Annotated in this window: 38 protein-coding genes, 2 pseudogenes and 1 riboswitch; of the genes and pseudogenes, 8 read left to right on the plus strand and 32 right to left on the minus strand. The window is 53.9% G+C overall.

The window, feature by feature from the left end; all coding sequences use genetic code 11:
- Positions 1-260: 260 nt before the first annotated feature.
- The 6 genes from AC3WJN_RS19830 to AC3WJN_RS19855 all read right to left on the minus strand — a co-directional run bounded on the left by AC3WJN_RS19830 (position 261) and on the right by AC3WJN_RS19855 (position 7,164).
- Positions 261-1,208: a metal ABC transporter substrate-binding protein gene (locus AC3WJN_RS19830; RefSeq protein WP_005829608.1), complete on the minus strand. Its 948-nt coding sequence runs from the start codon at positions 1,206-1,208 to the stop codon at positions 261-263.
- A gap of 12 nt (positions 1,209-1,220) precedes the next feature.
- On the minus strand, positions 1,221-2,081 hold the full coding sequence (locus AC3WJN_RS19835) for a metal ABC transporter permease (protein ID WP_005829610.1): 861 nt from the start codon (positions 2,079-2,081) through the stop codon (positions 1,221-1,223).
- Complete coding sequence (locus AC3WJN_RS19840; protein ID WP_005829612.1) at positions 2,081-2,824, minus strand: metal ABC transporter ATP-binding protein; 744 nt, start codon at positions 2,822-2,824, stop codon at positions 2,081-2,083. Before AC3WJN_RS19840 ends, AC3WJN_RS19835 begins: the two co-directional genes overlap by 1 nt.
- Positions 2,825-3,185: 361 nt before the next feature.
- Positions 3,186-4,625, minus strand: coding sequence for an NAD-dependent succinate-semialdehyde dehydrogenase (locus AC3WJN_RS19845; protein ID WP_005829614.1), 1,440 nt, complete (start codon positions 4,623-4,625; stop codon positions 3,186-3,188).
- A complete protein-coding gene (locus AC3WJN_RS19850; RefSeq protein ID WP_007778771.1) occupies positions 4,622-6,004 on the minus strand; it encodes a hypothetical protein in 1,383 nt (460 codons plus the stop codon). The genes AC3WJN_RS19845 and AC3WJN_RS19850 overlap by 4 nt, the downstream gene beginning before the upstream one ends.
- Before the next feature lie 14 nt (positions 6,005-6,018).
- Positions 6,019-7,164 (minus strand): iron-containing alcohol dehydrogenase, encoded by a 1,146-nt coding sequence (locus tag AC3WJN_RS19855; protein WP_005829618.1) that lies wholly within the window; start codon positions 7,162-7,164, stop codon positions 6,019-6,021.
- A 458-nt stretch (positions 7,165-7,622) separates the two neighbouring features.
- A riboswitch (glycine riboswitch) is annotated at positions 7,623-7,723 on the plus strand.
- A gap of 307 nt (positions 7,724-8,030) precedes the next feature.
- Between AC3WJN_RS19855 and AC3WJN_RS19860 the strand changes: the two genes are divergently transcribed.
- Positions 8,031-9,401, plus strand: a complete 1,371-nt coding sequence (locus tag AC3WJN_RS19860; protein ID WP_005829620.1) for an amino acid permease — start codon at positions 8,031-8,033, stop codon at positions 9,399-9,401.
- A gap of 95 nt (positions 9,402-9,496) precedes the next feature.
- On the opposite strand, the gene AC3WJN_RS19865 is transcribed toward AC3WJN_RS19860, so the two are convergent.
- Together AC3WJN_RS19865 and AC3WJN_RS19870 are read right to left on the minus strand one after the other, a co-directional pair.
- Positions 9,497-11,098 (minus strand): sigma-54 interaction domain-containing protein, encoded by a 1,602-nt coding sequence (locus AC3WJN_RS19865; RefSeq protein ID WP_005829622.1) that lies wholly within the window; start codon positions 11,096-11,098, stop codon positions 9,497-9,499.
- 55 nt (positions 11,099-11,153) lie between these two features.
- Positions 11,154-11,480 carry a hypothetical protein gene (locus tag AC3WJN_RS19870; RefSeq protein WP_005829624.1) on the minus strand — a complete coding sequence of 109 codons (327 nt, stop codon included), beginning with the start codon at positions 11,478-11,480 and terminating at the stop codon, positions 11,154-11,156.
- A gap of 105 nt (positions 11,481-11,585) precedes the next feature.
- Between AC3WJN_RS19870 and AC3WJN_RS19875 the strand changes: the two genes are divergently transcribed.
- From AC3WJN_RS19875 to AC3WJN_RS19885, 3 genes are all read left to right on the plus strand, one after another.
- On the plus strand, positions 11,586-14,528 hold the full coding sequence (locus tag AC3WJN_RS19875) for a response regulator (protein WP_007778760.1): 2,943 nt from the start codon (positions 11,586-11,588) through the stop codon (positions 14,526-14,528).
- A gap of 146 nt (positions 14,529-14,674) precedes the next feature.
- Positions 14,675-15,394, plus strand: coding sequence for a response regulator transcription factor (locus AC3WJN_RS19880; protein WP_005829628.1), 720 nt, complete (start codon positions 14,675-14,677; stop codon positions 15,392-15,394).
- Positions 15,395-15,528: 134 nt separating this feature from the next.
- Positions 15,529-16,359, plus strand: a complete 831-nt coding sequence (locus AC3WJN_RS19885) for a putative bifunctional diguanylate cyclase/phosphodiesterase (RefSeq protein ID WP_007778755.1) — start codon at positions 15,529-15,531, stop codon at positions 16,357-16,359.
- 18 nt (positions 16,360-16,377) lie between these two features.
- Here AC3WJN_RS19885 and AC3WJN_RS19890 read toward each other — a convergent pair whose 3' ends face one another.
- The 10 genes and pseudogenes from AC3WJN_RS19890 to AC3WJN_RS19935 all read right to left on the minus strand — a co-directional run bounded on the left by AC3WJN_RS19890 (position 16,378) and on the right by AC3WJN_RS19935 (position 25,606).
- A complete protein-coding gene (locus AC3WJN_RS19890; RefSeq protein ID WP_007778752.1) occupies positions 16,378-16,746 on the minus strand; it encodes a MerR family transcriptional regulator in 369 nt (122 codons plus the stop codon).
- Between the two features lie 55 nt (positions 16,747-16,801).
- Positions 16,802-18,001: a WG repeat-containing protein gene (locus AC3WJN_RS19895; RefSeq protein WP_005829634.1), complete on the minus strand. Its 1,200-nt coding sequence runs from the start codon at positions 17,999-18,001 to the stop codon at positions 16,802-16,804.
- Positions 18,002-18,506: 505 nt separating this feature from the next.
- On the minus strand, positions 18,507-19,109 hold the full coding sequence (locus AC3WJN_RS19900; protein WP_005829636.1) for an MSMEG_1061 family FMN-dependent PPOX-type flavoprotein: 603 nt from the start codon (positions 19,107-19,109) through the stop codon (positions 18,507-18,509).
- 282 nt (positions 19,110-19,391) lie between these two features.
- Entirely contained in the window at positions 19,392-21,272 is a 1,881-nt protein-coding gene (gene htpG, locus AC3WJN_RS19905) for a molecular chaperone HtpG (RefSeq protein ID WP_005829638.1), read from the minus strand.
- Between the two features lie 243 nt (positions 21,273-21,515).
- Positions 21,516-21,815: pseudogene (locus AC3WJN_RS19910) on the minus strand (MerR family transcriptional regulator); the annotation flags it as partial.
- A 254-nt stretch (positions 21,816-22,069) separates the two neighbouring features.
- Positions 22,070-22,231, minus strand: a pseudogene (locus AC3WJN_RS19915) (alpha-isopropylmalate synthase regulatory domain-containing protein); the annotation flags it as partial.
- Positions 22,232-22,241: 10 nt separating this feature from the next.
- The gene (locus tag AC3WJN_RS19920) at positions 22,242-23,012 is read right to left on the minus strand and encodes an alpha/beta hydrolase (protein WP_007778740.1); all 771 of its coding nucleotides are present in this window, start codon (positions 23,010-23,012) and stop codon (positions 22,242-22,244) included.
- Between the two features lie 165 nt (positions 23,013-23,177).
- Positions 23,178-23,597, minus strand: a complete 420-nt coding sequence (locus AC3WJN_RS19925) for a VOC family protein (protein WP_007778737.1) — start codon at positions 23,595-23,597, stop codon at positions 23,178-23,180.
- Positions 23,598-23,792: 195 nt separating this feature from the next.
- Entirely contained in the window at positions 23,793-24,896 is a 1,104-nt protein-coding gene (locus AC3WJN_RS19930) for an MFS transporter (protein ID WP_007778735.1), read from the minus strand.
- 155 nt (positions 24,897-25,051) lie between these two features.
- Positions 25,052-25,606 (minus strand): MarR family winged helix-turn-helix transcriptional regulator, encoded by a 555-nt coding sequence (locus tag AC3WJN_RS19935; protein ID WP_005829646.1) that lies wholly within the window; start codon positions 25,604-25,606, stop codon positions 25,052-25,054.
- A gap of 324 nt (positions 25,607-25,930) precedes the next feature.
- Between AC3WJN_RS19935 and AC3WJN_RS19940 the strand changes: the two genes are divergently transcribed.
- Complete coding sequence (locus tag AC3WJN_RS19940; protein ID WP_007778731.1) at positions 25,931-26,668, plus strand: cyclase family protein; 738 nt, start codon at positions 25,931-25,933, stop codon at positions 26,666-26,668.
- A gap of 72 nt (positions 26,669-26,740) precedes the next feature.
- Here the strand turns inward: AC3WJN_RS19940 and AC3WJN_RS19945 are convergent, their stop codons facing one another.
- Positions 26,741-27,685, minus strand: coding sequence for a hypothetical protein (locus AC3WJN_RS19945; protein WP_005829650.1), 945 nt, complete (start codon positions 27,683-27,685; stop codon positions 26,741-26,743).
- Positions 27,686-27,900: 215 nt separating this feature from the next.
- Positions 27,901-28,779 carry an alpha/beta fold macrolide esterase gene (mle, locus tag AC3WJN_RS19950; RefSeq protein ID WP_007778728.1) on the minus strand — a complete coding sequence of 293 codons (879 nt, stop codon included), beginning with the start codon at positions 28,777-28,779 and terminating at the stop codon, positions 27,901-27,903.
- A 97-nt stretch (positions 28,780-28,876) separates the two neighbouring features.
- Here mle and AC3WJN_RS19955 point away from each other — a divergent pair, with 97 nt between their 5' ends.
- Positions 28,877-29,236 carry a hypothetical protein gene (locus AC3WJN_RS19955; RefSeq protein WP_157179498.1) on the plus strand — a complete coding sequence of 120 codons (360 nt, stop codon included), beginning with the start codon at positions 28,877-28,879 and terminating at the stop codon, positions 29,234-29,236.
- A gap of 180 nt (positions 29,237-29,416) precedes the next feature.
- Here the strand turns inward: AC3WJN_RS19955 and AC3WJN_RS19960 are convergent, their stop codons facing one another.
- The 5 genes from AC3WJN_RS19960 to AC3WJN_RS19980 are packed head-to-tail and all read right to left on the minus strand — an operon-like array spanning position 29,417 to position 35,708.
- On the minus strand, positions 29,417-31,159 hold the full coding sequence (locus AC3WJN_RS19960) for an ABC transporter ATP-binding protein (protein WP_007778726.1): 1,743 nt from the start codon (positions 31,157-31,159) through the stop codon (positions 29,417-29,419).
- The gene (locus AC3WJN_RS19965) at positions 31,159-32,970 is read right to left on the minus strand and encodes an ABC transporter ATP-binding protein (protein ID WP_007778722.1); all 1,812 of its coding nucleotides are present in this window, start codon (positions 32,968-32,970) and stop codon (positions 31,159-31,161) included. Before AC3WJN_RS19965 ends, AC3WJN_RS19960 begins: the two co-directional genes overlap by 1 nt.
- Positions 32,960-34,432, minus strand: a complete 1,473-nt coding sequence (locus tag AC3WJN_RS19970) for an ABC transporter ATP-binding protein (protein ID WP_007778719.1) — start codon at positions 34,430-34,432, stop codon at positions 32,960-32,962. Before AC3WJN_RS19970 ends, AC3WJN_RS19965 begins: the two co-directional genes overlap by 11 nt.
- The gene (locus tag AC3WJN_RS19975) at positions 34,429-35,109 is read right to left on the minus strand and encodes an energy-coupling factor transporter transmembrane component T (protein WP_007778715.1); all 681 of its coding nucleotides are present in this window, start codon (positions 35,107-35,109) and stop codon (positions 34,429-34,431) included. The genes AC3WJN_RS19970 and AC3WJN_RS19975 overlap by 4 nt, the downstream gene beginning before the upstream one ends.
- On the minus strand, positions 35,106-35,708 hold the full coding sequence (locus tag AC3WJN_RS19980) for an MptD family putative ECF transporter S component (protein WP_007778710.1): 603 nt from the start codon (positions 35,706-35,708) through the stop codon (positions 35,106-35,108). Before AC3WJN_RS19980 ends, AC3WJN_RS19975 begins: the two co-directional genes overlap by 4 nt.
- A 181-nt stretch (positions 35,709-35,889) precedes the next feature.
- Between AC3WJN_RS19980 and AC3WJN_RS19985 the strand changes: the two genes are divergently transcribed.
- Entirely contained in the window at positions 35,890-36,864 is a 975-nt protein-coding gene (locus AC3WJN_RS19985; protein ID WP_005829666.1) for a helix-turn-helix domain-containing protein, read from the plus strand.
- A 40-nt stretch (positions 36,865-36,904) separates the two neighbouring features.
- Positions 36,905-37,099 (plus strand): hypothetical protein, encoded by a 195-nt coding sequence (locus tag AC3WJN_RS19990; RefSeq protein ID WP_005829668.1) that lies wholly within the window; start codon positions 36,905-36,907, stop codon positions 37,097-37,099.
- Here AC3WJN_RS19990 and AC3WJN_RS19995 read toward each other — a convergent pair.
- From AC3WJN_RS19995 to AC3WJN_RS20025, 7 genes are all read right to left on the minus strand, one after another.
- On the minus strand, positions 37,096-37,233 hold the full coding sequence (locus AC3WJN_RS19995) for a VOC family protein (protein ID WP_007778708.1): 138 nt from the start codon (positions 37,231-37,233) through the stop codon (positions 37,096-37,098). The two genes, AC3WJN_RS19990 and AC3WJN_RS19995, sit on opposite strands and share 4 nt — an antisense overlap.
- Positions 37,234-37,271: 38 nt before the next feature.
- Entirely contained in the window at positions 37,272-37,424 is a 153-nt protein-coding gene (locus AC3WJN_RS20000; protein ID WP_007778705.1) for a hypothetical protein, read from the minus strand.
- Positions 37,425-37,471: 47 nt separating this feature from the next.
- On the minus strand, positions 37,472-37,942 hold the full coding sequence (locus AC3WJN_RS20005) for an SRPBCC family protein (protein ID WP_005829672.1): 471 nt from the start codon (positions 37,940-37,942) through the stop codon (positions 37,472-37,474).
- A gap of 62 nt (positions 37,943-38,004) precedes the next feature.
- Positions 38,005-38,592 (minus strand): TetR/AcrR family transcriptional regulator, encoded by a 588-nt coding sequence (locus AC3WJN_RS20010; protein WP_005829673.1) that lies wholly within the window; start codon positions 38,590-38,592, stop codon positions 38,005-38,007.
- A 172-nt stretch (positions 38,593-38,764) separates the two neighbouring features.
- Positions 38,765-38,923: a hypothetical protein gene (locus tag AC3WJN_RS20015; RefSeq protein ID WP_005829675.1), complete on the minus strand. Its 159-nt coding sequence runs from the start codon at positions 38,921-38,923 to the stop codon at positions 38,765-38,767.
- Between the two features lie 12 nt (positions 38,924-38,935).
- Entirely contained in the window at positions 38,936-39,160 is a 225-nt protein-coding gene (locus AC3WJN_RS20020; RefSeq protein ID WP_005829677.1) for a DoxX family protein, read from the minus strand.
- A 239-nt stretch (positions 39,161-39,399) separates the two neighbouring features.
- Entirely contained in the window at positions 39,400-40,788 is a 1,389-nt protein-coding gene (locus AC3WJN_RS20025; RefSeq protein ID WP_005829679.1) for a TraB/GumN family protein, read from the minus strand.
- Between the last annotated feature and the right edge of the window lie 280 nt (positions 40,789-41,068).

Consider the following 41,068-nt stretch of genomic DNA (forward strand, 5'->3'; position numbering starts at 1 on the left):
AAAAAAGCATCGTAGGTGGTCAACTCGAAGATGAGCGTTTGCTCCAAAAATGGTCAACTTTTTGATTAGCATTCACACACATAGGAATCTTATCAGTAAAGAGAGCATTTAGACCAAACCAATTCACTATTCCACAAAGGTATTGCGTGAACAAATACATGTACCGGTAAAGGATAGCCTCCATTAGCATAGGGAAATCAGTTTTTTTCCTCCAACAAAAACACAGTTCCCCACCAGGAGAACTGTGCATGCTTTGCTGTCTATTTTTTTGTCAACCCTTCGTAAATCGTCTTGATGTTCCACTCCATCATCTTGATGTACGTATCGCCGTCCTCGCCTGGCTTGCCGAGCGAGTCGGTGAACACTTTGCCGACGATTGGCACGCCGGTTTCGCGCGAGACCATTTCCATGCTGCGCGGGTCGATGCTCGTTTCGACGAACAGCGCCGGGATTTTTTTCTCGCGGATCAGGTCGACTACCTGGCTGACCTGCTCAGGCGTTCCCTGGTTTTCCGAGTTGATTTCCCAAATGTAGGCGGCGTCGAAATCGTACGCCTCGCAGAAATATTTAAACGCTCCTTCGCTCGTGACGAGGACGCGCTGCTCGCGCGGGATTTGGCCGTATTGCTTGACGGCTTCGTCATGCAGGGCGCGCAGCTTCTCGATGTACGCCGTTGCGTTTTTCTCGTACGTTTCCTTGTGCGCCGGGTCGATTTTGATGAGGGCGTCGCGTGCGTTTTCCGCGTACTTGATGCCGTTGCGAACGTCCAGCCATGCGTGCGGGTCTTCTTCGCTTTCTTTGCCTTTGGTGGTCAAATGCTTGGCGGCTACCCCTTCGCTCAGGCGGAACACGGGTGCATCCGGGCCGGACTTGCCTGCCGTTTGCATCAGCTTTTCAAACCACGAGTTTCCTGCTTCCAGGTTCAGGCCGTTGTAGAACACGGCATCGGCATCCGTTGTTTTTTGCACGTCTGCTGGCAGCGGATCGTATTCGTGCGGGTTGGAGCCGACGGGAGCCAGGCTGTGGATCTCGACGCGATCTCCCCCTACGTTTTTCACGATGTCGTACAAAATCGAGTACGTCGTCACGACTTGCAGTTTGTCGTCGCCGGATTTTCCGGGCTCGGCCGAGTTGTTTTGCGGAGCGCCGCACGCAGCGAGCAGGACGGTTGAGATGAGAAAGACGAGAAACAGGTTCCATTTTTTCATGCGAATTCTCCTTTACTTTGAAAGCTCGACTCTTTTTTGCCGGGCTCGAATTGATTTCCAGACAACCCCGTGCTTGCGGGAGAACAGAAAGGCTAGCAGGAACAGCGCGGTTGCCACCATCACAATCGTCGCGCCCGAAGCCAGATTGTAGGTAAAGCTGAAGTACAAACCGACGATGGCGGAGATGACACCGAAGCCGGCAGCCAGGAAAATCATCACCGACAGGCGATCCGTCAACAAGTACGCGGTAGCGGCCGGAGTAATCAGCATGGCGACTACGAGCACGATGCCCACCGTTTGCAGAGACGCTACCGTCACCATCGTCAGCAAGGTCATCAGCAAGTAGTGGATGAGATTGTTGCGCAGACCGTAGGCGGCCGCAATCGTCGGGTCAAACGACGTCAGCAGCAGCTCCTTGAAGAACGCGTAGACGGTCACGATGACGATCAGACCGATGCCGACGGTCACCCACATGTCGGACGGCCGGACGGCGAGCACGTTCCCGAACAGGATGTGGTACAGGTCCGTACTGCTTTTCAGCATCGTAATCATGATGATCCCCAGGGCAAAAGCCGAGGTGAACAAAATGCCGATGGCCGTGTCGTTCTTGATCCGGCTGTTCTGGCTGACGTAGCCGATTCCGACCGCCGTCAGGACGCCAGTGGCGACTGCTCCCAGGAAAAAATTGATCCCGAAAGCATAAGAGAGAGCAACCCCCGGTAAAACCGCGTGGGAGATCGCGTCCCCCATCAGCGACATGCCGCGCAAAATAATGAAGCTGCCGATGACGCCGCAGATGATGCCCACTACTACAGAAGTAAACAAAGCTTTTTGCAAAAATTCATACTGTCCAATTGCTTGTAAAAAATCCATCACGCCGTTACCTCTACCTTCTCGAGAAATTGAAGTTGATGCGCGTATGCTTTCGCCATGACCTCTCGATTCAGGACTTCATCGACTGTTCCGAACTTGATAAGCTCTTTGTTCAAAAGCAGCAGTTGATCGAAGTAAGCATTCGCCTTGCTCAAGTCGTGGTGGACGACCACGATTGTTTTGTCTTGAAGCTGCAACTCCTTCAAAATCCGGATGATCGTCTCCTCGCTGGCGACGTCGATCCCGACAAACGGCTCGTCCAGAAGGAGCAACTCCGGCTTTTGCGCCAGTGCCCGAGCCAAAAAAACGCGCTGCTGCTGCCCGCCGGACAACTCGCCAATCTGCCGCTTCGCGAAGTCCTCCAGGCCGACTTTTCGCAGGCATTCCATCGCCCACGCCTTTTCCTTCTTCTTCGGAAATTTGAACAAGCCGACGCTCGGGTACGTTCCGATGAGGACGGTATCCATCACCGTGATCGGAAACGTCCAGTCGATCTGGCTCCGCTGCGGGACGTAGGCGACCTGCTTCCGGACCTCATTCACTTCCTTGCCGTAAAACCGGACGTCTCCCTTGTCTTTGCCGATCAACCCGAGCATGGCCTTAATCATGGTCGATTTCCCCGCGCCATTCGGCCCGATAATGCCCACCATGCTTCCTTGCTCGACAGCAAAGGTTACGTCCCGCACCACCTCGACTCCAAAGTAAGAGACGTGAAGCTCTCTGACTGACACCGCACTATTCATGAGATTCCCTCCAATTAACCAATCGTTGGTGTACGTTCTCGGTTGTTGTTGACCGTTGCTTCCGCTGGACAATTCTTTATGACTGGCTCATATATGCTTATACACAAAATTGTGGTTGTTAACCAATAATATTCACCCTAGCAAAATAATATGCTTGTGTATAAAAATGTTTCCCTAATGCAAAATTTAAAGGATATTTATCCTGCTGTCAATCCTCATTTTCATTTTCCGCCCAGGAAAACGGGTTTCGCGCCGCCGTTTTCCTGCCCAGAGCCGCCACAGAACCGCGCCAGAATATAGAAAAAGCACAGCCCGCATCTATCGAGCTGTGCTTCTTTTTATTCACTTCGTTCCGCTTTTGTTACACCAGTTGCAGCGAAATATACTTCACTTCCAAATACTCCTCGATGCCGTGGTGGCTGCCTTCGCGGCCAAGCCCGCTTTCCTTCATGCCGCCAAACGGCGCTTGCGCGACAGATGGCGCCCCATCGTTCACCCCGACAATACCGTATTCCAGGCTTTCCGAAAACGTGAACGCCCGCGCCAGCGACTGCGTGAAGACGTATGCCGCCAACCCGTACGGCGTCGCATTCGCCCGCCGGATGACTTCCTCATCGTCGGAAAACGTGCTGACAGGCGCGATCGGCCCGAACGTTTCCTCCTGCATGCACACCATCTCATCGGTTACATCCGAGAGCACGACCGGCTTCATGAAGTAGCCAGTGGCTCCCGCGAGAACCGGGCTGCCGTGGAGCGTCGCCCCTTTGCCCACGGCGTCGTCAATTTGCTGCTGGACTTTTTGTACGGCTCGCTCGTCAATCAACGGCCCGATCTCGACGTCGTCTTCTGTTCCCTGGCCTACGCGCAGCGCGGACACCGCCTCTGTCAGCTTTTGCAGGAACGGCTCTTTCACAGCTTCATGCACATAGATGCGGTTTGCGCAAATGCACGTTTGCCCGGCGTTGCGGAATTTGGACTGGACCAGCCCTTTGACCGCCGCGTCGAGATTCGCGTCCTCTGCCACGATAAACGGCGCCAGGCCGCCAAGCTCCAGGGAAATCTTTTTCACGGTATCGGCCGCTTTGCGCATCAGCAGCTTGCCCACCGGAGTCGACCCGGTGAACGTCAGTTTTTTCACGCGCGCATCGTCCATCCAGACATCGACGACTTCCGCTGCCTGCGAAGTCGTCACGATGTTGATGACGCCTGGCGGAATCCCCGCCTCGTGGGCGCACTCCGCCAAAAGCAGCGCGGTCAACGGCGTCTGTTCGGCTGGCTTCGTCACCGTCGTGCAGCCTGCCGCGAGCGCTGGCGCGATTTTTCGCGCAATCATCGCCGCAGGGAAATTCCACGGCGTGACGGCCGCCACGACACCGACTGGCTGCTTCTGCACGAGAATCCGCTTGGAGGCGGCGGAGGCAGGAATCGTCTCGCCGTAAATCCGCTTTGCTTCCTCGGCGTACCATTTGATGTAGCTGTTCGCGTACTGCACCTCGCCTCGTGCTTCTGCGAGCGGCTTGCCCTGTTCCAGCGTCATGACGTACGCGATCTCGTCCAGGCGGGCTGCGATCGTCTGGTGCCAGCGCTCCAGCAACGCCGCGCGCTCATAGGCGGTCGTTTTCGACCAACTGGGAAAAGCGGCTTGCGCAGCGTCGACCGCCTGCCGCGCTTCTTTCGCGGAAGCGTCCGGCACGCTGCCGATGATTTCCAATGTCGCGGGATTTTGCACCGCGACGCGTGCCGCAAGCGTCACCCACTCTCCGTTCACGTACATGCCTTTGTTCCATTCTTGTTGTCTCACGCTGCCTTTTCCTCCTTTTCATTTGCCGTGAACAATTTCTCTTTTTCACCGCGCAACCAATCTTTTCCATATAATAAGACGCACAGCAAAATTCCAGCGCCAAAAGCCATCGCCGCTCCTTTGATGACGAGAATCGCCCCTACGACACCCGCGATGCCCAGGTCGCGCTGGCTGCGCGCCTGCATCACGCCAATCCGCACGCTGACGTAGCCTTGGACGAGCAGCGTCAGGGCGACGGCGACGCCGAGAATCGGCTGGACCAGACTGACGATCGGCAAAAGCAATAAACCTGTATTCGTACCCCAGCGAAACGATCCCGCACCGCCGAAAAACGAGTCCATCGCTTTTTTGCCTTTTTTGAACCGCTCCACCACCACAACCTGCATCGCGGCCCACATCGGCCCGCACATCGTAATGTCCGGCCCGATCAGGCTCATCAACATGTTGCGTCCGCCAAAAATCATGTGCGCCCGGTCCGGGTTGTAGTCGACTTTTTCATCGAGCCGCACTTGGTCGGACTCGGACAAAAGCGCTTTCGTCTTCAACACGTCGCCAAAGACGACGAGATACGTTGCGAACACAGCCGGAATCGCTGTAATGAAAAAGGAGAGCGACGGCAAGCCCAGCCCGAAGACGGTGTACTGCGACCAGAGCGTGGCGAAGTCCGGCTGGCTGAAGCCCCATTGAATGTCCGGCCACTTCGCTTCCCCGAACAACGGGGCGACGAACACCGCGAGCAAGATCGCAGGCAAAATCCCGAGGTTGCCGAGCAATGCCCACCCTTTCCCTTTTTGTTTCAACCCTTCAAAATGTTTGGAAAAAACGAGATAAAAGCAAAAGCCGATACAAATGGCAATCGTGTACGGGAACAGGTCGAACTTCCCGCCCTTTTCAAAAATCGAGGTAATCGCGCCAATCCCCGCGCCGAGAATAATCCCCGACTTGATCGCATTCGGCACGAAGTTGACTACCCGCTTCGCTAGTCCGGTGACCCCGAGCAAAATGGATAACAGCCCAAGCGTCAACTGAAAGGCGATCAGCGCGTACACCCGCTCCTGCCCTTCCGGAAACTGCTCGACAAACAGCACAATCAGCGGAATCGCCGGCGTAATCCAGCCGGGAATGACCGGATCGCCCAAGAGGTGGTGCAGCAAATACAAAAAGCCATTCAAAATGACAACGGCCAGTCCTACCTCAAACGGCATGCCCAGATGGTCGGCGAGCAGCGTGATCGCGCCGAGGTCGACGGCGCACATCAACAGTCCTTGCAAATAATCGGGCCATTCAAAGCGATAGTGTACAAACGGCAGCCGGATCTTGAACGGTCCGGCCGGAATGTACGGGGTTTCTTCACCCGCTCTGCGTTGTTTCCACTTCATACGATGTCCCCCTTTTAGTAAGCTGCTCGATAGATGTCTTCGATATCTTTTTTCCGCAAAGCGCGGGGATTGTTTTTCAAAAGGCGGGTTTGCTTCATCGCCTCTTCGGCCATCTCGGCGATCGCGGATTCCGGAATGTTGAACTCGCGCAGCGACTGCGGAATTTCCACGTAACGGCACAGGCGCGTCATCGCTTCAATCGCTTTTTCCGCCGCTTCGTCCAGGTTCAGTCCGGCGACGTTTTCCCCGAGCGCCTGCGCGATCTCCCCGAGCTTTTCCAGGCAGGCGATCTTGTTCGCCCGCATGACGTAAGGCAGCAAGAGCGAATTGCTCACGCCGTGCGCCATGTGGAATCGTCCGCCGAGCGGGTAGGCCAGCGCATGGACAGCGCCTACGCCCGCGTTGCCGAAAGCAAGTCCGGCCATCAGCGACGCGGTAATCATCGCTTCGCGCGACTCGATGTTATCCGGGCACGCGTACGCTTTCGGCAAGTGAACGGCAATCAGTTTCATCGCGCCAATCGCCAGCGCGTCCGTCACCGGGGAGGCGAACTTGGAAATGTAGGCTTCCACCGCATGCACCAACGCGTCCACGCCGCTCGCAGCGGTCACGCTCGGCGGGCACGTAAGCGTCATCACCGGCGAGACGATGGCGACGTCCGGCAGCAGGTAAGGGCTTACAATTCCTTTTTTCACTTGCTCTTTCGTATCCGACAAAATCGAGATGTTCGTCACCTCTGAGCCTGTCCCCGCCGTAGTCGGAATCGCGATCAGCGGCAAGCCCGGCTTTTTCACCAGATTCGTGCCAAAATATTGCTCGATGCTGCCCTCGTTCGTCGCCATGACGGAAGCTGCCTTGGCGATGTCGATTGCGCTGCCGCCGCCGACTGCGATCAGGCCGTCGTAGCCCCCTTCGCGGATCATCTGCACACACAAGTCGACGATCTCGATTTCCGGCTCGGGGTTCACGTCCGAGAAGACGCCCGCCTCCATCGGCAAAAGCGCTTCCACCTGCGCGACTACCCCGGCCTGAATGAGAATTTTGTCCGTCACAATCATTGGACGCGCCACTTTCAGACGGGCAACCTCCTCGGGCAGCAGCGCCAGCGAATCCCGCCCTGTGACCAGTTTGTTTGCAGCGGCAAAAGTAGAAATGTTCATGATGTCACTCTCTCCTTTCTGTATGCCGCTACGTGAAAAGCAACTCCCGTGCCAAGCGGAAAAAAGCGGGTGCCAATTTCGCTCCGCCACCTGCGGGAAAAACGACCTTCCCCCCAACAGCGGCAAGCCTTTTCTCACTTTTTTGTCACATTTTCCGCAGCACAGTTTGTTTCGGCCAAAAGCAACCGTTTACATTCGCTGTTTGATTATAATTCAAATCAAACTTGCGCATTTGATTCATTATCAAATCAAAATCCATACCCTTCCCCTTTCGACACATCCGCTCACCTGGCTAGCGGAAAAAACGACGAATGATTGTCGTTTCCTGCTTGTCATCTGGCCTTCCGTCAATCAAAAATGTTTTATGTTTAAAATAATCTGTTAATTAGGAATTTTCATTTGACAACCTTTTTGGAATATTTTACTATCATAAGAACGCACGCGAATATCTGACGCGGATGAATATTGCGGGAGAGACTAAACTCGCCGTTTAGCACCGAAGGAGCAAATCCTGACCGCTCAGGACAAATCTCTCAGGTAAAAGGACAGAGAAAAGTAGGAACCGGTCTATTTTTCCCGTTCCTTTTTTTGTTGCAGAAAATAGGAGTGTTGTGCGTTCACCATGAAACAGCCGTTCCATTTGCCTCGAAAAAGGAGGGAAAACTGCCGACAAAACCGCAAATTTTCTGCCTCGCTCAAAAATGTAAGCGTTTTTTTCGATGGAAGTAACTTAATGATGTATTTATGCTGGGTCGCTATGTTAAGATATGAATTATAAAGTTTCATAAACTTTTTGAAAGGTCGGCGGTTGGTTTTTTACCAACAGCCGCAAACGAATCAAACGCATGAGAAATGAGGGGGATCACATGCAACAGCAAAATTTGGCGAGGGGCCTGAAAAACAGGCACGTTCAACTCATCGCGATCGGCGGGGCCATCGGAACGGGATTGTTCCTCGGTGCGGGCAAATCCATTCACCTGGCCGGCCCATCCATCCTGTTTGCTTACTTGATTACTGGGATTATTTGCTTTCTGATTATGCGCTCGCTCGGTGAACTTCTCCTTAGCAACCTGAACTATCATTCCTTCGTTGACTTCGTAAAAGACTACCTCGGCAACATGGCCGCGTTCGTCACAGGCTGGACGTACTGGTTTTGTTGGATTTCGATTGCCATGGCCGACTTGACGGCTGTCGGAATGTACACGCAATACTGGTTCCCTGAGGTTCCGCAATGGATGCCGGGATTGATTGCGCTCGTCATCCTGCTCATCATGAACCTGGCAACGGTCAAGCTTTTCGGCGAAATGGAGTTCTGGTTCGCGCTCATCAAAGTCATCGCGATTCTCGCTTTGATCGCCGTCGGAATCTTCATGATTGTCAAAGGCTTCTCGACAAACTCCGGCGCGTCCAGCTTCAGCAACCTGTGGAGCCACGGCGGCATGTTCCCGAACGGCATCAACGGCTTTTTACTCTCCTTCCAGATGGTCGTGTTCGCCTTTGTCGGCATTGAGCTTGTCGGGCTGACTGCCGGGGAGACAGAAGATCCCGAGCGCGTGATTCCAAAAGCGATCAACAACATCCCGATTCGCGTGCTGCTCTTTTACGTCGGCGCTCTGATCGTCATCATGAGCATCTATCCATGGAACGCCATCATCCCGACCGAAAGCCCGTTCGTTCAAGTGTTTGCGGCTATCGGTATCGCGGCTGCCGCAGGTATCGTCAACTTCGTCGTGCTGACCTCCGCCGCTTCGGCATGCAACAGCGCCATCTTCAGTACAAGCCGTATGCTCTACTCGCTCGGCAAGGAAAATAATGCGCCTGCGTCCATGACCAAGCTGACAACGCGCCAGGTGCCTGCCAATGCCTTGTTCTTCTCGACTGTCGTCGTTCTCATTGCGGTTGTGTTGAACTACATCATGCCAGAAGGCGTCTTCACTCTGATTACGAGCGTTTCGACGGTCTGCTTCCTGTTCATCTGGGGCATTACCGTGATCTGCCACCTGAAGTACCGCAAGACAAGACCGGATCTGGCAAAAACAAACAAGTTCAAAATGCCGCTCTTTCCGTTTGCCAACTACCTGATTCTCGCTTTCCTCGCGTTCATTCTCGTCGTGCTCGCGCTTGCCGAGGATACGCGCGTGGCCTTGTTCATCACTCCGGTCTGGTTCATCATGCTCGTCGTGATTTACAAGCTGCGCAAGGCTAAAGTCGATCAGGTGAAAGTATTGGAAAACTGATCGCCAGCCAAACAAAAAACACATCCGGCTTCCGATGTGTTTGCATGGCAAGGACAAGCATCCTGCGACTGCACCAGGCATTCGCAGGATGCTTTTTATTTGCTCGCTTCCGGCTCGTTCTCTACGCGCAGTTGCAGCTTTTTCATCTTTTGGACGAGTGCGCTCTGGCTGATGCCGAGCGCTTCTGCCGCCAACCGGGTCGTCTTGTGCGTCTGGATCGCCTTGCCGATCATGCTCCGCTCCAGACGGGCGACCGCTTCGCGCAAAGACGTCGGTTCTGCCTGCGGGAACACTTGCTGGAGAAAGTTCGGCAAATCGCCGACGTCAATCGTGTCGTGAAACGTCGTGACCACCAGCCGCTCGACCAGATTCGCCAGCTCCCTGATATTTCCCGGCCAGCTATAGTTCGTGAGCCACTCGTAGCATTCCAGTGTCATCGTCTTTTCTTCCTTGTATTTCTCATTGAATTTTTCCAGATACGACACCAAGAGCGGGACAATCTCTTCCCGGCGTTCGCGCAGCGGCGGCACCTCGAAGGTGACGATGTTCAGCCGATAGTACAAATCCTCGCGAAACAGCCCCTCGCGCACGAGTGTAGCCAGGTCGCGGTGGGTAGCCGTAATGATCCGCACGTCCACATGGCGGACTTCGGTGGAGCCGACGCGCATGAATTTGCTTTCCTCCACTACTTTCAACAGCTTCACTTGCAGCTCCAGCGGCAAGTCGCCGATCTCGTCCAAAAACAGCGTGCCGCGATGGGCGCTCTCCAAAATGCCGATTTTCCCCTGCTTGAGCGCGCCTGTAAACGCCCCCGGCTCGTAGCCGAACAACTCGGCCTCGACCAGATGGCCCGGGATCGCCGCGCAGTTCAGCTCCATGAAAATTTCGTTCGCGCGGCTGCTGCGGGCATGGATGTATTTGGCGATCATGCTCTTCCCCACACCCGTCTCGCCTTGCAGCAAAATTTTCGCATCTGTCTTGGCGACCTTGTCGGCCAGCCGGAACAGCGAGCGCGTCGCAGGTCCGAGCACGACGTCCTCCAGCCCCGTCTGGTCCGGGTGCGGCAAATCGCTGTGCAAAAGCTTCTGGCTGTCCAGCTCGTGCTTGAGGCGAATCAGCTCGGTAATGTCCCGGACGCTGCTGATGACGTACAAAATTTCGCCTGCGGGAGACAGCACAGGGGTGGCAGAGACGATGATCTTGCGGCTGTTGCGGATCGTCTGGATCAGCGTCACCGGCCTTCGCGTGCGAATCGTTTCCAGCGAAGCGGACACCGAAATCATGCCTTGCTTGATGAGATAGCCCATGTGCTGGCCGATGACCTCTTCCTCGCGAATGCCCGTAATGCGCTGGTACGCCTGGTTGACAAACAGCGTGACGCCTGCCCCGTCCGTAATATAGACGCCGTCGTACAGCGCATTGAAAACAATTTGGCAGACCGGGCTTTCAAAAAAAGCGCGAAGCTGCGCCTGCGAGCTGGCCTGCCTCTGGCGGTCCGGCAGGTTCACCTCGGGCACGACGTACTCGACAATCGGGCGCGTCAGTTCCCCGCGATGAATGGCGTGGGCGATCGCTTCCACCGTCAAATAGCCGAGAAACTCACCCTCTTCGCTGTACACTTCCTGCACTTCATTTTGATCTGGCGAAAAATGCGCGACTGCTTCCTCAACCGTCATCGTAGGACGCAATGAATACATGGGCTACTCTCTCCTGGATGTCATGACCTGATAAATGAACGAAAAGCTTTCTCTATCATTTTACACGCTCCGCCCTCGAATCAAATATCCCTTCGATCGCGATTCCATTTTTACGTTTGAGCAGAAACATAAAAGGAAAATAAGAAATAAGGCTGAAATTCAACGCCCCAAACGTGTACGCCAAGATCGTGCCTGCCAGCGCGAGCAGACTGTCCGGGATACTCGTCGCGGCCGCAGTGCTCGTGTGGTCCACCGCGCGCATCAAAAGCAGGACAACCAGTTGGAAAAGCCCGACCAGCAGGCCGAGAGAAAAGCCGGCCCCTACACACAGCTTGAGATAAGAAGAAATTTTCAAATATTTCACAGTCAACGACGTGTACATGCAAGCCCTCCTTTGCCTTCATCCAATATTTTACACGTCAACCTGAATGGAGTCCTGTCTTTTCTCGAAAGTTTTTGCAATTACATACAAATAGCGAGGTCGCTCATGAAAACTTTTCACGTCAGCCATGCCCGAAAACTGACCATCCTCATCCTGTTAATCATCGTCGTCGCCTTCTCTCTGTCCGGCTACATCATGCGCTCCCAGACCAATCGGATCATGAAAGTCGAGATCGAGAGCAAACTGACTCTGCAAAGCCAGGCGCTGGCGGAGCGAATGAACGCATTTTTCGCCCAGAAAAGCTTTCTCATCAAGCAGATGAGCACCAACCAGTCGATCGTTCGCTACTTGCAAACCGTCAAAACGCGGGACGATGCGTTTTCCAACCCGTATTACCCGGATGTGGCCGCCGCACTGGACGGCATCCAAAAGCTGGACCGCAACCTGGGACTCGTCTGGATTTCCAGCCAGGCGGGCAACTTCACATTCGGCAACACAGACGAGCTTACGGGGACAGACTGGTCGCTCCAGCAACGCCCGTGGTACCAGGACGCCGTTCGCACAGACGAAGTCGTTTTTTCTGAGCCGTACGAAGATTACTTGACCAAAAAAATGGTCACCAGCGGCACCATGAAGCTGAAAGAGGACGGGAAGCTCTTGGGCTTCGTCGCCATTGATATTTTGCTCGACGACATTCCGGAAATGCTCGGCAGCTATCCCATCGGCGAATCCGGCTATGCCATCCTGCTCTCCAGGGACGGGACGATCATGTATCACCCGAACCCCGCGCTTGTCAGTCGGCAAAAGCTGACAGAGCAGCCCGGGGACATGGGAAAAATCGCCCACAGCATGATCGCGGGCCAAAAAGGGCTGCAACGCATCACCATCGACAACAACAGCTACTACATCGGCTATGCGCCCGTCGCTTCTACAGGCTGGTCCGTCGCAGCGGTTTTGCCTTCGAGCGAAGCTCTCGGCCAGTTGAACTCCGTACAGGAGCTGTCCAGCCTGATTACCGGGCTGTCGACTTTTATTCTGGTCGGCATGCTTTCGCTTTTGCTGCACATTATGCTTCGGGAGCAGCGGCGCATCCAGGCGGAGCTGTTGGCCGCGAAGGAAGAGGCGGAAGAAGCGAGCAAAGCCAAAACCGATTTTCTGGCGCGAATGAGCCACGAAATCCGCACTCCGCTAAACGGGATCATCGGACTGTCGCAACTGATGCAAAAAACGGTCATGACGCTGGTGCAAAAAGATTACCTGGACAAAATTCTCTCTTCCTCGCAGGTGTTGCTGCGGCTCATCAACGAGATTCTCGACTTTTCCAAGATCGAAGCCGGAAAGCTGGAGCTGGAAAAAGCCAGCTTTGACCTCGACGACTTTGTCCGCCGGCTCTCGCACATGCTGAGTATTTACCTTGGGACGAAGCAAATCGAGATCATCGTCGAGCTGCCGCCGAAAATGCTGCCCAAGCTGATCGGGGACCAGCATCGGCTGGAGCAGGTTTTGCTCAACCTGTGCCACAACGCGATCAAATTTACCGAGCAGGGCTACGTCGCCATGCGCGTCACGCTGGTGCAGGAAGACGAAAAGAGCCTGCTTTTGCACTTTGCCGTGGAGGATACGGGCATCGGCATGTCTGCGGAGCAGATGGACAAGCTGTTCGAGCCGTTCACCCAGGCGGACGGCACGACGAGCAGAAAATACGGCGGCACCGGACTGGGCCTCGTCATTTCGCGCAGCCTCGTGGAAATGATGGGCGCCACTCTCGAAGTCACGAGCACGATTGGCAAAGGAAGCTGCTTCTCCTTTACCCTCGCGTTCGAGCACGCGCCCTGGCAAGAGAACGAAAGCCCCGGCTCGCTGCTTCCTCCCGGCTACGCCAACCAGCGCGTCCTGGTCGTGGAGGACCATGACAAAATGCGGAGCAGCCTGGCGGACATGCTGGTGAGCCTGCGCTTTGCTCCGACCTGCGCCGCCTCGTGGCGAGAGGCGTTTGCGCTGCTGGAAGAGGCGGACGAATCCAACCCGTTTTGCTTTGTCTTCGTCGACATGGAGGCGGAAGACATGTACGGCGTCGAGTCGCTCTGGCGCCTGCACACGCTCGCCGAAGCATGCGATGCGGCGACCATCGCCATGACGACCGAGTACGGACGCGACGAGCTGGCCTCGCTGGAGGAAGCTGTCCAGCCTGACGCCGTTCTCATCAAGCCGATTAATCGCATGGACGTGACGCGCGCCCTGCTGGGAGCGCAGGAGCATAAAGAACTGCACACCGCCCACGTCGCGGCTCCCGCGCAGAGCGCTTCTTTCGAAAACGTCATGTTTCCCGGACATCGCGGCACCATCATGCTGGCGGAAGACAACGAGATCAACCAGCTCGTGGCTGTCGAATTTTTGCGCCGGGAAGGCTATGCCGTCACGATTGCCAAAAACGGCCTGGAAGTGCTGGAGCTTTTGGACACGAAAAAATGGGATCTGATCCTGATGGACGTCCACATGCCGGAAATGGACGGCTGCGAAGCGACGCTGCGCATTCGCCAGCACAAGCAGTACGCGAGCCTGCCGATCATCGCGATGACGGCGAGCGTCATCAAAGCCGAGCACGACAACTGCTACCGCTCAGGCATGAATGGCGTCATCACGAAGCCGATTCATCTGGGAGAGATGAAAGAAACGTTGAAGCGGGCCATTCCTGTGCCTTGTCTGGATGTGTCGCTCGCGCTGGAGCGGCTGGATGGAAAACTCCCGATCTACACGCAAATTCTCCGGACGTTCACCCGCGAGTACGCGAATTTTGCCGAGCGGCTGCAAAAGACGCTTCGCGCAGGCGATACCGAGGAAGCCCGACGCATGGTGCACACGCTGAGCGGCGTAGCCGGGAATCTCTCTGCCCAGCGATTGCTGCTCGTAGCAAGAAAGGTTGAGAGTCTGCTCTCCCCATCGGCAAACCGGAGCGATTATGAAGAATGTATGAGCGAGTTTGCGTGGCAACTGGACGAAGTATTAGCTCTCGCAACCGAGTGGCTGGAAACTCTGGCGAACTCCTAACAAATTTTTAGCATTTTTCGTGAAATTAGGTCCATTCTCCTCATTTTTTTGCTAAAATATGAGAAAAGTATTAGGAAATCATGAACCATTGCTAGCTCTTTCCCATCTTTATGAATAACTTTCTCCCAGAAAGAGTGAGGAATCTGATGTACAAACTATTGATTATCGAAGACGATCAGATTATGGGTGAAATGCTGGCCATGTATTTAACCGAGGAAGGTTATTCTGTGAAAATAGCAGATCATGGACAAAAAGGTCTGGAGCTGGCCCGATCGTTTGCACCGGATGTCATCCTTCTCGACATGATTCTGCCGGATATGAGCGGTACCCGGTTGTGCGGCGAGCTGCGCAGCTTTTCGCTCGCTCCCATTCTCGTCGTCTCGATGAAGACAGACGTATCCGATCGGGTAGAAGCCTTGCAAGCAGGAGCGGACGATTACATTTGCAAGCCGTTTTCACTGCGAGAGATTTCAGCAAAAATCGGAGCCATAATCAGACGAACTCACCAATACCAACAGCAGGCCGCCTCCGTGGAGAACGCCGAGCAGGCGGATACGACGATCGCTTGCCCGGAAAATACGTTTCTGCTCGACCTGGAGCGCAGGGCGATCTACGTCAACCAGTTCCACGTCGAGACGACTTTTTCCGAATTTGAAATCATGCGCCTGTTCATTACAAACGAAGGCAAGGTGTTCAGCCGAGAGGAGCTGCTCTACGAGCTTCGCGGTTTTGATTCTTTTGTCACAGACCGGGCGATTGACGTCCACATCGCCAACTTGCGCAAAAAAATCGAAGACAATCCGAAAGAACCGAAATACATTCGAACCGTCTGGGGTGTGGGGTATAAATTCGTCTCTAGGAACTAGCAGACAAACGCATGGGATGGTGCTCTTTTTTTGAGATTATTTCACACTCTCCTAATACATAGACAGAAACTTATCTAATACATCAGGTGCATAATCAATCCCAGAAGACTTGGACTGCATATGGAGGGTAAAAAATGGAGTTTACACCGCATGCGACATGCGAGGACCTGGAGCACAAGCTGAGATTGGCCAATGATCTGCAAGAGGCATTGCCTCTTCAACAACTATCCTTGCACTACCAACCCCAATTCGAGACCGGATCTGGCAATGTGCGCGGCTTTGAGGCTTTGCTCAGATGGAATCATCCGCACTTTGGACCGATCTCCCCCACAGAATTTATCCCGCTCGCCGAGGAGACAGGACTGATTTATTCCATCGGAGACTGGGTGATCCAGACCGCTTGTCAAAAGAACAAGCAAATTCAGGAAAAATACATGCCCAACTCCGTCATGTCCGTCAATTTGTCGGGCTTGCAATTGCAAGATTCCTTATTCTTTGACCGGGTGTGCGGCATTTTGCAGCAAACCGCTCTCTCCCCGCAATCGCTGGAGCTGGAACTGACCGAACGGGACCGCATCTCGCTCAAAGACAGACGGATCGACTCACTGAAAAGATTTGCCCATCACGGTATCAAAATCGTATTGGACGATTTCGGGACGGAATACTCCTCGCTTGAATACATCACGACTCTCCCCCTTTCTACGATCAAAATCGACCGCTCGTTTGTCACACATATCAACAATCATTACGAAGGGACCGTTCTCGTCGAATGGATCATCTCGCTGGCGCGAAAGCTGGGATTCACCGTCGTCGCGGAAGGCATCGAAACATACGAGCAGCTTCATACCTTGCAAAAGTGGAAGTGCGATTTTGTGCAAGGCTATTTGCTGAGCAAGCCGCTGCATGAACAGGAGCTGCCGCTGTTTTTTCGCAAGGTGGAATGGAAGCAGGAAAACAAATTCTAGCATCCAGGTGTCCTGGAATCATCCCCCTTGCCCGACCAGCTTCAGCACACGGCACAGGTCGTACAGAGCGTGGACGCCGCGCATTTGCCAGCCATTGACCTGATGCAAATAACGCAAGGTGTCCACGGCGATTTTTCGCGCCTCCTGCACATCTTCTTCCTTCATCTCGGCGACGGCGTTTTTCAGCTCTACGACGGAGGGCGAGTACACCTGCGCACGCAACGCTCGCAACAGCATGATTTTGTGAATGTGCGAACGGTTGAACAACTGATAGCCGTTTTTCGGATCGCGCGCGGTCGTAATCAGCCCGGTTTTTTCCCAGTGGCGAATCGTAGAGCTGGGAAGTCCTGTCTCGCTGGCGGCTTGCTTGATTCGCGATTGCCACACCCTCCGATTGGCGTTGCCTGATAACCTTCCGCTGTGAGGCTGCTGCCTCCAAATTTTATCGATAGGGCGGGATGACCAACTTCCCGGTATAATCTAAATAGCCATCGAGACCCCAATTGATGGCGTACAGACCGTTACGATCCATAAGAGAGCCATATGGACTTTGATAGGTACCAAAATAACGTGGACTTACAAGATACTCTCCTTTGCGATTGATAAAGCCCTCCCTGCCGTCGTGCAGGCGAACCATGGCTATACCGTTATAAAATCTGCCTATAGCTGAGTATTTGGGTTCGAGAATGACCTCTCCTGTCAGGGTAACAGCACCCGCGTAAGATTGACCGTCTTCTTTGTTAGTGTAGTACCTGTAAATGCCTTCCTCTACATCCGATGATCCTGCAAAAGGAGTAAATTCGCCTGGCGGGATGATCCATTCGCCTTTTTTATTGATCAATCCTCCTCCAAGCGATTTTCCGTCCGCTTTCCAGCTCGAAGCATAGGCTATTCCGTTCCGGAAGGGAACGGTAAAATAATAGATCGGTGCGATGATGTACTCGCCTTTGCTGTTAATAAACCCAATCTGCTTATCCTTTTCTTGGACAGCGGCTAATCCGTCAGAAAATTCTTTTGCCAAGACGTACTTAGGGGGGACCAAAACGGTTCCTTTCGCATCCATATATCCGTAGTAAGGACCTTGCTTAATGAGGATCGGATCATTGGAATACTGCTGCCGTTCGGGAATGTAGCCTACGTAATCAAAGGTAGGCTGCACGATCCAATTCCCCTTCGTGTCGATGAGTCCCCATTTTTTATTCACAGAAGCAGCTGATCGTCCAAAACGGAAACCTACTATTCGCTCATACTTTGGAGGGATGACTTCCTTTCCTGTACGGTCGATCACCCCGCTTCTTTCCCCTATCTGAAAGCTTGCAAGCCCTTCGGAGAAACTGGAAATATAGTTGTATTTATAGGGAACAATGAGCTTGCCAGTATGATCTATCACTCCCCACTTTTCTATGCTCGTGTTTCGTACAAGGCCGAGGCCATCTTTGAATTCCTGTATCGTACCGTATTTGGGCAAAGTAAATCTCGCATGAATCTTGCCATTACGATCACTCAAAGCCCATTGATTCCCGGTAGGTTTTCTTAGTGGGTACAGTTGCTGGTTTGGTTCGCCTGCACCTTGTGCGGATACACCAGCAAGGCTGAGACACGCCAGAATCATAGCTAGGATCGTTACCAAAAATTTCTGCATAGTAGTACATCCTCCGAGAGTCTAATGAGTTAGTTGCCCTAATTATAGGGTAATTTGGAATTAAAACCAATAAGGGGTTTTGGCTACACGGGGACAAGGAACTGTTCTTTTGCGTGCGTGTCGGTATTTCGAAAAATTTACCATCTCAGTAAATACTGATATCAATAGATTCTAAACATTTATTCGGAATCTTTATTAACGATAACGATTTAATGGAGGTGTATCCATTCATGCAATCTCTGACAGCCGTTTGTTAATGAATGACATTCTCTCCGTTCCATATCGATTTGATTTCAATCTACTAGACATCCATGCTTCTTTACAAAAACATCCCCATTCTTATTATCATCAAAAAAGATCCGTCTAAGTATGTTCGTATCCATATTCTAATCCTACCCTAAAGAAAGAAAACAGGACAGCCTTTCGACTATCCCAAAACTTATAAATTCCTATCTGTTGAAAAAAACCTTGAAGCTTTCTTCAAGGTTTTTTTCGCCGCGAGCCACTAACCGTTTTCCTTCAACGCAACCCCGTTGATTCGCAAATGGGCGCGGAACATTTCCATGATCGACGGCATGTCCGCTTTGTCCGCCCACGAGTCCGTATTCCACACGCCAGCCTGCTTGAATGCGCGCGGGCAGTGAATGAAACACTCTTCCACCTCGACGACGACACCGAGCCCGAGTGTTTTGCCCTTCCAGTTCTGCGCGGCGAGCAGCTCGGCGTTTTTCGTAATCGTCGCTTTTCCGTTGATGCGCAGCACTTCTTCCAGCCCGGGAATGAGAAAAATCATGCCGACCTGCGGATTCGCCAAAATGTTCAGCAAAGAATCGACCCGCCGGTTTCCCATTCTTTCCGGAAAAATAACGTGCCGCTCGTCCAGCACTTTGACAAAGCCCGGCTCATCGCCGCGCGGAGAAACATCGCAGCGTCCATCGGCATCTGCTGTCGCCAGGAAAAACAGCGGCGACATGGACAAGTAATGAATGACATGCGACTCTACCTGCGCAATGCTTTTGTTCGCAACCGTCTCGTGCGGAACCCCTACCAGACTTCTCAGTTCATCCGCGCTGGCAACACGGTCCTTTTGCCACTTTTCTTCCCACATCTTTGTCTCTCCTCCAGGCCCTGTATTTTGGATGACAAACGCCAAGAGCGATCGGGAACGGTTCTCATCCATTTTTCCCATCTTATCGGCTGCGCAGGCGGATTGCAAGACTGCTGAGCGAACGACGTACCGTCTGCTCGCCTTTTTTCCCCGCGCACAATAGAGGATAGCTCACGCGCTATCGCGCAAAGATGCGACTGCCCGTCGCACGCCAAAAGGGATGCCGCCTGTGCATCCCTCTTCGTGCGTGTTTCCCGCTCTTTGTCCGTTGCCTTTGCGCGGTTACACCATAATTTTGCAAATGTCGTTCGTAAACTCGACCGGGTCTTCGATCGGCAATCCTTCGATCAGCAATGCCTGATTGTAGAGCAGGGCGGTGTACAAGTTCACCTTTTCCTTGTCCTCGGCAAAAGCTGTCTTGAGCGACTGGAACACGTTGTGGTTGACGTTGATTTCCAGCACCTTTTGCGCTTTGACGCCCTGGCTGTTCGGCATAGCGTTCAACACTTTTTCCATCTCAATGGTGACATCGCCCTCGGTGGACAGGCAAACCGGATGGGATTTCAGCCGCTTGGACGCTTTTACGCTGGTGACTTTTCCTTCGAGCAGGCTCTTCATGTACGAGAACAGCTCCTGGTTGTCTGCGTTTTCTGCGTCTGCCGCCTTGTCCTGGTCGTCCGCTTCGATGCCCAAATCTGCGCTGGATACGGAGCGGAACTCTTTCTCCTTGTAGGTGCGCATCATTTTGATCGCAAACTCGTCGATGTCTTCCGTGAAGTACAAGATTTCATAGCCTTTGTCGGCAACCAGCTCGGTCTGCGGCAGCTTTTCGATGCGCTCGTTGGATTCTCCGGTTGCGTAGTAAATGTATTTTTGGTCTTCCGGCATTCTCTCCACGTACTCGGCGAGCGTCACCAGCTTTTTCTCCTTCGAGGAGTAGAACATCAGGAGGTCTTGCAGCGTGTCCTTATGCGTGCCGAAGTCGCTGTACACGCCGTATTTGAGCTGGCGGCCAAACGCCTGATAAAACTTCTCGTACTTCTCCCGCTCGTTTTTTTGCATGCTTTGCAGTTGGCCCTTGATTTTGCTGGCGATGTTTTTCGCGATCAGCTTCAACTGGCGATCGTGCTGCAGCATCTCGCGGGAAATGTTGAGGGACAGGCTTTCCGAATCAACCATCCCTTTGACGAAGCTGAAGTAGTCTGGCAGCAGGTCTGCGCACTTGTTCATGATGAGTACGCCATTGGCATACAGCTCCAGACCTTTTTCGTACTCTTTGGAGTAATAGTCGAACGGAATGCTTTCCGGGATGTACAAAATCGCCTGATAGACGACGGCTCCGTCCGCGCTGACGTGGATGTGCGCCAGCGGCTTGTCAAAGCCGTAGTGCTTGCTTGCGTAAAACTGCTCGTAATCTTCATCCTTCAGCTCGCTTTTGTTTTTGCGCCAGATCGGCACCATGCTGTTGATGACCTGTTCTTCGCGCGCTTCCTCAAACTCGTTGTCGCTGCCCTCTTTTGGCTTGTGGGTAGTGACGTCCATTTTGATCGGGTAGCGGATGAAGTCGGAGTATTTTTTGATGATCGCTCTTAAGCGATACTCTTCCAGAAACTCGTCGTAGCGCTCTTCTTCGGTGTTCTCCTTGATTTTGAGGATGATCGTGGTACCGACCGTCTCTTTTTCATACGGCTCGATCGTATAGCCATCTGCGCCGCTGGATTGCCATTTGTAGCCTGTCTCTGCCCCGAGCGCCTTGCTGATAACGGTCACGACATCGGCGACCATGAAAGCGGAGTAGAAGCCCACCCCGAATTGCCCGATAATGTTGTAGCCATCCTTCGCTTCGATTTCTTTTTTGAAGGCGAGCGAGCCGCTTTTCGCGATCACGCCCAGGTTGGTTTCCAGCTCTTCAGCGGTCATGCCGATCCCCGTATCGGTAATCGTCAGCTCGCGGGCGTCTTTGTCGATGGTGATTTTAATGAAGTAATTGTCTTTATCAAAAACTAGCTGAGGATCGGTCAGCGATTTGTAATAAATTTTATCAATCGCATCGCTCGCATTGGAAATCAGCTCACGCAGAAAAATCTCTTTTTGCGTGTAAATGGAATGGATCATCATTTCCAACAGTCGCGTCGATTCTGCCTGAAACTGCTTCTTTTCCATCGGACATTCTCCCTTCTTCTTTTGCACGACACACTTGTTAGCACTCTAGCATGGTGAGTGCTATCCACTATTTTTTATAGCAGTCCTAGATTTTTCTGTCAATATATCGGCCTTGTTTTTTCCAAATTCTGCCGACTGTTGGAAGCTTTTTTTCCATAAAAAAGGACCATGCGAAAATGGTCCTCTTCCTCGTCGCTATGCTCCTTTTTCACTGGCCGCATACGCTTCTGCGGCGATCGCCAAAAGCGTGCCCATGATTTTTTCCAGTCGTTTTTGCCGGGCCAGCAAAAGCTGTTCCTGCTCTTGCAAAAGAAGTTCCCGCTCCGGCTCGCCGTCGAGCAACTCGCGAATTTTTTGCAGCGGAAAATCCAGCTCGCGATAAAACAAAATTTGCTGCAGGCGCTCCAGCTCTTTTGTGCCGTACAGCCGATAGCCCGCTTCGCTGATCTCGCTCGGCACGAGCAAGCCGATCTTGTGGTAATGGTGCAACGTTTTGATCGTCACCCCGGAAAGCTCCGATACTTCCTTGACCGTGTACAGCACGTGTCCGCCCTCCTTTCCCCTTTAGTGTAAAGACTCCCCCAAGCGGAGAGTCCAGCGTTTTTGCCAAAAAAAATCCCTCGCTGGCTAGGGCGAGGGTTGAAAAAGGTGGTTAACAGTGTATAGGACTCAGTGTGTCCCGATTTTGCCATTATATCCGTCCGTTTTCCCGGCGAAGCCAAAGGGGCAGGCGGCGCGGGCAGCGTCTGCATGCTATGCTGTTCGAGTCGCTTCCGCACCGCTCCATGGCAGCCTTTTTACCCGACCGCGACCAGATCGAGCACCGCTGCGTTGATCCCGTTCAAAAAAGCAAGTGCACTCGCTTTGATAATGTCCGTATCCATGGCGCGGCCCGAGTACGTTTTTCCCATGTACTCGATGCGGATATTGACGCGGCCGACAGCGTCCTTGCCGCGGGTTTCGTCCCATTCAGTTTGCGCGTTCACGCGGGAACGCGTCCGTGCCGTCGCCAAACAGCCATTTCAACGCATTCATGAAGCGAAACGCGAAGAAAAAAGAATCGTGCGTCCCGAGCGGGTCCGTCTCGAACTTCAGATGTTCCGGCGGAAAGCCTTTTTCGAGCAGGAGACGGTGCGCCGCTTTGGTCTGCGCGACCATTCCCGACTGGATCGTCTTTTTGTAGACGCCTTCCAGCTCGCCGACGTACATATAGACGCGATGCTTCTCAGCAGGCAAAGCCCTCTCCTGCATGTACGAGATGAAGCCTTCGTACCAGAACGAAGCGGATATCCAGGCGCTTTTGCCAAACGTCTCCGGGCGATTGAAGTACGCGTACGCACTGACCAGTCCGCCGAGCGAGCAGCCTGCAATCGCGGTGTGCTCCGGTTCCGGCATGGTCAAATAATTCGCGTCGATGTGCGGCTTGATCTCGTCTGCGACCGCTTGCACGTAGCGGCTCGCTCCGCCGCCAAACGACGGCCTGTCCGCCACAAGCGCCCCTTCTGGCCACGGCGTGTAGTCGTGATTCCGGTCGTGCGGCTTGATGCCGACGAGAATCAGCTCCGGAAGCTGCTTGCTGTTAAACAAATGATCGAGGTAATTGTACCCATCCATCGCGACTTTGCCTGCGTCCTGCAAGTAGACGACAGGATAGCGTTTGTTTTCTTCTGTATAGCTGCTCGGCAAATGGATGGACAGTTCAAAGCCCGCCACTTTCTCCGTAATGAATCGCTTCCGCATGCTCGGACCTCTTTTCCTCGGTTTTGATGGAGTCTCCCCAAAATTATAAGGACAGTCCGCGCAAGTAGCCATGCACAAAATCCAGATTCGCCGATGAAGCTTTTCCTGTGCGGCAAAGCCGACAGCCCTGCCTGCCTGACCAGCCCGCCTGAAGTTGCTTTTTGGTCAAAAACCTTGCGGCGCCTTCGCCATGTCCATGTACAGCACATTCCAGCGGTGTCCGTCCAGATCGGCAAATCCGGCCCCGTACATCCAGCCGCCCTGCTCCTGCGGCTCGGCAAACACCGTCCCGCCTGCCTCCCTGACCTTTTTCACCAGATCATCCACTTCTTCGCGGCTGGCCGCCTCGACGGAAAACAACACTTCTGTGCCGCGCCTCGTGTCTGCCAGTTCATTTTGCGCAAACGTCTGGAAGGTCGCCTCCGGGAAAAGCAGCACCAGCGTTTTCTGCTCGCCGATTACAAGACCTGCCATATCGTCGCTGTGCTCATGGCGCGGGTGGAACGAAAAGCCGATGGCGGCGAAAAACGCCTTCGACTTTTTCACGTCCTTCACAGGCAAATTGATCCAAAGCTCTCTCGTCATAGTCGTTTCTCCTTTGCTCGTTTTTTCGGGGGAAACAAGCTGCTTTTTATCAGGATACCAAAAACAGGCGTGCGGGCTTCTTCTCGCTTGCTGTTTTCGTAAAAAAGAAGCGGCGGCTTGCTTTTACCCCGCTTGCCTTTCTGCGCGCTTGTTCTCAGAAGCCTCGTCGCGAATCAAGCACGCTGCCAACAGTCCTTAGCCAAGCACCAGCGCCAGCAGGCAAAACGTCACGGCGTAGCTGGCCGTTTTCATCCAGTGAATGGAGAGGATCGGCCCGACGCTCGTTCCGGCAAACAGGATAAACGTATAGACGGATACCGCAAGCCCGCGCAGCTTCCCGGCCAACTGACCGATCAGCAAGATGAGAGAAGGAACGGCGAGAGCGATACCGCTGACGTACACAAGCGTCATCCCGATGAGCACCGGCAAGGAGGCGCCCACGCCCAGCAGCGCAAGCCCGGCAACGGCGAGCAGCAAGGAGAAGCGCAGAACGCCGCGGACGCCAAAGCGTTTGGACAGGTGCCCGGCGAGCGGCGACAAAACCATCCCGCCAATGCTTGCCGCACGGACCCACACAATTTGTTGCGCATCAAGACCATAGGCTGGCCCGCTCAAGTATGCGCCGAGAACCGTGTACATGCTCACAAAAGACAGCAACAGCACAAAGGCAATCACGTAGCCGAGCAGCAAGTTTTTGGCCCGAAAAACGTGCCTGATCTGCCGGAACGGTTCCCAGACGCTGGCGTCCGGATACAGGCGCTCGCCTTTTGGCAGGAACAACCAAATCAACAAAAACGTGATGACGTATGCGACAGCCAGTACGTTAAACAAAAATCGCCAGTCGTACAGTTGGCTGAGCCAGCCGCCAACCACCTGCCCGACAATCCCGGCCACGAGAAATCCGGTACTGATGAAGCCAATGGCAGTCACTCGTTTTTCGAGCGGAAACATTTCGACGGCGTAAGCCAGCGCGACCAGGGAAAAACTGGCGGCCGCCGCTCCCTGCAAGCCTCGCAGCACGATCAGCCAGCCAAAGCTGTCCACTGTGCCCAGCAGGAAGGAAAGCACAATCAACACAAATAGCCCGCTCAAAATCACCTGTTTTCGCCCGTATTTGTCTGACAGCGCCCCGTACACCAGGCAGCCCAGCGCAAAGCCGAGCGAAAACACACTTCCTGTCGCCGCCGCTTCCGCCAGGGACACTCCGTAGTTTTCCGCAAACAGAGGCAAGAGGGGAATCGTGACATACAGGCTGGTCATGAGCGCGTAGCTTTTTTGGTGGATCAATTCGGTTTTCATGAGCAAATGCCACCTCTTTTTGATTATTGTTTTCGTCAAGCGTGAATCATGGAGAGATTTTTTCAACCCAGATGGCTAGCGGAACGAATTTCCATCCAGGATGAACCTACGGAAAGAGATGTAGTTAGATAATCTAATTATTTGTCGAAAAAAATTTACCTCCCCACTCCCAGCCTGTTCTCCATCGTCCGGTTCAGCTTGACCAGCACGTTTTCCAACACATGCAGTTCCTCCGGCTCCAGCTCATGGAACAGCGAGGAGCAAACTGACCAATAGGCAGGCAACACTTTTTCTACGAGCGCGCGCCCTTCTGCCGTAATTTTCACATGCACCCGCCGACGATCTGCGGAGTTTTGCTCGCGGACGATCCAGTTTCTTTTTTCGAGCCAATCGAGCAGCGCCGTCGCTGAAGCCCGCCGAATCCCCAATCGTTCCGCAATCGCAGACGGGGTAATCAGTTCTTTTCCGTCGTGCAGCGTGAGCAAAAGCAGCAGATCAAGCTTGCTCTCTGTAATGTCGTACGGAGCCAGCTCCTGGTCCATGACATCCAGTACGTGGTCGGACAGCCACAGCATCAACAGCCCCATGTACGCAGTATGCTGGTTGGTTTCGCTGGCAGCCGTCTTCGCCAGCAAATCGGCATACGGCTTTACGCCCAGCTTTGGCAATGAGTGATCCGGCGTGTGATCTTGCTGATTTTTTTTGCGCATCAGGCACCTCAACAAAACAAATTAGATTATCTAACAATATGCTCACTATATGGGATTTCTCCGTTTTGCGCAAGTGGCTTGTGCGTCAATTTTTCCTAGCGTTTAATTCCCTTGTTGACACTCGGAATTATAACGCCTAAAGTAGTTTGTATAACAAATCCTTCCAACTGCCTGATTGCGAGAAACCGCCAGCCTGCGAATAATCGTGGCCTCACCCGTTCCGCACGCGTTGCTCGCTTCATGAAAGGGGTACGTCTTGTGATCCGGCGGCTTGCTGCGGAAGGATTGGAGCGAACATTCCAAAAACGTTGACGAGGTGGGCACATGGCAAACGATTTGATTCAGGCAATCACGCTGCTGAAAGAAAAGGAATGGGTCGATCTGACGCACACGTTCGGCCCGGAGTCGCCGCATTTTGCCGCTTTCGACTCAGCCGAATTCAAGACGCTGTTCACGCATGACGACGGCTTTTTTTCGCAGAGCTTTACTTTTGCCGGACAATACGGCACACACCTGGATGCGCCAATCCACTTTGTGCGCAACAAACGCTACCTGGACGAGCTGGAGCTGAAAGAGCTCGTCTTGCCGCTCGTCGTCATCGACAAATCAAAAGAAGCAGAAGCAAACAACGACTACGTGCTGACCGTGGAGGACATTTTGCAGTTCGAAGCCGAGCACGGCCGAATCGAGAGCGGCAGCTTCGTCGCCCTGCGCACCGATTGGAGCAAGCGCTGGCCCGATGCGGAGGCGTTCAACAACAAGGACGCCGACGGCAACAACCACGCTCCCGGCTGGGGACTGGACGCCTTGAAGTTTTTGTTTGAGGAAAGGCAGATCAAAGCGATCGGGCATGAGACGTTTGACACCGACGCCAGCGTCGACTTCCAGAAAAACGGCGCGCTATTGGGCGAGTATTACGTGCTGGCCCAGGACACCTATCAGGTCGAGCTGCTGAAAAACTTGGACAAGCTGCCTGCCAAGGGTGCCGTAATCGTCAACATTACGCCGAAGCCGGAAAAAGCCTCCGGGTTCCCTGTGCGTTCGTTTGCGATTTTGCCGTAGCCATCGTTACAAAATTCGTTTTGCACTGAAAAAGAAAGTTCCCAAGCCAACTGACCTGGGAACTTTCTTTTTTTAAGTGAAACGATCGTTGTCCACTTTCTTTATCTCTAAATAACTGCCCAGAAACCATGCCATAAAGCCGAATAAGCACCAATATAAAATCGCCCAAAATTCGAAGTCCCAGCTAATAAGCCAAAACGCAAACAGTATTTCGCAAACAATGATCCCAAATGCATTGCCGTGTTCTCGCAAATGCTTGTACGATTCCACGTAATCTTCGCTTTGGCTTTGCTTGTTTTCCTTAGAAAAATTCCTTTTCTGCACGTACATTTCCCCACGGTTCACTCGCATGCGGAAAGAATGGTACTTCCTCGGCGCCTCCTGATTATCCTTCGTTCTCGACGCGCTTAATTGTTCGTAGAACTGCTGAATAAAGGAAAAAGTAAACATGAGCAAAACAAAAAAGCCACTAAGGACAGTAAGCGAGATGAGATGCTTGCCAGTACCCCAATGTTTTTCATATTGATTGTCAATAATCATAGGTGAAAATATCCAAATGACCAACATGAAAAAGATGGCCAGCAAACAATGCGCAAAGTATTTCCAGGTCGGTTTAATGGGATAAAAAAATACTAATGAGCGGATGCCGTGCAGAATCAAAATGAGCATACTGGAAAAATACATATACAAAAACCCGGAAACCGCTAATATAATCGCAGCTAAAATCGGAAAGCCCGTCACTTTTATCTCTATGCTTTCGTTTTGCCGATCAATCAAATCGTCACTCCCGATGATTTTCAATATTTCATTCGCACCCCTGCCCTCCAGACCGTAAGTCGTACTGAACAACAGGTTATACACATCACTTTTCACACTCTGGCATTTGGGGTCCGGATAAAAAGCTTTTGTGATAGCTGCATCGTAGTTGATAATCAAATAAAACAAAATCACGATCCCAAAAATCGTGCCTAGCAAATAGCGCACCAGATAAAACTCCCAAAATCGGTTCCCTCCCATACTTCCCTCCCTGTTGTCATTCATTGAACACTCGGCAAAAACACAAATTACCAAATATTGTACCATATACCCAGGACTTTCAGCTTAAAATAAAAAACCCCCGGTCATCCGCCCGGGGGTAGTGTTCGTTATCCTTGTTGTCGCGTCGGCGCCAGCACAATCTCGCGAATATGGACACTCTGCGGCTGGCTGAACGAAAAAGCAGATCGTCTCTGCTACCGTTTTCGGATCGAGGCCGCTTGCTTCGCTGTGCCGCCGCCCTCCTGCGTATGCTGCAAGATTGCGCCGATAATAACGTCCCAGTCGCCTTGCGGAAGCTCATGCCCGGTTCCTTCCAGCGTCACCAGCGCGGCGCCGGGAATCGTCCGCGCCAGCGCGACACCGTGCGGATACGGAATGATCGGGTCTTCTGTGCCGTGAATGACCAGGGCAGGGACCGCGATTTCTGCCGTCCGGGCCAAATACGGTTCGCTGCCGAGAATCAGCGCGTGATTGTTGATGTTTGCCATCTTGCGGCTGCGTTTTACTTCCGCTGTCGCCAGCTCATACGTCCGCTGCTCGTCAAGCGGGTGCCGGGAGCCGACGAGCACTTTCCACTTCGCGACGGAAAAGTCGATCACGTCCTGCTCCTTTTCCCAGTCTAGCTCTTCTACATTGCTGAAAAATTGCACGATCTTCTCCTCCATCGGCGGCAAATCCGGGGCGAAATTGGACGTTGCCAGCAAGCCGATCGTCCGCACTCTTTCCGGATGCCGCAAAGCGATGATCTGCGTGATGATCCCGCCCATCGACATGCCGACGATGTGCGCCCGCTCGATCTTGTAGGCATCGAGTATGTGAATCGCGTCGTCTGCCATGTCCTCGAACGTATAGCCCGGATTGCCCAGCTCAAAAGTGGTAGAGCGGCCGACATCGCGATTGTCGTAGCGAATGACAAAGCCGCCCGCGTCCGCCAGCCGCTGGCAAAATGGTTCCTCCCACCAGACGAGCGACGCCTGCGCCCCCATAATCAGCAAAATAGCCGGATCGGCCGGATTGCCGAAGCTTTCCGTGCAAAGCTCTACGCCATTTCGATTCACCATTTGTTCGGTCATTCGTTTCTCCTCCTTCAACATGCGGTCTTTTCATGAAACGACTGGACTTTTGCCAGGCCGTTTGCGCGCGGACAGTCAAGGCTGCCCGAGTGAAAACTTGGCTGCGCCAAGCCGTTGGCGCAGCCTTAGTTGCACTTATAAATCTTACAGTACAAAAAAACACAGGCTGGCTGCCTGTGCTGGTGTAATCGAAAAAGCCGAGAAAAAGAACCGCGCCAAACGCCGCAGACTTGCCGCGTTGAAGCACGCCGCGCAAAAAGCAGAGCCGCTTTTGCAGCGCGCAATGGCAAACGGCAGCGGGCGAAACCGTGAAAATGACCGTTCCATTCGCTTCCTTCTCTTCTTTTGTTTTTCAGGGCAAGCGGGGCCGTCGCTTGAAAAACTTCCCCTACCTGTCCTGCAAACCGGTTACCATGCAGGCAAACCATTTTTCGATTACCGTACGCACACGACTTAGCCTTTTTCGTGCTATTTCCAATCATTGTGCCAGGAATGAAACCGAAAAATTAGTTTGCCACACGTAACCCTCCGTTCCTCTCAATTGCGTCCACCCTACCACGAGCCGCTGCGAACTGTCAATGACTGGATAATCGTCCAGCACGCGCGCCCGTTTTCCCTCATAGCCTTCGTGCAGACGCTACGCCGTAATTTTCCACCCGCTCGTTCTTCGCTGCAGCTCCCACAGCCGGGCGTACAGCCCGCCTTTTTCCAACAGTTCCTGGTGCCGCCCCTGCTCCACGACCTTGCCTTGTTCCAGCACGATGATGTTGTCGGCGTTCACGACCGTTTTCAGCCGATGGGCGATCAGGATGACCGTCCGGCCTTTGACCAGCCGCCCGATCGCCTGCTGCATGTCGGCTTCGTTTTCCGGGTCGAGCGAGGAAGTCGCTTCGTCCAGGAGCAGCACCGGAGCGTTTTTCAAAATCGCCCGGGCGATGGAAATGCGCTGCTTTTCGCCGCCGGACAAAGTGGAGCCGCCCTCGCCGACCATCGTGTCGTAGCCATTCGGCAACTTCATGATGAAGTCGTGGCAGCACGCTTCCTTGGCTGCGGCCTCAATCTCTTCTTGCGTCGCATCTTCCCGCCCGTAGCGAATATTGTTGCGGATCGTGTCCTGGAACAAGTACACATCCTGGAATACCATCGAAATTTTTTGCATGAGCTTCTCCGGGTCGATCTCGCGTTCATCTTTTCCGCCGAACAGCACCCGTCCCCCGACCGGATCGTAAAAGCGCGCGATCAGCCGCAGCAGCGTGCTTTTTCCGCTGCCGGACGGCCCGACGATAGCCGTCAGCGTGCCTTTTTTCATCTCGACAGACACGCCGTCCAGTACGAGCGTGCCGTCGTCATAGCCAAAGCTCACCTCTTCCAAGCGGATGTCGTGCTCCTCAGGCGCTGCCTGCTCGCCTTGCATGATCGGCTCGGCCAGCAGATTGACGATGCGCTCTCCCGCCATCGCATCGTACTTGAACGCAGGCAGGCGCATGATCGCGACAGACAGCGGGTCGAAAATGCGCGCCCCGACCAACAGGAACATTGCGAACAGCGGAACCGTCAACTCGCCGCCGAGCACGAGATAGACGCCGACAATCGTCAACAGCGATACGCCCATCTGCATGAATGCCATGGCAACGAGGAAAAACGGGCCGAGCACTCCCTCCAGCCTGATGCTCTCTTGCATGTAGCGGTAAAACGACTGCTTCAGCCTTTGGAAGTTGTCGATGCGCAAATTGTACGCCTTGATGACCTTCATGCCGTACAAATATTCTTGCAGGCAGTTCGCGAGGGCGACTTTGGCCCGGGAATGGCTCGTGCCGAGCCTTCGTTCCAGTCGGGAGACGCCCCACAAAATGAGGATCGTGACCGGGAATCCGGCCAGCATCGCCACGGCCATGCGCCAGTCCCAGAACAGTAGGCCGAAAAACGCGAGAAACGGGATCAGCACACCGCTAATCAACTGCGGCAAAATCGACGTTCCGGCATTTTCAATCTGGGTAAAATCATTCATGATCGCATGACCCAGCTCGCCTGCGTCCTTGCGCATGAGAAAACCAAGCGGCAGCTTGCGCAAGTGCTCGGCCAGATTCGTCCGGCCCTCGACAGACGCTTCGTACGCGCCGCGATAGATCGCGCGATACGCTTTTCGCTCACAGTAGAACACGACGATCAGAAATACGGCCATGCCTCCCCACGCCAGCCATAAGCTTTGCGTATCGAGCGCAGCCTGCTCTTTGGCATAGTAGGCGTAAACGAGGCTCACGGCCCAGGCCAGACAGCCAAACGGCAGCATGTTGGCGAGATTCGCCAGCACGGCCCAAAGGATCGGCTTCCACATTTTCCCGGGGTTGCCGGCCGTAATGTCGTACAGCAGCTTGCGCATCAGCCGTACACCTCCTTCTCCTGCCTGAGATCAATCGTCCAGTCAGCCGAGCTCGTATAGGCAGCCCACATGTTTTTGTACAATCCGCCGCGGGCGAGCAGCTCGCGATGCGTGCCGCTGTCCTCGATTTTGCCGTTTTTCAGCACGATGATCTGATCGGCTTCGCAAATCGTCGTCAGCCGATGGGCGATAATCAACACCGTCTTGCCGCGGATCAGCTCTCCCAAGGCAAGCTGCATCTCGTATTCGTTTTCCGGGTCGGCGTACGCTGTCGCCTCGTCGAGAATCAAAATCGGCGCGTTTTTCAAAATCGCGCGAGCAACCGACACCCGCTGCTGCTCCCCGCCCGACAGGTGCACGCCGCCCTCGCCGATCAGCGTATCGTAGCCATGCGGCAACCGCTCAATGAACCCGTGACATTGCGCCGCCTTCGCCGCAGCGTACACTTCCTCTCTCGTCGCACTCGGCCGACCGGACAAAATGTTGTTGTAAAGCGTGTCCGTAAACAGGAAGCTGTCCTGAAAAACAAAGGACATGGCGTCCATCAGCTCCGCCGTCTTCATCTCGCGGATGTCTACGCCGCCGATGAAAATCGTCCCTTTTTGCACGTCCCAGAAGCGTGGAATCAACTGCGCAACGGTCGATTTGCCCGAGCCTGACGGACCGACGAGCGCCGTAATTTTTCCCTGTGCCGCGACAAAGCTGATTCCCTGCAGCACCTCGTTGCCGCCCTCGCCCTCGTACGAAAAGGAGACGTCGCGAAACTCGATGTCATAGCCCGTCGGCTTCGCACCGTGCTCCGGCTCCGGGATCGCTTTTTCTTGCAGCATCTCGTCAATGCGTTTTACGCCCTCGGCAATCGTCGTCATCGCCGAGGCGAAGTTGTTCAGCTTGAAAATCGGCGTGGATATCCCCGGAGCGAGCACGAGAAACAGCATCAGCGTAGCAGCAAAAGCGACGTGATCCGGGTCCTGGCTGATGAAAAACAGGCCGACCGGAAAGAAAAACGTCGCCAGCGAGAGCATGACTACCTTGAAGGACACGTAGCCCAGCTCGAAATTGTCCGTGTAGCGCAGGCTGAAATCGCGGTAATGCAGCATGTCCTGGTAAAACTTGCGGAACGAATGCACCGTCTGGCCGAAAATTTTGATCGCCGGCATCCCGCGCACGTATTGCACCGAGGACGTGCTGATCGCCTCCAGCGCGTCAAAGTATTCCTTCAGCCCCGCCTTCGCCTTTTTCCCAGCCATCATCGAATATTGGGCGGCGAAGCCGAGCACCATCGGGATGATGCAGGCCAGCGCCAGCCATACATCGAGCGAAAACATCGCGACCACGATGACGACGAGCATCACCGCCGTATTAATCAGGTCAGGCAACTGGTGGGCGATGAACAGCTCGATTCGCTCCACGTCCAGCTCCACGACTTTTTTGATTTTGCCTGTGGCATTTTTGTTGAAGTAGCCGAGCGGTAGCGCACCGATATGGTCGGCCAACCGCACCCGGATGCCGTACAAAATGCGAAAGGCGGCAATGTGCGAGCACATCCCGCCGACGTACATAAACAAATAGCCGAGCAAAAGCCCTGCCACGCCCCGGACGGCCCAGGCAATGACATAGCTCGCATCGACGGCCGAAATGTCTGCGGCATGCCGCAAAAGCTCAGCCAGGACGTAGTAAATCGACAAGTACGGGACGAGCAGCAAAAAGACGCTTACGGTAGACAAAACTACCGAGCAGACCATCAGCGTCTTTTTTTCACCTGCCAGCTCCAGCAGTCGAGCCATTCCTGTTTTTGGCTTACGTTTCAACGGTTCTCACTCCTTGTTCCGTGAAAATCGTCTCCACATCGTGCGTTGCTTTCAATTCCACAATCTGATCGCTGGCCAGCCCGGACAAAATCTGGTCGTGCGTGATGATGACTACCGTTTTGCCAGCCTGGGCGAGCTTTTTCACCCACGCTACCACCTTGAGGACGCCATCCCCATCGAGTCCGCTCGTCGGTTCGTCGAGAATGATCCACTCTGCGTCCGAGCAGTAGGCGGCCGCCATCGTGACCCGCTGCTTTTCTCCGCCCGACAAGGACGCCGGATGCCTGTCGCGCAAATTTTCGATGCCAAACGCCTCCATCGCCGCATAGGCGCGCTGGCGCAGCTCCTCGTCCAGCCGTCTGCCCATCACGATCTCGTTGCCCACGCTGTCGGCGTAGAGCTGATAGTCTGCGTCCTGCATGACCAGGTAGCTCGCTGCGCGCCTTTTGCTCGCAAAATAGCGGGCGGAGCCGTAGTGGACCGTGCCCTTTTGCTCGCGCAGCAGCCCGCACAAAATTTTGCTCAACGTCGTCTTTCCGGCCCCGTTTTCTCCCGTTAGCGCCGTGACAGTTCCTTTTGGCAGCGTAATGTCGACCTCCGAGACTCCGTCGCCTTTTCTGCGGTAAAAATACGAAAGCCCTCGCCCTTCCAGCGCGATTTCGGACGGTGTGGCCTTCTTCGCCTGATCCTCCGCCTTGCTGGCACAAGCCATGTCCGGGTGGCGCAGCCCGTACGGCCGCACCGCTTCCATCGGCAGTTCGGCAAACTCATCCCTCGTCCACGTCTGCGCGATTTTGCCGTTTTCCATGCACACATACCGATCCGCTACAGGCAAAAACGGCGTCAGCCGATGCTCGCAAATGAGCAGAGTCGTGCCGTTTTGCTTGAGCCTTCCCAAAATTTCGATCAGATTTCGCGTCGAGGACTGGTCCAGATTGGCCGTAGGCTCGTCTAGCAACAGCAGCGGCGGGGCCAGGACCGATGCAGCCGCAATCGCTACGCGCTGCTTTTGGCCGCTGGACAGCCTGTGCAGCGAACGGTCGAGCAGATGGTACACACCGAGCTGCTTCGCTACTTTGTCGATCCGCTCCCTGATTTCTTGCGGGTCCATCCCGATGTTTTCCGCGGAAAACGCCAGCTCGTCGCGGACGTTTTCCATAAAAAACTGGCTTCGAGGGTCCTGGAACACGACGCCCATCAGCCGCGTTCTCTCCTGCGGCAAAAGCTCCGCGGGACTTTTCCCGCCCACGCGGACCGTGCCGCTGAGCTTGCCTGCGTAAAAGCCGGGGGCGAGGCCGTTGACCAGCCGCATCATCGTGCTTTTGCCGCTGCCCGAACGCCCGCACAGCACGACACACTGTCCGGCTTTTACCGACAGGTTGATCTGGTTGACCCCCGTCTCACTGCCGGGCGTCCCGTCTTCGCTCTCATAATGGAAGGTGACATCTGTCAGCTCGATCATGCCATCATCCCTCCCGCTCCGTAAATAGCTGTCGCCGCTATAATGTAGATGACCAGCGCCACTGCGTCCGCTGTCCGGAAATGAAACGCATGGATCGACGTCCTCGCGCAGTCGCTCTCGATCCCGCGCAGCTCGGCCGACGAAGCCAGCTCGGCGGAGAGCTTCAGGCAGCGCACGACCAGCGGCATGAAATAGCATTCGTAAGCCATGGCCGGATGGAGCAGCGCGCTGTACCAGTGCGGAAAAATCCCCCTCGCGCGAATGCCGTCGCGAATCGCCTTCATCTCCAACAGCACCACCGGGAAAAAGCGGATCAGAATGCAAATCATCACGGTAATCGGCCGCGGCACTGACATCCGCTCCAGGACGCACATGATGCTGCCGGGGGGCGAGTACATCAGCGTCGCCCCGATCATGACCAGCGGCATCATTCTGGCAAACGAATAAAAAACAAGCTTCATCGTCCCGAGCGTCTCCGGCATGGCAAAAGAAACAGCCAGAGACAGGACATAAACGAGAATAAAGGGAAGTACCTTTCTGGACAGCCGATTTAAGACCAAGTACACTACACTTAAAGCCACCATCATATGTACCTGCAGGTCGTCCTTGATGAGGATCGTCAGGATGCTCGCCAGAAGAAGCACCAGCAGGTGTGTCTTTGGACCTGGCTGCCTCATGCCAGCTTGGCCTTTTTCACATGTTTTCTGAACAGCATGTTCCCGATCATGACACCGACAAGGCCGCCCGCTGCCGAAATCAGGCACATGGTGATCGCCATGCTCGGAGTCCCGTAGTAGTAGAGCATTTCATCCAGCGCCACTTTGGAGTAGCTTTTGGACAGAGTCGCAATGTACTCGTCGCGGAAGAAAATGAGCGGAACCATCCCGCACAGCGAGTAGCCTACATAGAACAAGGCGTAGGCGATGGCGTTGCGCACAGGGTTTTTATAGCCTTCCTGGCCCCACAGAACCAGTTCGCAAATGATCCCCATGACGCCGAGCACCAGCAGGAAATACGCATAGCCATAAGCGACAAAATACAGGCCCGTAATGATAGCGGATAAGAACAGTACGCCTCTTTTGTTGATTTTATTCGCCATGACCACATAGAGCGGTCCGTTGAGCAGAGCGGTGATCCCGCCGACAATCAGGTAAGAGGCGAAGGTAAAAATTGGGCAGAACGTAATGATGATGAGCATGACGACATTGAAGATGGCGAGTGTGATGAAATCCCGCAACGTCCATCTGTTTTGCAGGGGTGAGACTTGAGCTTCCATGATCGTTCCTCCTTATGTCCTATTGCAAAAATGTAGAGAACTGTAAATGAGATCAATTTTCATTTGCAGTGACTTGGTTCCATTTTATTTTTATCCAACTTGGAGGGTCAATGAGCTGGGCGCAGGTGCGTCTTTTCGTGGTATGTTTTCGTCCGATCACGGTATTTGGAGGTGAAAGCAAATGAAGGACATCGTGACCGAAATGCATGTGCCTTGCTTGATGCAATGCGGTTTTTACCAGGATGACAGCCAGGTGCCCTACAGTCAGGCAGGGACGTGCTTTTCCGTCTCGCCCGAAAAAGGCTCCGGTCACTACTGGACGTACTCCCGGGAGAACCTGTTTGCCATCTCGATTCTCGACTTCGTTTTTTATGAGGATTTGTTCCTGGAATTTCAGCAGCCGAAGTATTTGAGCCTGAACTACTACGACTCTGTCTCGGGCGAAGAGCTGCACCCGTACAAGCGCCTGTCCTCCGGCTGCATCCGCGTGCATTTTGGCTGCAACAACGTGTATCGGGCGCGCTACCATAAAAATATCCCGATCCGTTCGACGGGGATCGAGATTACGCCGGAGTATTACGAAGATTATTTGAAAACAAAATACCCGGATGAGTACACGGACCCGCGCTCGTCTTTTCTCAGCGTGGACGGACTGACGAATTTTCCCGAGCTCGTCTTTCTGTTCCGACAGATCAGACAGTTTCGCGGCACCGGCATCGCGGCCAAGCTGTACTACGAGGGCAAGGTGGCGGAGGCAGTCTCGCTGATCGTCGAAAAAGCCCAGCAGCAAAAAAAGACGTATCCGAGCAAATACGTGTCCAAAGCGGATTTGGACAGTCTGCAGGCTGTGACCGCCTATATCGACGACCACTTTGCCGAGGACATCCACCTGGAGTCGCTCGCCCGGATCGCCTGCATGGGGACGACCAAGCTCAAGAGCACGTTCAAGCTCGTTTACAAATGCACGATCACGGAATATATCCAGAACAAGCGGATGAGCCGGGCGGAGCAGTTGCTCAGCAGCACGGACATGCCGATCAACCAGATTGCGCAGCTCGTGGGCTACCACAACTCCAGCCGTTTCTCCGAGCTGTTTCGCAAAATTACCGGGATGCTGCCGAACGAGTACCGGAGATACTGCGCTACGCTCTTGTAGGTCAGACGGTCGGGGGAAGCTGGTCAGAAGCTGGTCAAGCGTGTTGACGGCGTTTGCGGTCCCGCCTGAACGCTGTGCCTGGTCTTTTTTGCGCGGTGCTGCTGCATGGCGCAAGTCGAAGCGTTTGCGCTCCGCTGACGTCCATAAAGCCGGGCTTTCCCTGCCGCATGCCGATCCGCTAGGTACAAAAAAAGCTGTAGCCGCTCACACGTACGGCTACAGCTTCTTCGTTTAATTCAGGCGATGCACGATCTCGTACCGGTTGCCGCACGGGTCCTGGAAATAGACTGCGTAGTAGGTGGGGCTGATGGGAAAAAACTGCGGCCCGCTGTGAATGGTCCCCCCGGACTGCTCCACGAGCGCGGCCATCCGGTCTACCTCGTCCCGGTCGCTCGCCCAGAAGCCGATCAGATTGCCGTTCGGACGTGCTCCGGGTCTTCGGTGATCGCAAAGTACGGCACACTCGGCAGCTCGCCTTCCGCTGCAAACACGCGCCGGTTCACACTGTGAAACGTGCGCGTAAACCCGAGCGCAGGCAGCAGCTTTTCGTAAAAGGGCAACGATTTTTCCTAACTTTTCACTCGCAAATCCATATGGCTGAACTTGTTCATTGGACACTGCTCCCCTCGTTTTCCTCCGCGCTCAGGCAAGCTTTTTCCTTCAGTTTTTCCAGCGCTTCCTCCCACTGCTGCTTCATCTGTTCGCGCGCCGCTGCGTCCGGGAGGTTTTCCTGGTGAAAGCTGATCGTCGTTTTCCCGTTTTTGGCGGCTAACAAGCGGATTTGCAAAGTCGACGGCTTTTCCCACTCCGGCTTGTTCCACCTCAGGCGAAGCTGCTGAAACGGCTTGACGACCTTGAACTCCCCGGAAATCCCTTCTGCACAAGCAAAAGCTTCTCCCACCTGAAAGGCAGGCGGCGGCAATTCGCCCAGCCACAGCTTCAAGCCCTCTTGTGACGTCAAAAAAGTCCAGGCCCCTTCGCTCGATATCGGCAGCGTTCTGCGCACGCCGATCTGGAACCCGGTCGCGGCGGTTTGTCCAACCATTTTCGGTAATGCCAAAGACGGTTTGCTGTTCACTTTCCCACCTCACCATTTGCGTACATTTGTTAGCGCTAACTGCCAGCATGCTTGCAAAAAAATTACGGAGTCAACGCCTTGACGAACAAGTCGATGCTCGATTCCATGAACCGCTGCCTCGTGACGTTTGTGATCGTCTCTGCCCCGTACAAATGCGTCATGAACGCCCCGTAGTTCATCCACATGAAGGTGATCGCCTGCGCTTCGGCATCTGTGGCGACCAGCTTGTTTTTCTCCTGCATGAGTTGAAAATATTGCGTCAAAAGCTCCAGCAGCTTGCGCGGATGCTTTTGCGCCTTTTCGCGGATGGCCAAGAGATCGTCATCTTTGAGCACGATGAGAAACAGCTTGCGATTGCGCTCCATGATCTCGTGGTACATCCGGCTCATCATCAAGAGATCAGCCCGCAGCTCCCAGACGATCTGTTCCGCGAAAATCCGCTCCATCTCCACGGAGTAATGGTAGCGCTCCACTGCCTGGTCGAGCAGATTTTGCTTGCTGCCAAAATGGCGAAACAGCGTCATTTCGCTAACCTGGGCAGCGGCGGCGATTTCTTTTGTCGATACGCCTTTGTAGCCTTTTGCCGCCATTAACTCGATGGCTGCTGTCATCAGCTTTTCTTTGGTGTCCGTAGCCATTTGTCCCTTCACTTCGTCCTCCCGTCATCGTGGAATTTCGCTTTTGTTTAGTTAGTACTCACTAACGTACGTAACCATAGCTTATTTCTTTTTTTTGGAAATGTCAATAGCGATACGGCAAAAACCCTGGCTGACCAATCCTGGGCTTTTGTCTAACAATGCAAAGATGCTTCTCCACTACTGCCTACTGCCGCAGCGAAAACAGCTTCCGCACCCGTTCGTCCCGCAGCCAAAGCCCGCCCCAGGCGAGAATCGCCAGGTAGAGGGCAAACAGCGTGTGCGTGAACAGGGGCGCATCCATGCGAATCTGTGTCGCGATCACGCCGCCAAAATACCCTGTCAACAGCACAGCGCCTCAAAAAGCCGTTCGCGGCAGCGCATACAGCACCGTAGAGACGAGCGCGAGAATGCCCAGCAGGGCGATATGGTGCTCGGCATAGCCAAGCTCCAGCGTGCCTGTTATTACCGGCTCGGGCTGGATGAGTTTGAAGATACCGTCAAACAGCATGAAGAGAATGACAAGCCCGCTCATGATCCGGGCTACCCAGAGGCGGGTTTTGGAAATGTTTTGCGCCACCATCCGTTCCACCTTTCTTCCTGAAAAAATTACGATTGCGCTTTGCTGCCTTTTTACGAAGCCTATGTCCCCTGTTGCTCTCATCAACTAAGAAAAGGGTAACACAAACCGATTCGCGACATTTCTCATGAATTGCTCTGTTGGCAGCCGGGTTTCTCCAGGCAAAAAGAAACAGCCTGCGCAAATAGACAGATGTCCATTGCGCGGACTGCGGACTGCAGAAGCGGCTTGCTTTTCCACCATTATTTCATGCGCTGAATGTCGTAGCCTTTTTGTTTCAACTGGTCGAGAACCATTCCTTTCATCGCGTAATGGGCAGAGCCGATCACGACAAAAGAGGTGTGTTCTCCTTCCTGCTCCAGGAGCTGTACCAGCTTGCTCGCCATGTTGCGGTCCCGTTCCCCGAGCAGGCGCTGGTTCACTTCGCCAGCCCCGAACTGCCCGTAGGTTGTCAAGGTGTTGGTCAGCCCTTCCAGATCGCCTTCCACCCAGTCGCGCTGCATGTCTTGCAAAATTTTTCCCTGGTCGGCCAGTTGCTCGCCAGAGAGGATGCTGTCCAGCATAGTGTTCAATTCTTTTTCCTGCTGCTCGGCAGGCACGCCAGAGAGCAAGTCCGCCTGCAGCTTGATGCCTTCCAACTCGTGGATCGGCTTGTCGGCAAGCAGCGCTTTCGTCAGGAAGTAGCGGTCAATGCCCGTAATCAGGCCAACCTCGCCTTCCGCCGGATCGGAGAAGTAGCCGAATGTCGGCAGCGACAGCGTAACGGCAAACGGCTTCAGCGTATCAAAGGAGTTTTCCGGCAGCCCCAGGCTTGCCAGCACCTTTTGCAGCTTGCTGTACGTCTCGGCGGATACGTGGTCCTTTAATGTCGTACCGTCGCTGTACATCATTTTTTCGGTCATGTAGTCCATGTCGCCGCCGACGATGTCTGCCTCGACCCACAGGTCGTCAGAAGCTTCGAAGGCGTCGCGGATGCTTTTTTTCATCGGGTACATGTCCGTAATCCCGAGGTGGACGGAGCCGAGCAAGTACAGCGTGTTTTTGCCGTTCGTCACCTTCCACATCAGACCTGCGGCACCGCTGCCCGCTGTATCGTAGGCGAACTCGACGACCCGGCTTGCGAGCACCACTGCCTGTTCAACCGTCGCAGGCTGCTGCAGGGCCAGACCCGCATTACCCGTTCCTTTCACCAGCCCTTTTTTCTGCAAGTACGCCAAAGAGTCTTGCCCCGTCATTTCGAATGCGGCCGGCAGCTCGTAATTCGCCAAAAGCTTGTACAGAGAGGTCATGACCGTTTCGCGCGTGATGACTTTCTCTTGAGGAACCGACACAGCCGCTGCTTTTTTCTGCAAGCCAAGCGCATCGAGCTTTTTCTCCGTAGCCTTCATCAGTTCGGCAAACCGATCAGCAGAGATCGGCTGCAGAAATGCTTCGTCCTGGTACCACTGCAACGGGAAAATCCCGTATTTCTCGCCTTCGTTCAAGGTCGTCACAGCCCATGGGCTGACGCTGGGAACTGACGCTGGCGTCTTAGCATGAACCGGGTAGACTTGCCCCAATAAAATGGACAGGCTGAATACCCCTGCTCCCGCCCACCGGAAAAACTTGCTCCATCGCTTGTTTTTGTTCATAAAAAGAACTCCTCTCATGCTGTCAAGCAGACTCGCTCGTTATTTTCTATCAATGGTAGATTATACCACAGCAAAAAATGCAAGTAACCCAAATGCTAGATTTGATTGGCTCATTTTGCGTTCATCCGCTCGACTCGTCCGGCTTTTTGCCGCTTTCCTCCCGGCGCTTATCTGTTATAGTAAAAAAATAACAACATCATTTAAGGAGCCATTCCTGTAATGAAGAAATTTGAGCTTTGAAAGAAAAAAGCGCCTCCTGTATGCTGGGTCTTGGAATGGT

The organism is Brevibacillus sp. FW306-2-1A-C05A, assembly GCF_058781555.1.

Coding starts and splice junctions, on each gene's coding strand:
- AC3WJN_RS19830 (WP_005829608.1), bottom strand. CDS start 1,208: ATGAAAAAATGGAACCTGTTTCTCGTCTTTCTCATCTCAACCGTCCTG.
- AC3WJN_RS19835 (WP_005829610.1), bottom strand. CDS start 2,081: ATGGATTTTTTACAAGCAATTGGACAGTATGAATTTTTGCAAAAAGCT.
- AC3WJN_RS19840 (WP_005829612.1), bottom strand. CDS start 2,824: ATGAATAGTGCGGTGTCAGTCAGAGAGCTTCACGTCTCTTACTTTGGA.
- AC3WJN_RS19850 (WP_007778771.1), bottom strand. CDS start 6,004: ATGAAGTGGAAACAACGCAGAGCGGGTGAAGAAACCCCGTACATTCCG.
- AC3WJN_RS19855 (WP_005829618.1), bottom strand. CDS start 7,164: ATGAACATTTCTACTTTTGCCGCTGCAAACAAACTGGTCACAGGGCGG.
- AC3WJN_RS19860 (WP_005829620.1), top strand. CDS start 8,031: ATGCAACAGCAAAATTTGGCGAGGGGCCTGAAAAACAGGCACGTTCAA.
- AC3WJN_RS19865 (WP_005829622.1), bottom strand. CDS start 11,098: ATGTATTCATTGCGTCCTACGATGACGGTTGAGGAAGCAGTCGCGCAT.
- AC3WJN_RS19870 (WP_005829624.1), bottom strand. CDS start 11,480: ATGTACACGTCGTTGACTGTGAAATATTTGAAAATTTCTTCTTATCTC.
- AC3WJN_RS19875 (WP_007778760.1), top strand. CDS start 11,586: ATGAAAACTTTTCACGTCAGCCATGCCCGAAAACTGACCATCCTCATC.
- AC3WJN_RS19880 (WP_005829628.1), top strand. CDS start 14,675: ATGTACAAACTATTGATTATCGAAGACGATCAGATTATGGGTGAAATG.
- AC3WJN_RS19885 (WP_007778755.1), top strand. CDS start 15,529: ATGGAGTTTACACCGCATGCGACATGCGAGGACCTGGAGCACAAGCTG.
- AC3WJN_RS19895 (WP_005829634.1), bottom strand. CDS start 18,001: ATGCAGAAATTTTTGGTAACGATCCTAGCTATGATTCTGGCGTGTCTC.
- AC3WJN_RS19900 (WP_005829636.1), bottom strand. CDS start 19,109: ATGTGGGAAGAAAAGTGGCAAAAGGACCGTGTTGCCAGCGCGGATGAA.
- htpG (WP_005829638.1), bottom strand. CDS start 21,272: ATGGAAAAGAAGCAGTTTCAGGCAGAATCGACGCGACTGTTGGAAATG.
- AC3WJN_RS19920 (WP_007778740.1), bottom strand. CDS start 23,012: ATGCGGAAGCGATTCATTACGGAGAAAGTGGCGGGCTTTGAACTGTCC.
- AC3WJN_RS19925 (WP_007778737.1), bottom strand. CDS start 23,597: ATGACGAGAGAGCTTTGGATCAATTTGCCTGTGAAGGACGTGAAAAAG.
- AC3WJN_RS19930 (WP_007778735.1), bottom strand. CDS start 24,896: ATGAAAACCGAATTGATCCACCAAAAAAGCTACGCGCTCATGACCAGC.
- AC3WJN_RS19935 (WP_005829646.1), bottom strand. CDS start 25,606: ATGCGCAAAAAAAATCAGCAAGATCACACGCCGGATCACTCATTGCCA.
- AC3WJN_RS19940 (WP_007778731.1), top strand. CDS start 25,931: ATGGCAAACGATTTGATTCAGGCAATCACGCTGCTGAAAGAAAAGGAA.
- AC3WJN_RS19945 (WP_005829650.1), bottom strand. CDS start 27,685: ATGGGAGGGAACCGATTTTGGGAGTTTTATCTGGTGCGCTATTTGCTA.
- mle (WP_007778728.1), bottom strand. CDS start 28,779: ATGACCGAACAAATGGTGAATCGAAATGGCGTAGAGCTTTGCACGGAA.
- AC3WJN_RS19960 (WP_007778726.1), bottom strand. CDS start 31,159: ATGCGCAAGCTGCTGTACGACATTACGGCCGGCAACCCCGGGAAAATG.
- AC3WJN_RS19970 (WP_007778719.1), bottom strand. CDS start 34,432: ATGATCGAGCTGACAGATGTCACCTTCCATTATGAGAGCGAAGACGGG.
- AC3WJN_RS19975 (WP_007778715.1), bottom strand. CDS start 35,109: ATGAGGCAGCCAGGTCCAAAGACACACCTGCTGGTGCTTCTTCTGGCG.
- AC3WJN_RS19980 (WP_007778710.1), bottom strand. CDS start 35,708: ATGGAAGCTCAAGTCTCACCCCTGCAAAACAGATGGACGTTGCGGGAT.
- AC3WJN_RS19985 (WP_005829666.1), top strand. CDS start 35,890: ATGAAGGACATCGTGACCGAAATGCATGTGCCTTGCTTGATGCAATGC.
- AC3WJN_RS19995 (WP_007778708.1), bottom strand. CDS start 37,233: ATGGCCGCGCTCGTGGAGCAGTCCGGGGGGACCATTCACAGCGGGCCG.
- AC3WJN_RS20020 (WP_005829677.1), bottom strand. CDS start 39,160: ATGGTGGCGCAAAACATTTCCAAAACCCGCCTCTGGGTAGCCCGGATC.
- AC3WJN_RS20025 (WP_005829679.1), bottom strand. CDS start 40,788: ATGAACAAAAACAAGCGATGGAGCAAGTTTTTCCGGTGGGCGGGAGCA.